The sequence below is a fragment of the Kordia algicida OT-1 genome (assembly GCF_000154725.1).
Classification (GTDB): Bacteria; Bacteroidota; Bacteroidia; order Flavobacteriales; family Flavobacteriaceae; genus Kordia; species Kordia algicida.
In genome coordinates this window covers 2,024,713-2,082,383 of record NZ_DS544873.1, presented here as the reverse complement: position 1 = coordinate 2,082,383, position 57,671 = coordinate 2,024,713, and the positions used below count along the sequence as shown (strand labels likewise).

54 protein-coding genes and 1 other RNA gene are annotated in these 57,671 nt (G+C 34.2%); 23 read left to right on the top strand and 32 right to left on the bottom strand.

Annotated features, from left to right (window positions below; all coding sequences use genetic code 11):
* The first annotated feature begins 5 nt into the window (after positions 1-5).
* From KAOT1_RS08875 to KAOT1_RS08840, 12 genes are all read left to right on the top strand, one after another.
* On the top strand, positions 6-338 hold the full coding sequence (locus KAOT1_RS08875) for a hypothetical protein (protein WP_007094445.1): 333 nt from the start codon (positions 6-8) through the stop codon (positions 336-338).
* Between the two features lie 107 nt (positions 339-445).
* A complete protein-coding gene (locus KAOT1_RS08870; RefSeq protein ID WP_007094444.1) occupies positions 446-1,354 on the top strand; it encodes a ribonuclease Z in 909 nt (302 codons plus the stop codon).
* Positions 1,355-1,366: 12 nt separating this feature from the next.
* Complete coding sequence (locus KAOT1_RS08865) at positions 1,367-3,067, top strand: tetratricopeptide repeat protein (protein ID WP_007094443.1); 1,701 nt, start codon at positions 1,367-1,369, stop codon at positions 3,065-3,067.
* Between the two features lie 10 nt (positions 3,068-3,077).
* Positions 3,078-3,248, top strand: a complete 171-nt coding sequence (locus tag KAOT1_RS22860) for a hypothetical protein (RefSeq protein WP_007094442.1) — start codon at positions 3,078-3,080, stop codon at positions 3,246-3,248.
* Positions 3,249-3,394: 146 nt separating this feature from the next.
* Positions 3,395-3,547 carry a hypothetical protein gene (locus tag KAOT1_RS22855; RefSeq protein ID WP_007094441.1) on the top strand — a complete coding sequence of 51 codons (153 nt, stop codon included), beginning with the start codon at positions 3,395-3,397 and terminating at the stop codon, positions 3,545-3,547.
* Positions 3,548-3,761: 214 nt separating this feature from the next.
* Positions 3,762-3,920, top strand: coding sequence for a hypothetical protein (locus KAOT1_RS22850; RefSeq protein WP_007094440.1), 159 nt, complete (start codon positions 3,762-3,764; stop codon positions 3,918-3,920).
* 151 nt (positions 3,921-4,071) lie between these two features.
* The gene (locus KAOT1_RS23675) at positions 4,072-4,200 is read left to right on the top strand and encodes a hypothetical protein (protein WP_007094439.1); all 129 of its coding nucleotides are present in this window, start codon (positions 4,072-4,074) and stop codon (positions 4,198-4,200) included.
* A 187-nt stretch (positions 4,201-4,387) separates the two neighbouring features.
* Positions 4,388-5,035 carry a pyridoxamine 5'-phosphate oxidase gene (gene pdxH / locus KAOT1_RS08860; RefSeq protein WP_007094438.1) on the top strand — a complete coding sequence of 216 codons (648 nt, stop codon included), beginning with the start codon at positions 4,388-4,390 and terminating at the stop codon, positions 5,033-5,035.
* Positions 5,036-5,048: 13 nt separating this feature from the next.
* A complete protein-coding gene (locus KAOT1_RS08855; protein WP_007094437.1) occupies positions 5,049-5,534 on the top strand; it encodes a SixA phosphatase family protein in 486 nt (161 codons plus the stop codon).
* Positions 5,534-7,636, top strand: a complete 2,103-nt coding sequence (gene ppk1, locus KAOT1_RS08850; protein ID WP_007094436.1) for a polyphosphate kinase 1 — start codon at positions 5,534-5,536, stop codon at positions 7,634-7,636. The genes KAOT1_RS08855 and ppk1 overlap by 1 nt, the downstream gene beginning before the upstream one ends.
* Before the next feature lie 17 nt (positions 7,637-7,653).
* Positions 7,654-8,580 (top strand): Ppx/GppA phosphatase family protein, encoded by a 927-nt coding sequence (locus KAOT1_RS08845; RefSeq protein WP_040559433.1) that lies wholly within the window; start codon positions 7,654-7,656, stop codon positions 8,578-8,580.
* 91 nt (positions 8,581-8,671) lie between these two features.
* Complete coding sequence (locus tag KAOT1_RS08840; RefSeq protein ID WP_007094434.1) at positions 8,672-9,271, top strand: porin family protein; 600 nt, start codon at positions 8,672-8,674, stop codon at positions 9,269-9,271.
* 198 nt (positions 9,272-9,469) lie between these two features.
* Here the strand turns inward: KAOT1_RS08840 and miaE are convergent, their stop codons facing one another.
* Both miaE and KAOT1_RS08830 read right to left on the bottom strand, forming a co-directional pair.
* The gene (gene miaE / locus KAOT1_RS08835; RefSeq protein ID WP_007094433.1) at positions 9,470-10,051 is read right to left on the bottom strand and encodes a tRNA-(ms[2]io[6]A)-hydroxylase; all 582 of its coding nucleotides are present in this window, start codon (positions 10,049-10,051) and stop codon (positions 9,470-9,472) included.
* A 13-nt stretch (positions 10,052-10,064) separates the two neighbouring features.
* Positions 10,065-11,828 (bottom strand): DNA polymerase III subunit gamma/tau, encoded by a 1,764-nt coding sequence (locus KAOT1_RS08830; protein ID WP_007094432.1) that lies wholly within the window; start codon positions 11,826-11,828, stop codon positions 10,065-10,067.
* Between the two features lie 169 nt (positions 11,829-11,997).
* On the opposite strand from KAOT1_RS08830, the gene rnpB reads away from it, so the two are divergent.
* Positions 11,998-12,304, top strand: an RNA gene (gene rnpB / locus KAOT1_RS22225) — RNase P RNA component class A.
* 715 nt (positions 12,305-13,019) lie between these two features.
* On the opposite strand, the gene KAOT1_RS08825 is transcribed toward rnpB, so the two are convergent.
* The 8 genes from KAOT1_RS08825 to thrA all read right to left on the bottom strand — a co-directional run bounded on the left by KAOT1_RS08825 (position 13,020) and on the right by thrA (position 24,079).
* The gene (locus KAOT1_RS08825) at positions 13,020-13,730 is read right to left on the bottom strand and encodes a YebC/PmpR family DNA-binding transcriptional regulator (protein WP_007094430.1); all 711 of its coding nucleotides are present in this window, start codon (positions 13,728-13,730) and stop codon (positions 13,020-13,022) included.
* Between the two features lie 39 nt (positions 13,731-13,769).
* A complete protein-coding gene (locus KAOT1_RS08820; protein ID WP_007094429.1) occupies positions 13,770-14,813 on the bottom strand; it encodes an LIC11966 family surface protein in 1,044 nt (347 codons plus the stop codon).
* 3 nt (positions 14,814-14,816) lie between these two features.
* Complete coding sequence (locus tag KAOT1_RS08815) at positions 14,817-16,838, bottom strand: S41 family peptidase (RefSeq protein WP_162014340.1); 2,022 nt, start codon at positions 16,836-16,838, stop codon at positions 14,817-14,819.
* 100 nt (positions 16,839-16,938) lie between these two features.
* On the bottom strand, positions 16,939-17,760 hold the full coding sequence (locus tag KAOT1_RS08810; protein WP_007094427.1) for a sugar nucleotide-binding protein: 822 nt from the start codon (positions 17,758-17,760) through the stop codon (positions 16,939-16,941).
* A gap of 11 nt (positions 17,761-17,771) precedes the next feature.
* Positions 17,772-18,854: a glycine cleavage system aminomethyltransferase GcvT gene (gcvT, locus tag KAOT1_RS08805; RefSeq protein WP_007094426.1), complete on the bottom strand. Its 1,083-nt coding sequence runs from the start codon at positions 18,852-18,854 to the stop codon at positions 17,772-17,774.
* A gap of 124 nt (positions 18,855-18,978) precedes the next feature.
* Positions 18,979-20,259, bottom strand: a complete 1,281-nt coding sequence (gene thrC, locus KAOT1_RS08800; protein ID WP_007094425.1) for a threonine synthase — start codon at positions 20,257-20,259, stop codon at positions 18,979-18,981.
* Positions 20,260-20,476: 217 nt separating this feature from the next.
* Entirely contained in the window at positions 20,477-21,397 is a 921-nt protein-coding gene (locus tag KAOT1_RS08795; RefSeq protein WP_007094424.1) for a homoserine kinase, read from the bottom strand.
* Positions 21,398-21,631: 234 nt separating this feature from the next.
* A complete protein-coding gene (thrA, locus tag KAOT1_RS08790; RefSeq protein ID WP_007094423.1) occupies positions 21,632-24,079 on the bottom strand; it encodes a bifunctional aspartate kinase/homoserine dehydrogenase I in 2,448 nt (815 codons plus the stop codon).
* A 369-nt stretch (positions 24,080-24,448) separates the two neighbouring features.
* Between thrA and KAOT1_RS08785 the strand changes: the two genes are divergently transcribed.
* Positions 24,449-25,987 carry an NAD(P)H-hydrate dehydratase gene (locus KAOT1_RS08785; protein ID WP_007094422.1) on the top strand — a complete coding sequence of 513 codons (1,539 nt, stop codon included), beginning with the start codon at positions 24,449-24,451 and terminating at the stop codon, positions 25,985-25,987.
* 369 nt (positions 25,988-26,356) lie between these two features.
* Here the strand turns inward: KAOT1_RS08785 and KAOT1_RS08775 are convergent, their stop codons facing one another.
* A complete protein-coding gene (locus tag KAOT1_RS08775) occupies positions 26,357-27,700 on the bottom strand; it encodes a TlpA family protein disulfide reductase (protein ID WP_007094420.1) in 1,344 nt (447 codons plus the stop codon).
* Between the two features lie 133 nt (positions 27,701-27,833).
* Positions 27,834-28,835 (bottom strand): TlpA family protein disulfide reductase, encoded by a 1,002-nt coding sequence (locus KAOT1_RS08770; protein WP_007094419.1) that lies wholly within the window; start codon positions 28,833-28,835, stop codon positions 27,834-27,836.
* A gap of 121 nt (positions 28,836-28,956) precedes the next feature.
* Here KAOT1_RS08770 and hutH point away from each other — a divergent pair, with 121 nt between their 5' ends.
* Positions 28,957-30,462 (top strand): histidine ammonia-lyase, encoded by a 1,506-nt coding sequence (hutH, locus tag KAOT1_RS08765; RefSeq protein WP_007094418.1) that lies wholly within the window; start codon positions 28,957-28,959, stop codon positions 30,460-30,462.
* Between the two features lie 97 nt (positions 30,463-30,559).
* Here the strand turns inward: hutH and KAOT1_RS08760 are convergent, their stop codons facing one another.
* The 3 genes from KAOT1_RS08760 to KAOT1_RS08750 all read right to left on the bottom strand — a co-directional run bounded on the left by KAOT1_RS08760 (position 30,560) and on the right by KAOT1_RS08750 (position 34,242).
* Complete coding sequence (locus KAOT1_RS08760; protein ID WP_007094417.1) at positions 30,560-30,952, bottom strand: STAS/SEC14 domain-containing protein; 393 nt, start codon at positions 30,950-30,952, stop codon at positions 30,560-30,562.
* A 121-nt stretch (positions 30,953-31,073) separates the two neighbouring features.
* The gene (locus KAOT1_RS08755; protein ID WP_040559432.1) at positions 31,074-31,499 is read right to left on the bottom strand and encodes an STAS/SEC14 domain-containing protein; all 426 of its coding nucleotides are present in this window, start codon (positions 31,497-31,499) and stop codon (positions 31,074-31,076) included.
* A gap of 187 nt (positions 31,500-31,686) precedes the next feature.
* Positions 31,687-34,242, bottom strand: coding sequence for an ATP-dependent Clp protease ATP-binding subunit (locus tag KAOT1_RS08750; RefSeq protein WP_007094415.1), 2,556 nt, complete (start codon positions 34,240-34,242; stop codon positions 31,687-31,689).
* Positions 34,243-34,502: 260 nt separating this feature from the next.
* Between KAOT1_RS08750 and gyrA the strand changes: the two genes are divergently transcribed.
* The 6 genes from gyrA (at position 34,503) to murA (ending at position 42,389) form a co-directional block, all read left to right on the top strand.
* The gene (gyrA, locus tag KAOT1_RS08745) at positions 34,503-37,052 is read left to right on the top strand and encodes a DNA gyrase subunit A (protein ID WP_007094414.1); all 2,550 of its coding nucleotides are present in this window, start codon (positions 34,503-34,505) and stop codon (positions 37,050-37,052) included.
* 41 nt (positions 37,053-37,093) lie between these two features.
* Positions 37,094-38,377: a tetratricopeptide repeat protein gene (locus KAOT1_RS08740; protein WP_007094413.1), complete on the top strand. Its 1,284-nt coding sequence runs from the start codon at positions 37,094-37,096 to the stop codon at positions 38,375-38,377.
* Positions 38,378-38,654: 277 nt separating this feature from the next.
* On the top strand, positions 38,655-39,956 hold the full coding sequence (locus KAOT1_RS08735) for a T9SS type A sorting domain-containing protein (RefSeq protein ID WP_007094412.1): 1,302 nt from the start codon (positions 38,655-38,657) through the stop codon (positions 39,954-39,956).
* Between the two features lie 64 nt (positions 39,957-40,020).
* Positions 40,021-40,311 (top strand): DUF493 family protein, encoded by a 291-nt coding sequence (locus KAOT1_RS08730; RefSeq protein ID WP_007094411.1) that lies wholly within the window; start codon positions 40,021-40,023, stop codon positions 40,309-40,311.
* Between the two features lie 104 nt (positions 40,312-40,415).
* Positions 40,416-41,060, top strand: a complete 645-nt coding sequence (locus KAOT1_RS08725; RefSeq protein WP_007094410.1) for a DUF4290 domain-containing protein — start codon at positions 40,416-40,418, stop codon at positions 41,058-41,060.
* 21 nt (positions 41,061-41,081) lie between these two features.
* Positions 41,082-42,389 carry a UDP-N-acetylglucosamine 1-carboxyvinyltransferase gene (murA, locus tag KAOT1_RS08720; RefSeq protein WP_007094409.1) on the top strand — a complete coding sequence of 436 codons (1,308 nt, stop codon included), beginning with the start codon at positions 41,082-41,084 and terminating at the stop codon, positions 42,387-42,389.
* 76 nt (positions 42,390-42,465) lie between these two features.
* Here murA and KAOT1_RS08715 read toward each other — a convergent pair whose 3' ends face one another.
* The 17 genes from KAOT1_RS08715 to KAOT1_RS08640 all read right to left on the bottom strand — a co-directional run bounded on the left by KAOT1_RS08715 (position 42,466) and on the right by KAOT1_RS08640 (position 55,511).
* On the bottom strand, positions 42,466-43,299 hold the full coding sequence (locus tag KAOT1_RS08715) for an OmpA family protein (RefSeq protein ID WP_007094408.1): 834 nt from the start codon (positions 43,297-43,299) through the stop codon (positions 42,466-42,468).
* 111 nt (positions 43,300-43,410) lie between these two features.
* Positions 43,411-43,485 (bottom strand): hypothetical protein, encoded by a 75-nt coding sequence (locus tag KAOT1_RS23540; RefSeq protein ID WP_394330261.1) that lies wholly within the window; start codon positions 43,483-43,485, stop codon positions 43,411-43,413.
* 93 nt (positions 43,486-43,578) lie between these two features.
* On the bottom strand, positions 43,579-44,541 hold the full coding sequence (locus KAOT1_RS08710; RefSeq protein WP_007094407.1) for a fasciclin domain-containing protein: 963 nt from the start codon (positions 44,539-44,541) through the stop codon (positions 43,579-43,581).
* 149 nt (positions 44,542-44,690) lie between these two features.
* Positions 44,691-45,992: a cryptochrome/photolyase family protein gene (locus KAOT1_RS08705; protein WP_007094406.1), complete on the bottom strand. Its 1,302-nt coding sequence runs from the start codon at positions 45,990-45,992 to the stop codon at positions 44,691-44,693.
* A complete protein-coding gene (locus tag KAOT1_RS08700) occupies positions 45,982-46,476 on the bottom strand; it encodes an SRPBCC family protein (RefSeq protein WP_007094405.1) in 495 nt (164 codons plus the stop codon). Before KAOT1_RS08700 ends, KAOT1_RS08705 begins: the two co-directional genes overlap by 11 nt.
* On the bottom strand, positions 46,476-46,937 hold the full coding sequence (locus KAOT1_RS08695) for a TspO/MBR family protein (protein ID WP_007094404.1): 462 nt from the start codon (positions 46,935-46,937) through the stop codon (positions 46,476-46,478). Before KAOT1_RS08695 ends, KAOT1_RS08700 begins: the two co-directional genes overlap by 1 nt.
* A 3-nt stretch (positions 46,938-46,940) precedes the next feature.
* Positions 46,941-47,624: an SDR family NAD(P)-dependent oxidoreductase gene (locus tag KAOT1_RS08690; protein ID WP_007094403.1), complete on the bottom strand. Its 684-nt coding sequence runs from the start codon at positions 47,622-47,624 to the stop codon at positions 46,941-46,943.
* A 106-nt stretch (positions 47,625-47,730) separates the two neighbouring features.
* Positions 47,731-47,934 (bottom strand): hypothetical protein, encoded by a 204-nt coding sequence (locus tag KAOT1_RS08685; protein ID WP_007094402.1) that lies wholly within the window; start codon positions 47,932-47,934, stop codon positions 47,731-47,733.
* Between the two features lie 3 nt (positions 47,935-47,937).
* Positions 47,938-48,639, bottom strand: coding sequence for a GTP cyclohydrolase I FolE (folE, locus tag KAOT1_RS08680; protein WP_007094401.1), 702 nt, complete (start codon positions 48,637-48,639; stop codon positions 47,938-47,940).
* Between the two features lie 110 nt (positions 48,640-48,749).
* Positions 48,750-49,028: a TIGR03643 family protein gene (locus KAOT1_RS08675; RefSeq protein ID WP_007094400.1), complete on the bottom strand. Its 279-nt coding sequence runs from the start codon at positions 49,026-49,028 to the stop codon at positions 48,750-48,752.
* Positions 49,025-49,453, bottom strand: coding sequence for a hypothetical protein (locus KAOT1_RS08670; protein WP_007094399.1), 429 nt, complete (start codon positions 49,451-49,453; stop codon positions 49,025-49,027). Before KAOT1_RS08670 ends, KAOT1_RS08675 begins: the two co-directional genes overlap by 4 nt.
* Positions 49,453-50,940, bottom strand: coding sequence for a cryptochrome/deoxyribodipyrimidine photo-lyase family protein (locus KAOT1_RS08665; protein WP_007094398.1), 1,488 nt, complete (start codon positions 50,938-50,940; stop codon positions 49,453-49,455). The genes KAOT1_RS08670 and KAOT1_RS08665 overlap by 1 nt, the downstream gene beginning before the upstream one ends.
* Before the next feature lie 6 nt (positions 50,941-50,946).
* The gene (locus tag KAOT1_RS08660) at positions 50,947-52,368 is read right to left on the bottom strand and encodes an SDR family oxidoreductase (RefSeq protein ID WP_007094397.1); all 1,422 of its coding nucleotides are present in this window, start codon (positions 52,366-52,368) and stop codon (positions 50,947-50,949) included.
* Between the two features lie 7 nt (positions 52,369-52,375).
* Positions 52,376-52,990 (bottom strand): flavin reductase family protein, encoded by a 615-nt coding sequence (locus tag KAOT1_RS08655; RefSeq protein ID WP_007094396.1) that lies wholly within the window; start codon positions 52,988-52,990, stop codon positions 52,376-52,378.
* Complete coding sequence (locus KAOT1_RS08650) at positions 52,990-54,300, bottom strand: ABC1 kinase family protein (protein WP_007094395.1); 1,311 nt, start codon at positions 54,298-54,300, stop codon at positions 52,990-52,992. Before KAOT1_RS08650 ends, KAOT1_RS08655 begins: the two co-directional genes overlap by 1 nt.
* Positions 54,300-54,959, bottom strand: coding sequence for a TetR family transcriptional regulator C-terminal domain-containing protein (locus KAOT1_RS08645; protein ID WP_007094394.1), 660 nt, complete (start codon positions 54,957-54,959; stop codon positions 54,300-54,302). The genes KAOT1_RS08650 and KAOT1_RS08645 overlap by 1 nt, the downstream gene beginning before the upstream one ends.
* 150 nt (positions 54,960-55,109) lie before the next feature.
* A complete protein-coding gene (locus KAOT1_RS08640) occupies positions 55,110-55,511 on the bottom strand; it encodes an aquaporin (RefSeq protein WP_262494783.1) in 402 nt (133 codons plus the stop codon).
* A 78-nt stretch (positions 55,512-55,589) separates the two neighbouring features.
* Here KAOT1_RS08640 and KAOT1_RS08635 point away from each other — a divergent pair, with 78 nt between their 5' ends.
* Positions 55,590-56,432 (top strand): DUF2911 domain-containing protein, encoded by an 843-nt coding sequence (locus tag KAOT1_RS08635; protein ID WP_007094392.1) that lies wholly within the window; start codon positions 55,590-55,592, stop codon positions 56,430-56,432.
* 154 nt (positions 56,433-56,586) lie between these two features.
* A partial coding sequence (locus KAOT1_RS08630) for a hypothetical protein (protein ID WP_007094391.1) occupies positions 56,587-57,671 on the top strand: 1,085 nt, incomplete at its 3' end.

The window sequence follows — 57,671 nt, the reverse complement described above, 5'->3', positions numbered from 1 at the left end:
AATCTATGATTTTAGATAAACAAGAAAATATTCTCATCATCACACAAGAATCTACAAACACTGTAACACTTGTAAAAAAAATAAATGAACGTTATGATGAAGTAAAAAACGACAACATCATTGTCAATCTATTTTCATTTGGCAATTTAAAGAAAAGTGATTTGGTAGAATTTCTACAAATTTCTAAAAAACATCGTGAAGCAAAACATTCCTTTGTCATTGTAACAAACAAAATAAGTACGGATGATTTACCAGAAGCCATCATGACAGTACCAACTTTGCAAGAAGCTTTTGATATTATTGAAATGGAAGAAATTGAACGCGATTTAGGTTTTTAGTTTCCCATAAATACAGCATCAAGTAAAACGAACATTAAAAATTATAAAACTTTTAATTACTTCAATTTTATAATTATATTTTTGCTAAATCATAAAATTGAAAACGTGTGAAATTAACCATTCTAGGCTGTTACGCCGCAACACCAACAAAACATACCAATCCGACAGCGCAAGTGTTAGAAATTAGAAATCATATTTTTCTAATTGATTGTGGCGAAGGAACACAAGTACAATTGCGTCGCAGTAAAGTTAAATTTTCACGCATCAAGCATATTTTTATCTCACATTTACACGGCGATCATTTTTATGGATTAATTGGATTGATTTCTACCTTTATGTTGTTGGGAAGAAATGCGGATTTGCATATTTATGGTCCGAAAGGTTTAAAAGAACTCACACTTTTACAACTTAGATTGACCAAATCGTGGACGAGCTACAAGCTTTGTTTTCACGAATTGGAAAGTGATGCGCCTGAAATTTTGTTTGAAGATGAAAAAGTCACGGTGACAACCATTCCATTAAATCATAGAGTGTATACCAATGGTTTTCTATTCAAAGAAAAAGAAAAAGAACGCAAACTAAATATCAACGCTGTTCTCAATTATGATATTGAAAAATGTTATTATCAAAACATAAAAAATGGTAGAGACATTACGCTTGATTCAGGAGAAGTAATCTCCAATGAAAAACTTACCTTTGATCCTCCCAAATCGCAAGGATATGCGTTTTGTAGCGATACTGTATATTTTCCCCAAATAATAGATCAGATAAAAGATGTAGACGTATTATATCACGAAGCTACTTTTTTAGACAAACACGATCAATTAGCCCTTAAAACGAAGCATACCACCGCAAAACAGGCAGCAACCATTGCCAAAGATGCAAATGTCGGTCAACTCATATTGGGTCATTTTTCAACACGTTATGATGGTTTCAACGAATTTAAAGAAGAAGCCGAAACTGTATTTGAAAATGTAGCATTAGCCGATGATGGAAAAGTGTTTGAGTTTAATTAATTAAAGAGGTACATGTCATCAAATGTAAACGTTTTATCATTCATAACAAATGTAATTTTAATAAGTTTAATTCTATTTCTTACAGGAAGTTGTCAGCAACAAAAACAACCTGAAAGGGAATACAATATTGAGGAGTTAATTGATAAAATTGAAGCAAATTTAAACACAGACTTCGAAAAAGCAACAATATATTCTAATCAATTAATGGCTTATGCTTTGGCTAAAAATGATAGCATTACTATAGCTAAAGCATACTTGCAAAAAGGAATTGTGTTAACAAAAAAAGGAACGTATCAAACAGCAATTGACACACTCAACAAAGGTTTGACGTTCATAGCAAACAAACAACTTCCAGAAAAAAACTTATTCTTACTACGTATAGGAAACGCGTATGTGCAAGACAAAAAAGATGAAGTAGCACTCACGTATTATTCACGCGTATACGAAGATGCTTTTAGCAATGATAAAAAGAAAGATTTGCTCAAAGCCGCCATTAATATTGCTAAAATAAAACGCAATGCCGGCAACTATGAAGAAGCGTTAGAAAACTACAAGACATCGTATCAAAAAGCTGTTGAATTACATATGAAAAAACCTGTCATAGCACGTACTTTGATGGGAATTGGCGGAACATTCTTAACCTTAAAAAAGCCAGATTCTGCACTATATTACAGCAAAAAAGGATATGAAATAAGCAAAGCGATCAATGATAAAGTAGGACAAAGTTATTTTAATGTCGATTTTGGAATTGCCTACTATTTAAAGGACAATTACAAAACTTCCTTATCATACCTTAACAAAGCACAAACGTATATAGAAAGCATCGAAAACAAAAAACGACTTGCAGAAACACTATTTTACATTGGCGCTTGTCATTATCGTTTAAAAGAATACCAAAAAGCCATTGATTATTTAGAAAAAGTCATCTTAGTAGCCAATCAATCAGAAAAAGTAAATGATGATGAATTTAAGCCACTACAACTCATTGATACGTATGATTTTTTATCGAAAAGCTATATCGCATTGGGAAATTCTAAGCAATCTAGAATCTATGAAACTGCACGCAACGAATTAGAGCAAATTACAGATAAAGAAAACAATAAAATCAATACAGAATTATTAAAAAGTGAATTGCGCATTCGCGATAAAGTCATTGAAACTATCAATCATACAACAAATCGCTACAAGATAATTCTTGGAATTGTAATCATACTCTGTTTGGCATCTGTATACTTCTTAATTCATTACAAAAGAAAAGCAAAAGCAAACAAAGAAAACTTTGAAAAGCTCATTAAACAACAAGAACAAAAAACGACAAAGCCAATTCAAAAAAGTAAAAAAATAAAGATTGATAATGAAAAAATAACGTTTGTACTCAAAAATTTAAGTAAAGTAGAAGGACAAGAATATTACTTAGATTGTAACTGTACTTTAGCAAACTTGGCGAAAAAAGTAAAAACCAATCCTACATACTTAACAAAAATATTAAAAGAAGAAAAGGGGAAAACTTTCTATCAATATCTTAATGAATTGCGTATTAATTATGCAATCACACGACTTAAAGCTGATAAGCAATTTCGTAAATATGCCATCAAACATATTGCATTGGAAGTTGGTTACAAAAGTCCAGAATCGTTTACCAAACACTTCAAAAAAGCAACCGGAATCTATCCTTCATATTATATCAAAGAGTTAGAAAAGCGCAATAACTAACCCTTAAAATATGAAAACCTTGAAAAACCAATCACGCAAAAAATTACAATTCAAATCAACACTAATTGCAAACATTCACAAAACGATAATGGCAAGCATAAAAGGTGGTACAAAACCTGTACCAGTGCCAAGTGGAAACTCTGCATACGCTTCGCAATGTGGAACCCAAATGTGTTATTAACTTCAGTGCCTTAAATCATCTAATTTACGCAAGAAGCATTTTTTACTACAAATTTCTTCAATAGATTGTAAATTCAGTTACACCAAAAGACTGAAAAGGGAAAGCCAAAACCTTCATAAATAGTAGGCTAAATAAAATCTATAACCATGAAAAAATCAAGAACGTTAAAATTAGCACTTAACAAAAAGAAAGTATCAACATTAGATGCAAACGAAGTAAAAGGTGGACATTATTCTTGTACGCCTACTTGTACACAAACGGCATTATATTCGCGTTGTGGTAATCAACAATGTCACTAACATCAACAGTAGTACATATAATAAGGAGCTACAATTGCTCCTTTTTTTATGTCGTATTACAAACGAAAAAAAAGGAACGTAATTTATTGGTATTATGTTGTTTAATGTGATTCTTTAACTCCTTAAATTAGATGATTTAAGCCAAATTATTCTTAAACATACAGACAGAATCTATAGTTTTAAAAAAGAAATTATTAACTAAAACTTTAGTATTATGAAGAAAAAAACAAAACGTACCTTACAATTCGCAAAAATTTCAGTGGCAGCAATTCAAACGCTAGATGCCAAAGGTATAAAAGGTGGAACAGAACCTGTATCACCACCAATGTCGCAAGCTCCAGACGATCAAACCGTTTGTTATGCTATCAAATAAGAATATGTAGCTAGTGACTTAAATCATCCAATTTACGTTAAATACATTTTTTTTCATGTAAAATCGTTTCTAGTTTAGCAACAACAATCGATTGTAAAGGTGTTGCTGAAAACCTACTAAAAACGTAAGCATAATTAAAAGTTTAAAAACCATGAAAAAACAAGAAATTAAAACTCTGACATTGAACAAAAAAGTAGTTTCAAAATTTGATGCATCAAAAGTAAAAGGCGGATGGATTACTGGAAAAACTGGATGTATCGATCAATGCGAAATTAAATAAAAACACTATTTCTAGTAGATTTAAAAGGGATAACTTAGGTTATCTCTTTTTTTTATGGCTAAAAGTTATTAAAACGACTTGATGAAAACTTAATATAAAACCATATTCTTTTTACTTCTCATTACGGATGAAAAACTGTAAATTGCAATCACTATAAAATGTTGCCAAAACGCATTAAAGTATTCGAATGAAACAAGATTTAAGCGATTACAGAAAATCCTACGAAAAAAGTGAACTGCTGGAAAAAAACTGTGTGGAAAATCCAATAGAGATGTTCCGCAATTGGTTTACAGAAGTAGAACAGTCTGAAACTGTAGCGGAAGTTAATGCGATGACTATTAGTACTATTGGTTTGGATGGTTTTCCTAAAAGTAGAGTAGTACTCTTAAAAAAATACACCTTTGAAGGCTTTATTTTTTACACCAACTACGAAAGCGAAAAAGGGTTGGCAATGGCAAAAAATCCAAACGTATGTATTTCGTTTTTCTGGCCAGCTATGGAACGACAAATCATCATAAAAGGAAAAGTTGAAAAAATTGCAGAAAATTTATCTGACGGTTATTTTGAATCGCGTCCACGCGGTAGTCAACTTGGCGCATTAGTTTCTAAACAAAGTACGGTAATTCCATCAAGAGCATATTTAGAAGAAAAACTAAAAAATCTAGAAGCAACCTACGAAGGCAAAGAAATAGAACGTCCTTCACATTGGGGCGGATATATTGTAAAACCACAGGAAATTGAATTTTGGCAAGGCAGAGCCAACCGATTACATGACAGAATGCGTTATCAATTACAAGCAGACTATTCATGGAAAATAGAACGTTTAGCACCTTAAAAAAACAACACAAGTGAAAACATTAATCCTAGTCAGACATGCAAAATCATCTTGGGAATATCCTGTAGATGACAAAGATCGTACGCTTAAACTTCGCGGAATCAAAGATGCACATTTAGTTTCCAATTATATTGCTGATAAAATTGAAACACCAGAAGTAATTTACTCAAGTATTGCCAACAGAGCTTTACACACATGCGCAATATTTACACGAACGCTAAAATATCCGTTTGACAAAGTTATCATCAAAGAAGACATGTACGATTTTGGCGGATCAGGATTGGTAGAAACAGTAAAATCTTGCGACGATGCTGTCAAGACACTCATGGTTTTTGGTCACAATCACGCCATTACCGCAGTTGCAAATACGTATGGAAGTCAGTTTTTTGACAATGTACCTACAAGCGGAACAGTGGTAATTCAATTTGATATCAATTCATGGAACGAAATTGATGAAGGTAAAACGATTTTAAAAGTATTTCCGAAAGAATTAAAATAATGCAACAAGGAAAAAATAAATACATCAATAGAGAAATCAGTTGGCTGCAATTCAACGGACGTGTGTTGCAAGAAGCTGCTGATAAAACAGTTCCGTTAATTGAGCGTTTGCGCTTCATCGGAATATTTTCAAACAACTTAGATGAATTTTTCAAAGTTCGTTACGCTACAGTAAAACGTATTGCACAAGCAGGAAAAGGTGGAAGAAGCGTACTTGGAGGCGCAAAAGCAAAAGACTTGTTGGAGCAAATTACCAAAATTGTTATCAAGCAACAAACGGAGAGTTTGCGTATTCTGAATGAAGTACAATCTGAATTGGAAAAAGAAAACATTTTCATTGTCAACGAACAAAAAGCTTCGCCAAGTCAAAGTGCATATATTGAAAAATATTTCATTGAAAAAGTAAGTCCAGCATTGGTAACAATGATTTTAGACGATATTGACGAAATGCCAAGCTTAAAAGACAAAGCGGCATATTTGGCAATTCGGATGGTGATGAAAGAACAAGTAAAAAACACCAAAAAGGTAACACGTTTCTTCAAGCCACGTGTCAAAAAAATAAAATATGCGTTGATTGAAATTCCAAAAACAATCGATCGTTTTATTGTACTGCCAAGTGAAGGCGATAAAAAATACATTATCATTCTCGATGATCTCATTCGTCATTCCTTAGGAAATATTTTCAACATATTTGAATACGAAAGCCTTTCGGCACACATGATTAAGATTACACGTGATGCTGAATTGGACATTGACAATGATTTGACAAAAAGTTTCATTCAAAAAATATCAACCAGTGTAAAAGGTAGAAAAAGTGGAACGCCAGTTCGTTTTGTATATGACAAAACTATTGACAAAGACACGTTTGAATATTTACTCCAAAAAATGGGTATTGACGATATTGACAGTCTAATTCCAGGTGGTCGTTATCACAATCGTAAAGATTACATGTCGTTTCCGAGTCTTGGTCGTGAAGATTTACTCTACAAATCCTATCCGCCATTGCCAATTAAAGGTTTGAGTATGGAAGGAAGTATCTTTGAAAAAATTGCGCAAAAAGATTACTTGCAATACGCGCCGTATCACACATTTGCGTATGTTGTACGTTTTCTTCGAGAAGCAGCACTTGATCCGAAAGTAAAAAATATTCAAATTACGGTTTACCGTTTGGCAAAAATATCACACGTAGCAAGTTCGCTGGTCAATGCAGTAAAAAATGGTAAAACAGTAACAGTTCAAATTGAATTACAAGCGCGATTTGACGAAGCTGCCAACATCAAATATGCAGAACAATTACAAAGTGAAGGTGTCAATCTCATCTTTGGTGTGCCAGGACTCAAAGTACACAGCAAAACCTGTGTAGTAGAACGTCTAGAAAATAATAAAATAGTGCGTTACGGATTTGTCAGTACTGGAAATGTAAACGAATCTACCGCAAAAATCTATACTGATTACACACTATTTACGTCAGACCAAAACATCTTAAAAGAAGTATCAAAAGTATTCGATTTCTTTGAAACAAACTACAAAGTAGCCAAATACAGACACTTAATAGTTTCGCCACATTACACACGAAATGCGCTCTACAAACTCATCAATACAGAAATCAAAAATTCGCAAGAAGGAAAAGAAGCATATATCAAAATAAAAGTCAACAGTTTATCCGATTATAAAATTATTGACAAACTATACGACGCGAGTAGAGCAGGTGTAAAAATTCAACTCATTGTTCGTGGAATTTGTTGCTTAATTCCTGGAATTGCTGGGATGAGTGAAAATATAGAAGCCATAAGTATTGTTGACAAATTTTTAGAACATCCCAGAATGTTTATCTTTGGAAACAATGGTGATCCTAAAATATACATATCTTCCGCCGATTGGATGACGCGAAATATTGACAAAAGAGTTGAGGTTACCTGTCCAATATACGATGAAGATATTAAAAAAGAATTGCTAGATACCTTTGATATTGGTTGGCGCGACAACGTAAAAGCGCGTGTTTTCTCTGAAAAACAAGACAATGCATATCGCAAAAATCAACTCATAAAAGTACGTTCGCAATTTGCTACGTACGATTACTATTTAGAAAAAATGTCTAATTAACATATAAAAAGAAATCCATTTTGAGAATTAGAAAATTTGCTGCCATTGATATTGGATCGAATGCTATACGATTATTAGTTGCAAATGTTATTGAACAAGAAGGTAAAGAACCAAAATTTAAAAAAAGTTCCTTAGTACGTGTGCCTATTCGTTTGGGACAAGACGTATTTACCAATGGAGAAATTTCTAAAATAAACATCGATCGTATGACTAATGCGATGAAATCTTACCGTTTACTGATGGATGTGCATGGTGTAGAAATGTATATGGCTTGTGCAACTTCTGCAATGCGTGATGCAAAAAATGGTGAGGCTGTTGTAGAAAGAATCAAAAAAAAGGCAGACATTAAAATTGATATTATCGATGGAAAACGCGAAGCGCAAATCATTGCTTCTACCGATTTACACAATGTCATCGCCAAAGAAAAAGACTATCTCTATGTTGATGTTGGCGGTGGAAGTACAGAATTGACGATTTTCTCTAATGGAAAAATAAAAACATCACGTTCTTTCAAACTTGGAACAGTTCGTTTATTAAATGAAATGATTACGGATGACGATTGGAAAGCCTTTGAAAAGTGGATCAAGCGTAATACCAAAGATTTAAAACGTTTATCGCTTATTGGTTCGGGCGGAAACATCAACAAACTATACAAAATGTCTGGAACGACAATTGGCGAACCATTATCATACATTTATCTAAATGCGCAATATCAATTCTTGCAAAGTTTAAGCTATGAGGAGCGAATTTCTGAATTAGGATTAAATCCAGATAGAGCAGATGTCATCATTCCGGCAACCAGAATTTACCTTTCTGCATGTAAATGGAGTGGCGCGCGTAAGATATTTGTACCCAAAATTGGACTCTCAGATGGCATTATAAAGACATTATTCTTCGAAACATCGAAAAAAGACAAATCCGCATCGAATATTTTAAGTTTTTGAAAACACTATAGCTACTTTTAAGAAATAATGAAGAAAACACAGATTTACCATTGAAAAACAAAAATCTGTAAAAACCTTAAATGAAACCCAAATGAAAAAATTACTACTTCTCGCATTCTTAATGTGTTCATTTGTTGCTTTTTCTCAACAACCTATTACGGAGAGCGATGCATCTATAGATACAAATGATTATGTAAATACAGATACGGAAACTCGTTACGGATTTAAAGCTGGAATTAACCTGTCAAACTACTCAGGATCTAACTTAGACGACATTCAAGATGGTTTAAACGATGCTCGAATTGGAGCTGTTTTCGGATTTTTTGTTGACATGCATGTAGCAGGAAAATTACGTTTTCAACCAGAATTACTATATTCTGCACAAGGAGCAAAAGAAGAAGCATTGCGCGCCGATTATTTACAAGTTCCCTTAATGTTAAAGTATGAACTTACAGAGTTTCTAAACATTCAAGTTGGACCACAAGTTGGCGTGAAAATTCACGAATTTGAAGACAATTTCAAAAACTTTGACTTTGCTGTCAATGGTGGAATTGGAATAGAAATCGTTGAAAATCTTGCTGCCGAAGCACGTTACAGCTTAGGTTTGATAGACATGTTTGATGAAGACCGAGCGCCAAACTTTGAAGGAAAAAATGCAGTAATTCAATTGGGAATTACATATAGACTGTAGTTTAAATCGCTTCACTTCGGCAAGCTCAGTGCAAGCGCTTTTGGAACGATTTGCTTGTTCTTAATTATACATCTGTCATTCCTGCGAAGACAGAAATCCACTTTGAAGCAAACTATTTATAAAGCAGCATTTTGAGTGAATTTGCTTTACAAATTTGTATCAAGAAATCTTTTTCTTTTGAAACACGATGTCACAAAACTATCCGTGCATGGTTTCTTTAGTGCCTAAATCTTTCATCACTTCTGCTTCAAAATCAAGCAAAGACTGCCATTTTTTATCTACTTCCGCACGATCTCCAAACTGTCTTGCAAATCCTAAAAACATGGTATAATGATTGGCTTCACTCACCATTAAATTCTTATAAAAAGTTGCCAATTCTTGATCGCTGATATTTTCAGATAACAACTTAAAGCGCTCGCAACTTCTCGCTTCAATCAAAGCAGCACATAACAATCGGTGTACAAGTTGCGTTGTCCTGCTTCCGCCTTTTGGGAAAAATTGCAACAATTTCGCTACATATTCATCCTTACTATCGCGTCCAAGTTTCCAACCTCTAGCTAAAATTCGATCATGCACCATTTTAAAATGACTCATTTCTTCTTTTACCAAAGCAATCATGGCTTCTACCAATTCAGGATATTCAGGAAAGCTCACAATCAGTGAAATGGCGGTGCTTGCAGCTTTCTGTTCACAAAAAGCATGATCTGTCAAAATTTCTTCAATATTCTTTTCTGCAATATTTACCCAACGTGGATCTGTTGGTAATTTTAAACCTAACATCATTTTCAAGGAATTAAATTTCTAAATCAAAATCTTTACGAAGTCGTTCTACCAAAGGATTAATTTCCTTCAATTTCTCATATTTATCACGTGTCGTAAAAGCGTATTTTTTTACGGTTTGTTCGTTAACATCAATCTCAAGCGAAACATCATAGTTATTCAATTCTCTACGTACAAATTCCAACAACGGATATTGCGCACGTTCAATCTCAATCTTCATGGTTTCGTTTGGCAATTCAATTGTAATTGTTGTGGCATCTTTTAACTTAGGAATATCTGTAGATAGAAGCGAAGACATGATTTTCTCCCCTTTTTTATCAATCTTATCTACATACGCATTCCAAACTTCTACCATGCGTTCTTCCGTAAAAGCATCTTTTGGCAACTCCTTCTGATCGACAACTTTACTTTGCTGTTTCTTCAGATGTTCTTGCTTGGCTTTAATGCTTGATAATGACAAACCAGAAACCTTATTTCGCATCATGGAAATATCAATTTTCGGTTTTGGCGCAGGTGTTTTTATCGTTGATGTTGAAGTTTTCACTTCCGTAGATGACTTCTCTGCTTCGGTTGATGCCGAATTGGAAGGTATTTCCTGTGTAGATTGATTTTCTATAGAAGCATTCGCTTCATTCACTTTGGCAACAGGATTCATTTTTTTGCCATGCGCTAAGAAAAAAGTTGCCGGAATTATGAACCGATCGCTATTTTTTTTTTCTCCATCGTAATTGATAGAGGCAAGTTGCATTAAACACAATTCGACCAAGAGTCGTTGATTTCTGCTCGTTTTATACTTTAAATCGCAGTCATTCGCCAATTCAATTCCTTTCATCAGAAACTGCTGAGATGTTTTTTGCGATTGTTCTAAATACTTCTGTTTCGTTTGATCGCCAACTTCTAAGAGTTCAATCGTAGCTTGGTTTTTACAGACTAATAAATCTCTAAAATGAGAAGCAATTCCTGCGATAAAATGATGTCCGTCAAATCCTTTTGATAAGGTTTCGTTGAAATTTACCAGCAACTGTGGAATGTTATTTTCTAACATTAATTCGGTTGCTGTAAAGTAAATTTCATAATCAAGCACATTCAAATTTTCCGTAACAGCTTGTCGTGTCAATTGTTTTCCAGAAAAACTAACAACTCTGTCAAAAATAGAAAGTGCATCACGCATGGCGCCATCTGCTTTTTGAGCAATAATATGCAATGCATCATCATCAGCTTCTACACCTTGACTTTCGGCGATATATTTTAAATATTCCTTTGCATCTTTAACGCCAATTCGTTTAAAATCAAAAATTTGACATCTGGATAAAATCGTTGGAATAATTTTGTGCTTTTCGGTCGTTGCCAGAATAAAAATGGCATGTTTTGGCGGTTCTTCTAAGGTTTTAAGAAATGCATTAAAAGCTGCCTGAGATAACATGTGAACCTCATCAATAATATACACTTTGTATTTACCAACTTGTGGCGGAATACGAACCTGTTCTATTAAACTTCGAATATCATCTACCGAATTGTTAGAAGCGGCATCCAATTCAAAAATATTAAATGCAAAATCTTCATCTGGATTTTCCGTTCCATCTTGATTGATTTTTTTGGCTAATATTCGTGCGCAAGTTGTTTTTCCAACACCTCGCGGTCCACAAAATAAGAGTGCTTGTGCCAAATGACTACGTTCTATAGCATTTTCCAATGTATTGGTAATCGCTTGCTGACCTACAACGTCCTTAAAGGTTTGCGGTCTGTACTTACGAGCTGATACAATGAAATGTTCCATAGAATTCGGGTAATCTTCTGGAGACAAATATAGCAATACATATCTAATCAAACACAGCAAATATAGAGATAGTTGTTTCTTTTTATCAACAGTTTTTAATCAAATAGTATGTAAAAGATATTTTGTTAGGTGTAAGTCTTAATTTCAAACAAAACATTACTTTTGTGGGCAAGCAGGCTACCTTATCGCCGTGTGCCCAATCAAGTTTGGGGCAAGGAGGAAAGTCCGAACACCATAGTGCAATTGTAGCGGATAACATCCGTCCGTCGTGAGGCGAGGACAAGTGCAACAGAAAGAATGTACAGGTAATGCTGTAGTGAAATCAGGTAAACTCTACGAGGTGCAATGCCATGTAAATGAGCGTTTGAGAGCGGCACGTTCGATGCTCAAGGGTAGGCAGATAAAAGTTGCTGGTAACGGTAATTTTAGATAAATGATAAGGCTCGACAGGATTCGGCTTACGGCCTGCTTTTTAAATGAAACTCAACTTTTAAAAGCGCAAAGCGCGCATTAAAAGTTGTTAGTTGAAAGAATCTATGTGATTATAATTGGCATAAAAAAGAAGAGAAATGTCTATATTAAATTTGAAGAAAACTTAGTATTAACTTAATAATTCACATATGAAAAAATGATACAAATTTTTGACGATTTCTCTTCTAGTATTTATTTATGCACTAACACTCAAATTTTAAGTTCTTATTAAAATTTAAATCAACTAACTGTATTGCTTTGTAAAAGTAGTTTAGTTGATGGTTTTTACATGCAAAAAAACTGATACATTTTGTAAGGTTAAACCGTATATTTTTGTTTGAAAAAATAAATTGGTAATTGTTTTGATTTTTTTGTGTTTAACAATACCACGATCCTGAAAACGGATCATAGCAATCAAAACAAGTTCCGTTTTGACAAATTTGGTCAATGGTGCAATCTGATTGAGAAGTGCAATTTTTAGGAGTTTTTAAGTTAACTCTATCATTTCTTGCAGGTTAGATTTTTTTAATGAAGGTATGACTGTTTTTTTGATTCTAAGGTAAATGTAGCTATTCAAGTTTTCAGTTGTTTACGGTGAATCCGTAGATGTACTATTGTATTTGAGTTTTAATATTAGAGGTTAATGCATTATAAACCAAAAATATTTATAACCAAAAAACCACGCCAAAAGCGTGGTTTTTTATATATGTTGAATTTGTATTATTCAGCCATAGTGTGATACACATTTTGCACGTCGTCATCTTCTTCAAGCTTTTCTAATAATTTTTCAATGTCTGCGGTTTCTTCTTCGTTTAGAGGTTTTGTAACTTGTGGTATGCGTTCAAAACCTGAAGATAAGATTTCAATTTCCCGATTTTCCAATTCTTTTTGAATGGCTCCAAAGCTTTCAAATGGTCCGTAGAGTAATATTCCATCATCATCAGCAAAGACTTCTTCTACACCAAAATCGATAAATTCTAATTCTAATTCTTCTGCATCTTGACCTTCTGCGGGAATTCTGAAATTGCATGTATGGTCAAACATAAACTCTACAGAACCTTGCGTTCCCAAACTTCCATCACATTTGTTAAAATAGCTGCGCACATTGGCAACCGTTCTGTTGTTATTGTCCGTTGCAGTTTCCACCAAAATAGCAATTCCGTGTGGTCCGTAACCTTCAAAAAGTACTTCTTTATAGTTTTCAGTATTTTTATCAGATGCTTTTTTTATCGCACGCTCTACATTGTCTTTCGGCATGTTGGCAGCTTTTGCATTCTGAATTACCGCACGTAATCTCGAATTTGTGTCAGGATTTGGTCCGCCTTCTTTTACAGCCATCACAATATCTTTACCAATACGCGTAAAGGTTTTTGCCATTGCTGACCAACGTTTCATTTTTCGTGCCTTTCTAAATTCAAATGCTCTTCCCATGTACTAATTCTTTTTATTTTTACAAATATATATGTTGTATTATTCTTTTGGAATATGTCGGCTTAAAAATTTTGCCGAAGCGGTATTCCATTGATTTATAATTTTAGTTCGTTTTTGGTTTAATTCTTCATTTCGTTTATTGAAGTCCGTTACCGCTTTGTTAAAATCTTTTACCATACTATTGTATTGTTCGATTTCTTTTTTGGTACGATCTTTAGGATTTTTTTTATCGATCGCATTTTTTATCGCCGTAAATTTTTCATTGAACAAGAAGAATTCTATCAACTTCGGAAGTTCTTTTTGTGTTTCTTCTAAGTAAAATTCTAACGTTTCTTTTGTTGTTTTTACGAGCGACAAATCATCTTTATAAGTTTGAATAGTATCAACATCTTTTAAACCTTCTTGAGCAAAAGTTTGCAATGCGTTTAGGTTTTGCTGCATTGCGCTAACATCACCAGATGACAAGGCACGCATAAGTAAACTTTCTTGAATGTTACTTTTAAAAAATAACAGATACACAGCATTTCTATGAGCAAAAACTTTGTTAGAGATTTTCATTTTTCTCCCTAAATCACTTTCTTCATTAGTCAATCTAATATTGTTTCTTGCCGCATAATCTTCTAGCGCTTTTGTGTAGGTTTCTTGTGCTTCTTGCATGCGTTCGTCTACCTTTTTTTTGGCTAAGATGTATGCTTCCATAAAATCATACGACTGCTCGGCAACTTCTTTCATATCAACAATTTTTGCATAATCGTTTCTTAAAAGACTGTTGCGCAAGTTCATAAACTCTAACACTTGTTTTTTGTATGCACCTTCACCTTCAAATGGTTTTGCTTTTTTAATTTTGATAATCGCACGTTCTATCGATTTCAGCAAACGTTTACGATCACCTTCTATTTTTCGTGGACTTTTGCTGTGTGCAACCGATTTGGTATACTTCCACATGCTTTTGGAAATCTTTTTGTTTTCTTTCCCTATAAAAGTAAGATACGCATTTGGGTTTTTAAAATTTTGTGCAGTTGTGGTTTGAAACGCAAAAACACAGAAGATTATGAAAAGTGTTTTAAAGTAGTTTGTTTGCATATATTAGTTGGATAATTGTTTGATATAATCAGAGATAATACGATAGGTTTCTTCAATTTCATGATCGGTTTGAATACTTTCTATTGCGTATGAATTTAGTTTTGCTTTGTCTTTGTTATAAGCTAAAATTTCTTTAAAATCTTCCAAATTGACAACTTCAAAAGTTTCATGTTTCATTTCCAAATCATCTGATTTTTCAAAAATAGCATCAAACTTATCACTGTCTTCTTTAATGCCTTTAACAGAAATTGCCAGTTTACGTTCTTTATTGAGGTAATTTAACAAATCAGAATTTATCTTTTCAATAGTTTTGGAAGCTTTACTTTTTTTAATTCTCGCCAAACTTTTGGCACGTAAATTTTCGTAGTTTTTAGCTGTTGGAATTTTAAAATAGATATCTTTTACTATGGTGTCATTTTTGATGAAATTTTCATTCGCGCTTTCGCCACTTTCCAAACCGACAAATAGGCTTGGAAACTCAATATCTGGTTGAATTCCGATTCCTTGATGTGTATCGCCTTTAAAACCATACATTTTTTCAATCGTGATTTTAATATATCCGGCATCTCGTCGTAGTGGAACGACTTGTTGTATGGTTCCTTTTCCGTAGGTTTTACTTCCAACGACGATTGCTCTGTTATGGTCGCGCAATGCTGCGGTAATAAATTCTGAAGCAGAAGCACTTTCGTTATTAATCAAAATAACTAAAGGTTTGGTAAATAATGTTCCACGATTTAAGTCTTTTATGATTGTTTTTTTATTTTCATGATTGCGGTAAATTCCCAACGGACCTTTGTCAATAAACATTCCTGCCAAATCGATTGCCTGTTTCATAGAACCGCCACCATTTCCACGTAAGTCTAAAATTAAACCATCGATATTTACGGCATTTAGTTTGAATAATTCTTTTGCGATGTCGTTAGCACTTCCGTAGCCATAATCTAAATTTGTATAGAAACTTGGCAACGAAATATACCCTATATTTTGTTCACCTTTTAGAATAAAACTGTTTACCGCATTGACTTCAATTTTTAAATTTTCCTTTTTTAATGTTACCGTTTTATTGATATTTTTTTCGGTCAGAATATTTATATTGAAGATTTTATTGGCTTCATCAAAGATAAAATCATACAAGCTTTCAAGTGAAAGACATGTTGTGCTTAATTTATTTTTGTTGGCTTCCAGCGAAAGTACCAAATCGCCTGCATTGATTTCTTTTTCTTTCCATGCCGTACTGCCTGTTTGCAAGCCTGAAACGACAATTTTACCATCGCTATTTTTTGAAAACCAGACACCAATGGAGTTCGTTTCCGTACCGATGGAATTCATAAAAGTGGTATTGTCTGTTGGATCAAAATAACTACTATGCGGATCAAAATATGAACAAACAACATCCAAAAACGTAGTTTCAACAAACGATTCTAATCCGCTTACCGCTTGAAGCTTGTCTAAAATAAAGCATTTGTTTTCTGCGATAACTTTCGATTTTATTTGTGTTTTTACTTTTGAAAAGTTGGAAGGTTTTGATAGGGATAAATATTCACGAATAATATCAATTCGGATTTTCTTTGACCAACGTTTTTGCAAGGTTTTACGTGTGTTGGAAAACTCGGCTTTATCTTCTAAAGTTCCGTAGGAAACAGAGTCTTTTCCCGAGAAATCTAGCTTGCTTTTTTCTAGATTTTCAATAGATTGCTGTGCAAATTCTAATTGCGATTTGTAGGAAGCGGTTAGTGTTTTAATAAAATCACATTCTTCATTCATTAAATAATCATCAAACTTTGTTTTTAAATCCTCTAATGCTTCTATATCTGCTTCCGAATATAGCATATGTTTATCATCCAAACGTTCAAAAAGTTTATTAAAAACATAAGTTGAAAAATTGTCGTCAATTGTTTTTGGTTTGTAATGATTATTTTCCAACATGTTTAAAACCAAACTAGATTTTTGGCAAAAAGACGTGTCGGTTTGTGCATAAGTCGAAGCGACAACACAAAGAAGTATAAAACGTAAAATTTGATGCATGTATGCGAATAAAGATTTGTAGTACATAAAGTTACGAATTTAACAAATCTTTTGATTTTTTACATAGGAATATGTCTAAAAAGCGATGCTTAATAATCGTTTATTCTTTGATTTTCCCAGAAATGTATGCTAAAGTTTCCTGATTGCTCGTAGCTAAATGCTTAGGGAGTTTGTTATCTTTTGGTAAAACTGCTAAAAAACGATCAAAGTTTGACGTGTATACATTTTTGAATAATGGTTTTTCTATATGCATACTTTTTAATATTTCTGTAAAAAATTCATCATGATGTATCAAATCTTCTGCACCCAAATGAAAGATTCCATTTTTACGACGATTTATCATGTAATGGATTTGTTGTGTGAGTTTTTTATCAGAAATCGTATTCATTACCAAGTTTGGAAAAACTTCAATAGGAACTTTTTCGCGCAAGCATTGTTTTATTTCTAGAATTCGCGGTGAATTGTTCCCAAAAACCATTGGCAATCGGATGATCGCATATTTTTTCTGCGGCAAACGCATTAACATATTTTCAATACGAATTTTCAGCTTGCCATAGATACTTTCGGAAAGTGTTTTGTCAAATTCATAAGAAGGATAACTGCTGTACGCATCAAAGACATTGGCTGATGATAAGAAAAATAGCTTACACGGTTTGGTTTTTACATATTCCGTTAAAAAAACATGTGCTTCTATTTGTGCAGCAAAATCGCCACGCAATGCTGAAATAATGATGGTTGGTTGTACTTGCAACACAATTTCGTCAATACCATCATAATCCAAATCGTAACGAAAAAAGTGTTTATTCTTCGCGAATGATTTGTTGCTGTAAAAAGTTCCGTACACATCAAAATAGGAGCAAAGCTCTTTATAAATCGCTTGACCGATATATCCGCTTGCTCCTAAAATTAAAATTCTATTCAAAAGTATTTGATCTATTTTTTATAAAAAGGAAGTTTTACCACTTTTGCGGGAACTCTGTTTTTACGTATTTGAATGTAAATGTTGCTTCCATAATCAGCAAAAACGGTAGGCACGTATCCTAAGCCAATTCCAATACGCATTGATGGTGACATAGTTCCAGAAGTAACCATTCCTAGTTTGTTACCATTACCATCAACAATATCATATCCTTGTCTTGGAATTCCGCGATCTTGCATTTCAAATGCCACTAATTTTCGTGTAGTTCCCAATCGTTTTTGATCTTCAATTTGTTCACGATTCACGAAATCTTTTGTAAATTTTGTAATCCAACCTAAGCCAGCTTCAATCGGAGAAGTTGTTTCATCAATGTCATTTCCATACAGGCAATAACCCATTTCCAAACGGAGTGTATCTCTAGCCGCCAAGCCAATTGGTTTGATTCCAAAACTTTCTCCAGCTTCAAAAACCTTTTCCCAAACTTCGGCAACATCTTCGTTTTTACAATAAATTTCAAATCCGCCAGAACCTGTATAACCTGTTGCAGACACAATTACATTTTCAACACCTGCAAACTTGGCAATTTGGAACGTGTAGTATTTAATATTTGTCAAATCGACTTCAGTCAAAGATTGCATTGCCTCAACAGCTTTTGGTCCTTGGATCGCCAATAAAGAATATTCATCAGACACATCACGCATTTCAGCACCAACATCATTATGACTCGAAATCCAGTTCCAGTCTTTTTCAATATTAGAAGCATTCACGACCAAAATATATTTTTCCTCATTCACTCTGTAAATAATCAAATCATCTACAATTCCGCCGTCATTGTTAGGCATACAACTATATTGCGCTTTTCCATCTTTCAATTTTGAAGCATCATTTGTGGTAACTTTTTGAATCAACGCCAAAGCATTTGGTCCAGAAATTACAAATTCTCCCATGTGACTTACGTCAAAAACACCAACGCCATTGCGCACGGTTTCGTGTTCAATATTAACGCCTTCGTATTGTACAGGCATGTTATATCCTGCAAAAGGAACCATTTTAGCGCCTAATGCTTCGTGAATTTTTGATAGAGCTGTATCCTTCATGTGTTGTTTTTCTTAAATTGATTGCGAATTTATGAAAAATAGGGATAAAAAAATGGGGAATCTTTAGTTGATTCTCAAATTAAAGCGACTTTTTAGAATTTTCACAAATTTGGGAGATTTTGAGTTATTTTTTCAAGAAGTTTTTTAGACTTTCATAGTCAGAAATAAAATTTGCTTTTTTCTCTTTGTGCATGATTTCTTGAATTTGTTGAGGAATCTCTAATTTTAGATTTAAAGTCGATTCTACCGTAGGTAAAAATTTGACAGGATGTGCAGTTTCTAGAAAAACGCCGTATGCATCTTTTAAATCGTGCTGTTTTAAGCCCAAATAACCAACAGCGCCATGCGGATCGGCAATGTATTTCGTTTGATCGTACAGAGATTTCATGGCAGTTTTTGTTTCATCATCTGTAAAACTATAGGATGAAAAGTGCTTTCTGATTGTTTCCAAATCATTTCCATACAATTCTTGAATACGGATGAAATTACTCGGATTTCCCACATCCATAGCATTTGAAATCGTTGCTTTTGATTTTTGAGGAATGTACTCGCCATTTTCTAAGTAATTTGAAACCGTATCGTTTACATTTGTTGAAGCGATAAAATGCTGAATAGGCAATCCTAGTTTTTGTGCCATAATGCCTGCGCAAATGTTTCCAAAGTTTCCACTAGGTACAGAGAATATAATGTTTTTATGTTTTTTGTGTAATGCTTTGTAAGCAAAGAAAAAGTAGAACATTTGTGGGAGCCAACGTGCAATATTGATTGAATTTGCAGAGGTTAATGTACGTTCAATTTCGTCATCTAAAAAAGCAGTTTTTACCATTTCTTGACAATCATCAAAAACACCATCAACTTCCAAAGCGGTAATATTTTGACCTAAAGTGGTTAGTTGCTTCTCTTGAATTTCACTGACTTTCCCACTCGGATATAAAATGACTACTTCAACACCTTTTACACCAAGAAATCCGTTGGCAACTGCACCACCAGTATCTCCAGAAGTAGCCACCAAAACCGTTACTTTTTTTTCTTCATTACGATTAAAGTAGCCTAAACAACGTGCCATAAAACGCGCGCCAACATCTTTAAATGCCATTGTTGGACCGTGAAATAATTCTAAAGTTCCAATATTTTCTTCAATAGAGACAACAGGAAAATCGAAACTTAAGGTTTCCGCTATAATGTTTTTTAAAATAGTCGCAGGAATATCGTCACCTACAAATTGTTGAATGACTTCAAAAGCAATTTCTTCATGCGAATACGTGTCAATATTTTTGATAAATTCTAGTGATAATGGCGTGATTTTTTCGGGAAAATAAATTCCTCTATCGGGAGCTAATCCTCGAATAACCGCTTCTTTAAAAGATACTTTTGGAGCTTTATGATGTAGACTGTAGTAGTTCATTTTTTGTTTTATTGTTGCTAGTTGCTAGTTGCTAGTTGCTAGTTGTTTGTTATTTGTTGTTCGTTATTTGTCAGTTTGACTGCATTTGAGAATAACTTCGGTTTTGTAATATTTTACATTTATCATTTCAAAGTGTCGTTTAGAAAATTCTATAAACAGATTACTTCGTCGTTTCTCCTCGTAATGACGTCTAAAAATACTTTTACATTTAAAATTTCTAAATCGCCCGACAACCATTTGCGTTAATTTTTGAAACATGAATGTCGTAATCAATGTTTAAGTTTTTATAGGTTTCCGACATTGTTTTCGCGACTTTTTCAGCCATTTCTTTTCCTTTGCTTAGTGCAAATATTGATGGTCCAGACCCTGAAATTCCTGCGCCCAACGCACCACATTTGATGGCATTTTGCTTCACTTCATTAAATCCTGGAATCAAGATGGCGCGTAACGGTTCTACAATTTCGTCGTGCAATGATCTGCTGATGAGGTCGTAGTCAGAAGTGTATAATCCGCTAATTAATCCACCGAGATTTCCAATTTGAATGATGGATTTTTTCAACGTGATATTTTGCTTCAATACCGAACGCGAATCAGAGGTTTTGACTTCTATTTGCGGATGAATTACTGTTGCGTACAATTCGCTTGGTGTAGGAATTTTAATGATATCCAACGGATCATAACTTCGCACCAAACTGAATCCGCCCAAAAGGGCAGGAGCAACATTGTCTGCGTGTGCCGTTCCACTTGCGAGTTTTTCACCTTGCATAGCAAAAGGCACTAATTCTTTCGTAGCAAAAGGCTTTCCCAACAATTCATTTATTGCCCAAACCGTTCCTGCGGAACTTGCGGCACTGCTTCCAATGCCGCTTCCAGCTTTGATTTTTTTATAAATTTCAATTTCAAAACCGTGATCTAGATTTAGTTTTTCAAGCATTGCCAAACCTGCAACACCAGCTACATTTTTTTTGGTTTCTAATGGCAAATCCTGTCCCACGAGCTTCGAAATTGTAATCCCTTTTTTATTTGTTTTCCGAATAACCATTTCGTCACCAACGGTATCTAAGCACAATCCGAGGACATCGAATCCGCAAGATACATTTGCAATAGTTGCTGGCGCGAATATTTTGATTTCGTTCATTTTGTTTATAGTGTTGAGATGTTAATATTGAGAATTGAAAAAGTTTCAATATTCATATCTATTATTTTCAAGTACTTCTTGATAGTTCTGTAGCACAGTTGAAATACAATTTTTCTACGAAAAACCACTCGAACTGACGTTATTGAACACTTTATTTTATGGTTTAAATTTGACGTCAAGCTGAACTTGATTCAGCTTCCCACAAATAGCTAATACTTTTACATTTAAAATTTCCTAAAACTTTCCAATTCGTATCACATCAGCAAAAATTCCAGAAGCAGTTACCTCAGCACCAGCGCCAGCACCTTTTATTTGTAATGGTTGCGCTACATATCGATCTGTAAAAAATAATACAATATTATCGCTTCCTTCCAAGTTGTAAAAAGGATGATCTGACGGAATGTGTTGCAAACCAACTTTTGCTTTTCCATCTTCAAAAGTAGCGACATATTTTAAGCGACAGTCTTTGTCATTTGCTTCTTTGAAAATTTGTTGAAAATGTGCTTCATGTTTAGTGAGTGAAGCATAAAAGTCTTCATTATTTTCAGTAGCTAAAGTTTCTTGTGGTAAAAATGAGTTGTTTTCTATGTCTTCCAACTCTAGTATATATCCACTTTCGCGCGCTAAGATTAGAATTTTACGAGCGACATCAACGCCACTTAAATCTATTTTTGGATCGGGTTCTGTATATCCTTCTTTTTGTGCTTGTGTCACAACGTCGTGGAAGGTGTTTTGATTGCTGAAATTATTAAAAACAAAGTTTAAACTTCCAGAAAGAACAGCTTGTATTTTGTGTACACGATCTCCAGAAGCAATGACATTTTTGAGAGTGTCAATAATTGGCAAACCTGCGCCAACATTCGTTTCAAATAAAAATGGCGCATTGTATTTTTGCGATATACGTTTTAAATTCTGGTAGTTTTCATATTCTGAAGCACAGGCAATTTTGTTGCAAGTAACCACCGAAATATTGTTGCGTAAATAGTCTCCGTACACTTTTGAAACATCGTGACTTGCCGTAATGTCTATAAAAATGCTATTGCGTAAGTTGTGTGTTTTGATTGTTTCATAAAATTCATCTAAACTCGCTTTGTCGCCCTTAGCCAATTTGTCTTTCCAACTGTCTAAATCAATGCCTTCTTCATCAAAAAACATGGTTCTAGAGTTGGAAATTCCAATGACGCGAATGTTGAGTTTTAATTGTTCTCGCAAGTATTCATGTTGTTGTTTGAGCTGTGCCAAGAAGCGTTCACCCACATTTCCAACGCCAGTTACAAACAAGTTGAGTTGTTTTATTTTTTCTTCAAAGAATTCTTCATGCAACGCATTGAGTGCTTTTTTTGCATCTTCACTGTTGATAACCGCAGAAATATTTTTTTCAGAAGCACCTTGAGCAATTGCGCGAATGTTCACGTTATTTTTTCCTAGCATGCTAAACATTTTACCACTTAATCCTTGATGGTTTTTCATGTTTTCACCAACCAATGCAATAATGGCTAATTGTTGTTCAACCAAAATTGGATCTACTTTTTTTAAGGCAATTTCGTAAGCAAATGTTTCATCAAGTGCCATTTTGGCTCTAGAAGCTTCTTTGTCGTTGATTCCAATACAGATAGAATGCTCAGAAGATGCTTGCGTGATGAGAATGATGTTTATCTTTTCGGCGAGTAAAGTTTCAAAGAGACGTTTTGAGAATCCTGGAATTCCAATCATTCCGCTTCCTTCTAGTGTAAGCAATGAAATGTTTTCTATATAACTGATTCCTTTTACGGCTTGTTGTTTTCCTTGTGGATTTTTCGTGATTCGAGTTCCTTCTTGTTCAGGTGAAAAAGTATTTTTGACCAGAATCGGAATTTCTTTGTGTAAGACAGGTTGAATGGTTGGCGGGTAAATTACTTTCGCACCAAAGTGAGACAATTCCATGGCTTCTTGATATGAGATATGCGGAATTGGTGTCGCTTGCTTTACGATGCGTGGATTTGCTGTGTACATTCCGCTGACATCTGTCCAAATTTGCAATTCATCAGCGTCAACAGCACTTGCAATGATTGCTGCTGTATAGTCTGAACCTCCGCGCCCTAATGTTGTCGTTTCACCATTTGGTGTAGCAGCGATAAAACCAGGTAAAATGATGATTTGTTTTTCGTTTTTTTCAAAGAAAGCTTGGCAGTTTTCCTGTGTCAATTTCATTTCTACTTGAGCGTTTTCAAAGCTTTCAGTAGTAATAATTAATTCGCGACTGTCTTTATAATTACTATCCAATTGACGGACTTTCATTACTTCTGAAATGATATAGGAAGATAATAATTCGCCAAAACTAGCAATGGTTGCCAATGTTTTCGGTGTCAATTCGCGAAGTAAAAAACAACCTTCATATAAAGTTTCTAGGTAATTTAATAAACGTTTTGTGTGACTGATTACGGCACTTTGTTCGGTTACAGGAATTAAATCTTTGACAACTTGCATGTGTCTGTTTTCAATTTCTTGTAAGAGTGATCGGTAATATTCGTCTTTTACTGCTGCAAGTTCAGCAGTTTTTAGCAACATGTTTGTCGTATTTCCAAAAGCAGAAACGACAATTGCTAGTTTTTTATTTTGAGATGCTTTTGTAATAATATCAATTACTAAGCTTATGTTTTGCGCATTGGCGACAGAAGTACCGCCAAATTTGAGTACATTCATAAGTATTGTTTTGTATGGTTATTTGTAAAGTGTCAAAAAGAAATTCTTTGACTAAAAAAATGTGTTTGTAAACACCAATCGGTTATTATTAGCTAGACCCCAAAAGGGGTAATTGTAGTAGCAATCGTTACAGTTGTCTGAGAAACTGTACCGTTAATTGTGGAAGTAAAAATATTTGCTACTAAACGCATTTTTTGTCGTATGATGTTATTCAAAAGTATTACTTTTATGACCATAAACAAATTATATGTTTATTTTTCACGGATAATTAGTGAAATTCCCTTTTTTTTAAAAATGCGCTAAAAAAGTATAGCGAATTGTAAAGAATTTCATCAAATGTGTAACGCTTTACAGTAAAATAACGAATACATGAAGATATATTCAGCAGCTCAAATCTACGAAGCAATCAATACTACGATTGAAAAAAATCAAATCACGTCGAATGATTTAATGGAATTTGCAGGAACACAAGTTTTTAATTGGTTTCACACACGTATGCAAGGCGCACAAGTTCCAATTCATATTTATTGTGGCATTGGAAATAATGGCGGTTTGGGATTGGTTTTAGGAAGACAACTATTACATCATGGATATAATGTACATGTGTACGTGGTAAATTTTAGCGATAAGCGTACCAAAGATTTTTTGATTAATTATGATCGAATTAAAGAGTTTAAGATTTGGCCACGATTGTTGAGTTCTGGTGAAGAATTTCCTAAAATGGCAAAAGAAGATATTATTGTAGATGCAATTTTTGGAATTGGCTTGAATCGTGAAACTTCTGATTGGGTAAAGGATTTAATAAAATATATTAATGCATCGGAAGCATATACGGTTTCGTTGGATGTTCCATCAGGATTGTATCCAAACCATGCGCCAGAAGATAAGGAAGCCGTAATTGAGAGTAATTATACGTTGACAGGACAAGCGCCGAAGTTGAGTTTCTTTTTGCCAGAAACAGGTGTTTACATGCAACAATGGGAAGCTATTGATGTCGGTCTCGATCAGGAATATTTACAAAAAACTGACACAGAAGTTCAGTTGATTGATAAGTTTGAAGTATTACCATTGTATATTCCGAGAGAAAAATATGCGCACAAAGGAACTTACGGACACAGCTTGATTGTTGGCGGAAGTTACGGAAAAATGGGCGCAGTTACCTTGGCTAGTTCAGCATGTTTGCGTGTAGGTACAGGATTGATTACGGCGTATATTCCTGAGTGTGGTTATGCTATTTTACAAACCTCTTTGCCAGAAGCGATGGTGATTTGTGATGAAAGAGAAAAGCATATTGCAAAGATTCAATACGATATTGAGCCAAAAGCTATTGGAATGGGCGTTGGTATGGGAACTGATGCAGCAACCGTAAAGGCATTGAAAGCATTTTTAAAGACGAATAAAAATCGTTTGATTGTGGATGCAGATGCTTTAAATATTTTTGCCACGAATAAAACAATGTTAAAGTCTGTGCCAAAAGGTTCTATTTTGACACCGCATCCGAAGGAATTGGAGCGTTTGATAGGCGAGTGGACCGATGATTTTGATAAGTTGGAGAAAGCAAAAGCATTCGCTAAAAAGTATGATGTCATTTTAATTATCAAAGGCGCACACACGATTACGATTTACGACAATCATTTGTATATAAATAACACAGGAAACCCTGGAATGGCAACTGCAGGAAGTGGCGATGTGTTGACAGGAATGCTCACAGGATTGGTTTCACAAGAGTACGATCCGATAAAAGCAGCAATTTTTGGCGTGTATCTTCATGGGAAAGCAGGCGATTTGGCATTGTCAGGATTAGGCTATCAAGCATTAACTGCAAGTGACATTGTAGCTCATATTGGTGCTGCATATTTAGATTTGTTTAAAGAACCAGAAAAGCCATCTGCGGAAGCGAAGAAATAATAAAAAAACGCTTTGAAATTATTCAAAGCGTTTTTTTTAATCTATGCAGTTGCCACATCGCACATGCATGTTCCTGTGTCACAAGTAGCAGGAGTACACATATGAGAATGAGTTCCTGTTCCACAAACATTACCAAGGGAATTGGAATCACAAACATAGCAAGTGTTAAATGAATTACAGTTGTCAAATCCGGAAGTACCACCTCCGTTGATGTTATTGTGATTTAAATTACTAATTTTTCTCTTTTTGAAAGATAATGATTTTGTAGTTAATTTTTGTTTTTTCATGTATAATATTATTTATTATTTAAATGTAAAAAATACTACAATAAAATTGCTTTAAAGCAAGGTTAATTTCTTGTTAATTAAATTATATTTTCAATTCATCAAATAGTTCAATAAGTTTTGGACTAGATGGTCTTGGCGCATCCGCATTCACAATTTTACCATTCGGATCAATTAAAATAAATCTTGGGATTCCTTCAATTGCGTAATCAGTTACAAATTTAGACTTCCAAGCATTGTCTGCCATTAGTTGAATTCCTCCTAATTCTTTGTCTTTAACCATGTTTTTCCACGTATCATACGCTTTTGGAGTATCTATCGATATTGAGACAAATTCGATATTTTTATTATGATATTTTTTTTCAACTTTTTTCAAAGATGGAATTTCACCAATACAAGGTCCACACCAAGTAGCCCAAACGTCAATATATACATATTTTCCTTTTAAATCGGCTAAACTCGTAGTGCCACCTTTGTGATTTTCATAATCAAACGCAGGAGAATTTTTTCCTGCTACAAGATTTTGTACTTTTTTATATTTTTCAGTTACTTTTTCTTTTATTTCATCTTTATCAGCGATTTCTTGAATTAAATTGTAAATTGTTTCAATGTGCTTATTTGAGGGAGAGATGTCATATGCTAATTCGCTTGCTAGCGAGTTTTTAATATTTTGAGATTTTATACCCTTAATCAATTTAATACTTTCTACTTTTAGAGTGTCTGTGTAATATTTTTCTAAATAATGATTAGAAACTATTTGTTGATAGGACTCGGAGTTTCCAAAGTCTGTTGTATTATCATAATCAACTTTATCTAATGGAGCAAGAAAGCCTTCTGAAACCTTGAAGTTTTCTTTTTTTGCAAAGTATGGATGATAGGATGGATAACGATTTAAGTATGCCAAATACTCATAGTTGATATTTTTCTTTTCTAAAGAGATAAATTCATCAGATAATCCTTCCACTTTTGTTAGCGCATCTTCTGCTTTATTTTTTTGCTCATTTATTGTCTTTAAAAAATCAGCTTCTTCTTTAGTAAAGATTTCTTGAACATTTAATTTTTCATTGTTTAAGAATTTAGAAGCTAGGTAATTATTGCTTTCAGAACCTTTTCCGCTATATTTAATAGTCTCATCAAACTTTGAAGCATCTAGCGTAACTTCTAATTCATCTCCTTGTTTAGTGTAAAGAGAAGTGCGTTCTCTACCATGCGCCAGATTATAATATCCAGAAGTTTCTATATGGAGCGTATCGGAAAAAGTTCCATCACTATTAATAGAAATTTCTTTTTTAAAATCATTTCCAAAAATACTCACTTTTTCACCTTTTGGATTTTCGATTTTTCCTGAGAGTAATACATAATCTATTTCTGGTTCATTTTTGCAAGAGAAAATTGCAAAAGCTGCAACTACTAATAATATTTTTTTCATTTTAGTAAAGTTTAGGTATTCAATGTTGAATTTAATAGGGAGTAAAATTTCAAGATTAAATGGATTAATAATTAAATTTTTTAATGTGATTTACTCGACAGTAAATCGTCATAAATAATATAAAAACGATCTTTTATATTTTTAACTCATCAAATAGTTCCACAAGTTTTGGACTTGAAGGTCTTGGCGCATCAGGATTTACCACTTTTCCTTCAGTATCTAAAAGGATGAATCTTGGAATACCACTAATCATATATTCATTTGAAAATGTTTGATCGCCACCAAAGTGTAATTGTATACCGCCAAGTGATTTTTCTGTGACCATTTTTTCCCAAGCATCTCTGTTTTGATCTACTGAAATACTTACGAAAACTATGTTTTTATCCTTGTATTCTTCTTCTACTTTTTTTAATGCTGGAATTTGTGCAATACACGGTCCGCACCAAGTTGCCCAAATATCAATATACACGTATTTTCCTTTTAAATCAGCTAAAGAGGTTTTTCCACCTTTATGATTTTCATAGTCAAATGTAGGCGAAGGTGTTCCTTTTGGAAATTTTCTTTTGATAGCACTTATTTTTCCAATAAAACCTTTGTAATAGTTAATCATCGGATTGATGTCTTGTAATGAATTCGCTATCAATAAACTATCTACATTTTTTTGCGATTTAAAGTATGTGGTAAGTTCTGTTTTGATTTCGTCAAGTCGATTGTTAAGTTCGTCAGGAGCAAGACTACTTAGTTTATCAATATCCAGCATTTTTTCAGATTTACGTCTGCTTTCTGCCAAGAAATTACTGTTTTCAGCTCCTTTTCCAGAGAATTTTGCAGATTTCATATAGTTTTCTGCATCTGCCGACAGCACAACGTCATAATCATTTTTTAAGTAGGCACTTGTTCCATCTTTTCCATCAAAGACGCTAAATACGCCAGCTTCTACTTTTAGCGTATCTTTAAAAGTACCGTCGTCATTCACTTTGATTGTTTTTGAATAGGTTCTACTACGAATGTAAAGTGAGTCACTTTTTTTGTTTTTAATCGTTCCCGAAAATGTCACATAATCTTTTGGAACTTCTGGCTCATTTTCACAAGAAAAGATTGCAAATGCCGCAACCAATAGCAGTAATTTTTTCATTTTTTCAAAGTTTGTTTGCTCAAAAGTAACAGATTCTTTTTTTAATCAATAAATTATTAACAATTATTTGGTTAATACAGATTGAATTTTGACTTTTGAAAGATAATTTGATTACACCACCATGATACACGAAATTAGTTCACAAATCCTCGATATTGAGATCATTCAAGATTTACTAAATTCTGATGCAAAACTTGCTTTGTCGGAATCAGCAACCAACAAAATTGTAGCATGTCGTACATATTTAGACACGCGATTGGAAGACCAAAAGACGCCTATTTATGGTATTAATACAGGATTTGGTTCGCTGTGTAATGTGAAAATTTCTAATGAACATTTGTCAAAGTTACAAGAGAATTTGGTGACTTCTCATGCATGTGGAACTGGAGACCGTGTGCCACAAGCTATCGTAAAATTGATGTTGTTGTTAAAAGTGCAATCGTTAAGTTATGGACATTCTGGAATTCAGTTGAAAACTGTACAGCGTTTGATTGATTTTTATAATCACGATATTTTGCCTGTTGTTTTTGAGCAAGGTTCGCTCGGCGCATCAGGCGATTTGGCTCCTTTGGCACATTTGTCGTTACCGCTTTTGGGAAAAGGAAGTGTGTATTATAAAGGAAAAGAAGTTCCATCATCGGAAGTGTTAGAAAAGTATGATTGGCAACCTATCCAATTGAAAGCAAAAGAAGGTTTGGCATTGCTAAACGGAACACAGTTTATGAGTGCTTACGGCGTTCATACACTTATAAAAGCGTACAAACTTTCGTATTTTGCAGATTTGTTCGCAACAATTTCTTTGGAAGCTTTTGATGGGAGAATTGAGCCTTTTAATGATTTGATTCATTTGATTCGTCCGCATAATGGACAGTTGAAAACAGCCAAACGCGTGCAGGAATTTGTAGAAGGAAGCGAGTTAATTTCACAAGAAAAGAAACATGTGCAAGATCCGTATTCTTTCCGTTGTGTGCCACAAGTTCATGGAGCTACAAAAGATACGTTGGCTTTTATTCGAAAAACGTTTGAAACAGAGATTAATTCTGTGACTGATAATCCTAATATTTTTATCGCTGAGGATGAAATTATTTCTGGTGGAAATTTTCACGGGCAACCGTTGGCATTGGCATTAGATTATTTGGCAATTGCGATGGCGGAACTTGGAAATATTTCGGAACGCAGAACCTTTCAATTGGTTTCAGGATTGCGTGATTTGCCTGCATTTTTGGTGAATAATCCTGGATTAAATTCTGGTTTTATGATTCCACAATATACTGCTGCAAGTATTGTAAGTCAGAATAAACAGTATGCAACACCTGCAAGTATTGATTCTATTGTGTCGTCAAACGGACAGGAAGATCATGTGAGTATGGGCGCAAATGCTGCTACCAAAGCGATTAAGGTTGTGGATAATGTAGAACGTGTGTTGGCAATTGAACTATTGAATGCTTCTCAGGCATTGGTTTTTAGAGCGCCTTTAAAGAGTTCTGAGTTTATTGAAACGTATTTGGAAATGTATCGTGCGGAAGTTCCTTTTGTGGATGAAGATCGAGAATTGCATATTGCGATTCGTGATACATTGTCGTTTATACAGAATATGGCGATTGAGAATGAAGTTTTGTTTGAGTAGGGTTTTTGTGAGTTGTGAGTTGTTGGTTGTGAGTTGTTGGTTGTGTGTGGGTTTTGAGTTGTGAGTTTCTTAGAAAAAAAAAGTAATTCAACATTTATCATAAATTCGATTTCGCCCAAGTAATAGCTTCTGTAAGCGTTTTGAAGATGCTCATGGGTTTGTTGAAGAAGTGTTTTTCAATTTTAATATTGTGATTGTCAATAAATTTGTCAGAAACGATAGCAATTGCTTTTAAATTTTCGATTTCAAATACTTTTAAATACATCATCGGATCAACGGCGTACGAGTTTCTGCGAATGGTAATGTAGGCAAAAGGTTCTCTAGGAAAGTGTTTTTTTGCAATTTTCATAAGTTCGTTAGCAGTTTCCAAATTTAGTGTAATACCTTCATTGAGTTGTGCCAACATATATTCCTCATAAATTTCTACTTCACCTATTTGTAAAGTATACTTTTTAATGTATGAATGTGTATTTCCGTTGGTTATTTGCACTTTTAAATAGTTTGTATTAAAGATAGTTTATTTTGTTTTGATTCGCTAAAAAAAAAGATGAACTACGTAAAAATGTAAGAATTCATGTCTTTTTTCTTAAAAGTATTTATAGGGTCAATTGTTATACGACAGTATTGTCTGAGATGCTAGCGTTATTTTTTTCTAAAGGAATAATTTTATCTAACCAATTGATTGCTGCATTGAGCGTTGTGAATAACTCATATTTACCATTAAAAAAACTTTTTTCTACATGCGCATTTAATACTGAAAATTTTTTGTCAGTTACAACAGCAATACCTTTTAGTAAATTGTTTTCTGGAAGCATTTTATATACTTGCGGATCAATAGAATAAGAATTTTTTCTATATGAAATATATCCGAAAGGGACTTTATAGTTTTCATGAAAAAACTCAAAAAATGAAAGTAATACGTCTGTTGTAATGTGTACGCCTTCATTGATTTCACCAATGATTAAATCTTCATACAGATATAATTTTCCGTTTTCAAAAGTATAGATGTCTTTTAACACTTTTTCAATACTATGCATAGTGGTAGTCATTTATTTTGAGCGAAGTTACATTGGTAGTTATTGTTTATGTATTTTGAAAGCTGACTAACTTATAATTTTAGATAAAAGTCTTTTTTTTATCTGTAAACAACACGAAAAGAGGTAAAAAAGAAAAATCCTGTCTTCTTGGAAAACAGGATTTTATAATTATTTGGAAGTTATGCAATTAAGATTCTGTAGGTTTTTCAGCCTTTTCAATTTTAATTGTCAACTCGTCTGTCTTTTCGTTTAAATCCATAAAAATTTTGTCACCTTCATGAATTTTAGAAGTAATAATTTCTTCTGCCAACGCATCTTCAATATACTTCTGAATTGCTCTTTTAAGAGGTCTTGCACCATATTGTTTGTCAAAACCTTTTTCTGCGATGTAATCTTTTGCTTTATCGCTCAACTGTAAATCATATCCTAAACCTTTAATTCTAGCATATAATTTTGCAATTTCAATATCAATAATCTTGTGAATGTGCTCACGTTCTAAGGCATTGAAAATTACCACATCGTCAATTCTGTTTAAGAATTCTGGAGCAAACGCTTTTTTCAACGCGTTTTCAATCACACCTTTTGCATGATCGTCTGCTTGTGTCTTTTTAGCAGCTGTTCCAAAACCAACTCCCGAACCAAAATCTTTCAATTTACGAGCACCAATATTTGATGTCATAATGATAATGGTATTTCTAAAGTCAATTTTTCTTCCCAAACTATCCGTTAAATATCCGTCGTCTAAAACTTGCAATAACATATTGAACACGTCTGGATGCGCTTTTTCAACCTCATCAAGTAATACAACCGCGTATGGTTTTCTTCTAACTTTTTCGGTTAATTGTCCGCCTTCTTCATAACCAACGTATCCTGGAGGTGCACCAACCAATCGAGAAATCGCGAATTTTTCCATGTATTCACTCATGTCGATTCGAATCAATGTTTCTTCAGAATCAAATAACTCACGAGCTAACACCTTTGCTAATTGCGTTTTACCGACTCCTGTTTGTCCTAAAAAGATAAATGAACCAATTGGCTTATTCGGATCTTTAAGTCCCGCACGGTTACGCTGAATGGCTTTTACGACTTTTCCAACTGCTTCGTCTTGTCCGATTACTTTTCCCTTAATTAATTCAGGAAGTTGCGCTAGTTTGTTGCTTTCTGTTTGCGCAATTCTATTTACAGGAATTCCTGTCATCATGGAAACAACATCTGCTACATTATCTTCATCAACAGTTTCTTTGTGTTGTTTAGATTCTTCTTCCCACTTTTCTTGAGAAACAGCGAGTTCTTTTTCCAGACGTTTTTCGTCGTCTCTCAGTTTGGCAGCTTCTTCATATTTCTGTTTTTTTACAACAGAATTTTTCAATTCACGTACTTCTTCTAATTGACGTTCTAAGTCTAAAATTTGCTTCGGAACATCAATATTTGTGATGTGTACTCGAGAACCTGCTTCATCTAAAGCATCGATGGCTTTGTCTGGCAAGAAACGATCTGTCATATATCTGTTTGTCAGCATGACACAAGCTTTAATCGCTTCTGGCGTGTAACTCACATTGTGATGTTCTTCGTATTTGTCTTTGATGTTCTCAAGAATTTCAATTGTTTCTTCTACTGTAGTAGGTTCTACTACCACTTTTTGGAAACGTCTTTCTAGCGCACCATCTTTTTCAATATATTGTCTGTACTCATCAAGCGTTGTAGCACCAATACATTGTATTTCACCTCTGGCTAATGCTGGTTTAAACATGTTTGAAGCGTCTAAACTTCCAGTGGCACCACCTGCGCCAACAATGGTGTGAATTTCGTCGATAAAAAGAATAATATCATCATTCTTTTCCAATTCGTTCATCACGGCTTTCATGCGTTCTTCAAACTGTCCTCTGTATTTTGTTCCAGCAACTAAGCTCGCCAAATCAAGTGTTACGACTCTTTTATTAAAAAGAATACGCGATACTTTTCGTTTGATGATTCTGTTTGCCAAACCTTCTGCGATGGCAGATTTACCAACTCCAGGTTCACCAATTAAAATTGGATTGTTCTTTTTACGTCTACTCAAAATTTGAGAAACACGTTCTATTTCTTTTTCACGCCCTACAACAGGATCTAGTTTTCCTTCTTCGGCAAGTGCTGTTAAATCTCTTCCAAAATTATCTAATACAGGTGTTTTAGATTTTTTATTCACTTTTCCGCCTGTATTTGATGATCCAAAAGGATTTTCTTTTGAAGAATCTTGTGGTCCACTGTTGTCATCAGAGTATGACTCTGAACGTGGTGTGTCTATATAATCGTCATCGTTTGTTATCATATACTTAAATTGCTCTTTAACGTTGTCATAATCTACTTTTAGCTTATTAAGAAGCTTTGTGGTAGGATCGTTTTCATTTCGTAAAATGCACAATAATAAATGTGCGGTATTGATAGAAGAACTTTGAAAAAGTTTTGCTTCTAAAAATGTTGTTTTTAAAGCTCTTTCGGCTTGTCGAGTAAGATGTAAGTTTCGCTTTTCGTTTGGAGCGACTGCCACATTTGGGTTGGCAGGACTAAGAATCTCAACTTTTCTGCGTAAATGTGTCAAATCGACATCTAATGCATTTAAAATATTGATTGCTTTTCCGTTTCCGTCTCTAAGTAGTCCAAGCATTAAGTGTTCAGTACCAATGAAATCATGGCCTAAGCGCAATGCTTCTTCCTTGCTATAGGCGATTACATCTTTTACTCTTGGGGAGAAATTATCATCCATAAATATAGTTTCCTTTCGACATTAAAATTAATACTTCAATACGAATAATACAAAAATTGTTCCGTGATGAAAGGTAATTCAAGCTAATAGACGAAAAAAAACAGCGAATTCAAAGATTATAATATTAAATTATCAAAAAAACTTATCAAAAATTGTTAATAAAAAAACGTTAAAATGCTCCTTGAAATCCTCGCTGAATAGTAGTAAATGTTGTATATTGACCCGATTTGTAAAACTCGAAATATTAAAACATAAAATACATGGCAGAAGGAGAAAAGTTAATCCCTATTAATATTGAAGATGAGATGAAGTCTGCTTACATCGATTATTCGATGTCAGTCATTGTGTCACGTGCACTTCCAGATGTAAGAGATGGTATGAAGCCCGTACATCGTAGAGTATTGTTTGGAATGCATGAACTCGGAGTTAGATCGAGTTCCGCTCATAAAAAATCTGCAAGAATTGTTGGAGAAGTATTAGGTAAGTATCACCCGCACGGTGATACGTCTGTATACGACGCCATGGTTCGTATGGCGCAAGAATGGAGTTTGCGTTATATGCTAGTTGATGGGCAAGGTAACTTCGGATCTATTGATGGAGATAGTCCTGCAGCAATGCGTTATACGGAAGCAAGAATGCGCAAAATATCAGACGATATGTTGGCTGATATTGACAAAGATACCGTAGATCATTCCCTGAATTTTGATGACACGTTAAAAGAACCAACAGTATTGCCTACACGAGTTCCTGGTTTATTAATTAATGGAGCTTCTGGTATTGCCGTAGGTATGGCGACAAACATGCCACCGCATAACTTATCGGAAGTTGTTGACGGAATTCATGCATATATCGATAATAATGATATTGAAATTGATGAACTAATTCAACATGTAAAAGCACCAGATTTTCCAACTGGAGGAATTATTTACGGATATGATGGTGTACGTGAAGCGTTTAAAACGGGACGTGGACGAATTGTCATGCGAGGAAAAGCCGTGATGGAAGAAGTACAAGGTAGAGAATGTATCATTGTGACTGAAATTCCATATCAAGTCAATAAAGCAGATATGATTAAGAAAACTGCCGATTTGATTAATGATAAAAAAATTGATGGTATTTCTTCTATTCGTGATGAATCTGATAGAAAAGGAATGCGCATCGTGTATATCTTAAAACGTGATGCAATTCCGAATATCGTATTAAATAAACTATATAAATACACTGCGTTGCAATCTTCGTTTAGTGTCAATAATATTGCTTTAGTTCATGGACGTCCACAATTATTGAATCTTAAAGATATGATTCATTATTTTGTGGAACACAGACACGAAGTAGTAACACGTAGAACACAATACGAACTTAAAAAAGCAGAAGAACGCGCGCATATTTTAGAAGGTTTAATTATCGCTTCTGATAATATTGATGAGGTAATTGCTATCATTCGTGGTTCGCAAAATGCGGAAGACGCTCGTAACAACTTAATCAAGCGTTTTGAATTGACAGAAATTCAAGCCAAAGCGATTGTTGAAATGCGATTACGTCAGTTAACAGGTCTGGAACAAGACAAATTGCGTGCTGAATATGACGATATCATGAAAAGTATTGAAGATTATCGTGATATTTTGGCAAACAAGTCAAGAAGAATGAATATCATTAAGGAAGAACTGGAAGTCATCAAAGATAAATACGGTGATGAAAGACGTTCAATGATTGAATATGCTGGTGGAGACGTAAGTATTGAAGATTTAATTCCTGATGAAAAAGTAGTAATTACCATTTCTCACGCAGGATATATTAAAAGAACTTCTTTAACAGAATACAAGCGACAAAATAGAGGTGGCGTTGGACAAAAAGGAAGTGCAACCCGAAATGAAGATTTCCTTGAACATTTATTCGTAGGAACCAATCACCAATACATGTTGTTCTTTACGCAACAAGGAAAATGTTTCTGGATGCGTGTATACGAAATTCCTGAAGGAAGCAAAACGTCCAAAGGTAGAGCAATTCAGAACTTAATCAACATTGAAAAAGATGATAAAGTAAAAGCATTCATTTGTACGCAAAACCTTAAAGACGAAGAATACATCAATAATCATTATGTGATTATGGCAACGAAAAAAGGTCAAGTTAAGAAAACACCTTTAGAGCAGTATTCGCGTCCGCGTACCAATGGTATCAATGCTATCACTATTAAAGATGGAGATGAGTTATTAGAAGCAAAACTCACTACAGGAAACAGTCAGGTAATGTTGGCAGTAAAATCTGGTAAAGCTATTCGTTTTGAAGAAGAAAAAACACGACCAATGGGAAGAAATGCTTCGGGAGTTCGTGGAATCAGACTTGCAGACGATAATGATGAAGTAGTTGGAATGGTTGCTGTAAACGATATGGAAAGCAACATTTTAGTTGTTTCTGAAAATGGATATGGAAAGCGTTCAAGCTTAGAAGATTACCGAATTACCAATCGTGGAGGGAAAGGAGTGAAGACGATTTCTGTGACTGAAAAAACGGGTCAATTAGTAGCTATTAAAAATGTTACTGATGAAGATGGATTAATGATTATCAACAAATCTGGAATTGCAATTCGTATGGCAGTAGCAGACTTGAGAGTGATGGGAAGAGCCACGCAAGGAGTTCGTTTAATCAACATAAAAGGTAAAGATTCTATTGCGGCTGTTGCGAAAGTTCGAAATGAACAGCAAGAAGAAGAAGCAATTGAAGGTGCTGAAAACCTTGAAAACACTGAGCAAACAGAAAATGGCACAGCTGTTGATATGAATAACGAAGGTGACAGCAAAACAGAAGAATAATATTTATAACACAAACCTCAATTATTTTAAACATTAACAAAATGAAGAAGACAATTTTAATTTTCTCAGCACTGTTGATAACAGCATTTTCTTTTGCACAAAAGAAAGAATTAAAAGCTGCTGAGAAAGCATTAAAAAAAGGAAATACAGTAGAAGCTAAAGATGCTCTTGCTAGTATTTCATCTACAATTGAAAGCGCCGATGCAAAATACAAAGCAAAATACTATTTCCTAAAAGGGAAAACGTATCAAGAATTAGCAGACAAAGGAATGGATACTGATGCATCTCTTAAAACTGCTGGAGAAGCTTACAATAAATTATTAGCTTTTGAAAAAGAGCAAAGAGAATTTAAGTATACCAAAGAGGCAAAACCAAACTTACAAACTATGGTAAGTAAGTTAGTAGACAAAGCTATTGCTGCACAAAAAGCAAAAGACTACACAAAAGCTTCTAGTATATTGTACTTATCATACACTTTGCAACCAGAAAATAAAGACTTGTTGTACTATGCGGCTTCAAACTCAATTTCTGGACAAGATTATGATACTGCATTAAAGCACTATCTTGAGCTTAAAGATGCTAACTATACAGGCGTAAAAACTCAATACTTTGCAACGAATGTGGCGAATGGTAAAAAAGAATCTTTCCCTGATAAAACGGTAAGAGACTTATCTGTAAGAGCTAAAACACATTCAAATCCTACAGTTGAAAAAACGAAATCTAGATTGCCAGAAATCGTAAAAAATATTTCTTGGATTTATACAAATCATGTTAAAGACAACGAAAAAGCTTTAGCTGCTGTTGAAGAAGCAATTGCTGCAAATCCAAACGATTCATCTTTATTATTGACAAAAGGAAATATCTACTACAAAATGGGAGATACGGCTAAGTTTAAAGAAATCATGCAAGAAATCATTACTAAAAACCCTAATGATGTAGATTCATACTACAATATCGGAGTAATTAGTGCTGAAAATGGTGATGTAGAAGAAGCAAGAGCAGCTTACCGAAAAGTATTAGAACTTGATCCTGGGTATATCAATGCTGGAATCAACTTATCAAAAACATACTTAGATGAAGCTTCTGACGTAGTTGATAAAATGAACGAACTAGGAAACTCTGCTGCAGACAATAAAAAGTTTGAAGAATATCAAGCACAACAAACAGCTTTATACAGAAAGTCATTAAAAGTCTTAGAAGGAATCTCTCAAAGTGTTCCTGATGATGTAAAAATCTTAAAGCAACTTAAAGGATTGTACTCTTTCTTAGGAGAAGATGAAAAATTCAAAAAAGTAAAAGCTAGATTACAAGAATTAGGACAATAGTTCACTCTTACATACAGCTATAAAACCTCGCAATTTGCGGGGTTTTTTTATGCTGTAATATGTTGTGGAAAACCGTCAGTTCAGACTTTTAAAAAATCAACTAAAGACAAAATTTACTAGAGTTCTTAGGGACTCTCCAACTATGGAAAACCTTTGATTAAAATAATGGAGCATATCTTTTTGATTGAAGAAGAAGAAAAAATAAGTAACAATTCCCGTATAAAATTGTTTTGTGAGTTAATTAACTTTCGTTAGATTTGAAATTCATCACTTTCCTATGAAAACCTACACAACCATACTTCTTAGTTTCTTATTTGCTGGCGCAACTTTTGCACAATCTTTTACATCATATCGTACAGGAAGTTCCTTTAGTACAAATGTAACGCCGCAAGGTGGTTCATGCTTAATGGGCGGCGCTTCGGAGTCTGATGATGCTATGCGCTGGTTTTTGCAACGTGCCAACGGCGGTGATGTGTTGGTGCTTCGTGCAAGCGGTTCGGATGGTTATAACAATTATATGTATTCAGATTTGGGTGTTACGGTAAATTCGGTAGAAACGATTGTTTTTAATAACAGTTCAGCAAGTTCAGAAACCTACATTCATCAACGTATTGAAGAAGCAGAAGCGATTTGGTTTGCTGGTGGCGATCAGTGGAATTATGTCTCTTATTGGAGAAATACAACCATTCAAAATTTAATTAATGACGCTGTAAATAATAGAAATGTTGTGATTGGCGGAACAAGCGCAGGAATGGCAATTTTGGGCGGACATTATTTTTCTGCGGAAAATGGAACGATTACTTCAGCTCAGGCTCTCGCGAATCCATATGCAAATGATGCAACTGTATCAAGTACTCCTTTTTTGGAAAATTCGTTTTTAACAGATGTGATAACTGACACTCATTATGACGATCCTGATCGTAGAGGTAGACATACTGCATTTTTAGCTCGCATCATTACAGATAATAGCGGTTCAGGAATTATCCCGAAGGGAATTGCCTGTGATGAATATACCGCAGTTTGTATAGATGATGTTGGTTTGGCGCGTGTTTTTGGAGATTATCCAACGTATGATGATAATGCATATTTTATTCAGCCAAATTGTGAACTCACAGACATGCTGCCCGAAACTTGTACTGCAAATACTGCTTTACATTGGGATAAAGGTGGAATGGCATTGAAAGTGTATAAAATAAAAGGAACTGTAGAAGGAACACATACATTTGATTTATCTGATTGGCAAACGGGAACTGGTGGAACTTGGGAACATTGGTCTGTCAACAACGGAACATTTGTCGCTTCTGTGGGAACACAAATTAACTGTATTTTAAGTGTAGACGAACTAGCGCAACCAACGGTGGAAGTTTATCCAAATCCTGTAAAAAGTAACCTAATCGTTTCTGCTGAAAAGCCCATACAAGCTATTGAATTATTGGATGGTTTTGGTAGAATTGTATTGCAAAAAGACGTTTCAAACGTTCAGGAAACAAGCTTACAATTGTTAAAACTAAGCTCAGGAACTTACTTTTTAAAAGTTCAGGTAAATGATGCAATTATCATCAAAAAAGTTATCAAATAGCTAACATTACAAGAAGTTTTACAAGAAGCTGTATCTTTGCCATTCATTTAGAAAAAAAGATAGCATGAGTTCAAAAAACGATTCCAAAGCGTTTTATGCAAAATTAAAAACACAATTAGAGGAAACAACACAATTTCCAACATTATATATGTATAAATTTATTGTTCCTTCAAGTGATGATAAAATAAAGCAGGTACACCAGATTTTCGATAATATTGGCGCTGTGATAGATACGAAAAGGTCTTCCAAAGGAACTTATACAAGTGTAACGATTACCGTAAATATGAAAAGTGCCGACGCGGTAATTGAAAAATATAAGGAAGCAAGCGTAGTTGAAGGGATAATTTCTTTGTAACGAGCGTAGTTATCTAGATTTTTTTTACTATTTTGCGATTATAAAAATAATCTTCACAAGAACTTTATTTTACTTCAATATTTACCTTACAAACAAATTTTATTTTGATTGACCAGTTAGAGTATAACACAGAGCGTAAACGATTGATTATTCCTGAGTATGGGCGACATATTCAAAAAATGATTAACATCGCGGTAGCTACAGAAGATCCTGTAGAACGTAACAAACAAGCAAAAGCCATTATCGGCGTGATGGGAAATTTACAACCACATTTGCGTGACGTTCCAGATTTTCAACATAAATTATGGGATCAATTATTTATTATGTCTGACTTTAGACTTGATGTTGATTCTCCTTTTCCAAAACCTTCACGTGAGTTATTAGAAGAACGACCTGAACCTTTAGAATATCCTCAAAACTTTCCAAAATATCGTTTCTACGGAAATAATATCAAGCGAATGATTGATGTGGCGAATAAATGGGAAGAAGGCGATATGAAAGAAGCTCTTGAGTTTGCGATTGCCAATCACATGAAAAAATGTTACCTCAATTGGAACAAAGATACCGTTGAAGATTATGTGATTTTTAAGCATTTATTAGAGTTGAGTAATGGGAAAATTGACTTGGCAGCAAAAAATGAAGACTTATCAGATGCTTCCAACCTTCTAAAGCAGAAGAAGAAATTTTCGCATAACAACAAGAATCAGCAACGAAATAATAAAAATCGTAACAATAGAAAACGTTACTAACAAAATTCATTATCATATTTTATGGGGACTTTTAAGATTGAAGGTGGTCATCAGTTAAAAGGAAGTATTCAACCACAAGGAGCCAAAAACGAAGCACTACAGATTTTATGTGCCGTTTTGTTAACTCCTGAAAAGGTTACAATTAGCAATATTCCAGATATCGTTGATGTCAATAAATTAATCATGCTTTTAGGAAACTTAGGTGTGAAAATTCAGAAAAACGGACCTGGATCGTATACTTTTCAATCAGATGATATCAATCTTAAATATTTAGAATCTGAACAATTTAAAGAAGAAGGACGCGGGTTGCGTGGCTCAATTATGATTGTTGGTCCATTGTTAGCGCGTTTTGGTAAAGGATACATTCCGAAGCCTGGTGGTGATAAAATTGGACGAAGACGTTTGGATACGCACTTTGAAGGTTTTATAAAGCTTGGCGCGAAATTTAGATACAATCGTGAAGACTATTTCTACGGAGTAGAAGCTGATAAACTTCAAGGAACGTATATGTTGCTAGATGAAGCTTCCGTAACTGGAACCGCAAATATTGTAATGGCTGCCGTATTAGCAGAAGGAACAACTACGATTTACAATGCCGCTTGCGAACCATATTTACAGCAATTGTGTAAAATGCTGAACCGAATGGGCGCAAAAATTCGCGGTGTTGGTTCTAATTTACTACGCATTGAAGGTGTTGAAGAATTAGGCGGAACAGAACACAGAATGCTTCCAGATATGATCGAAATTGGAAGTTGGATTGGTTTGGCTGCTATGACTCGAAGTGAACTCACGATTAAGAATGTAAGTTGGGACGATTTAGGTCAAATTCCAGATGTATTTAGAAAACTTGGAATTACCGTTGAACGAAAAGGTGATGACATTTATGTACCAGAACACAAAGATGGTTACGAAATTCAAAATTATATTGACGGTTCTATCTTGACTATTGCAGATGCGCCTTGGCCAGGATTCACGCCAGATTTATTAAGTATTGTTTTGGTTGTTGCTACACAAGCACGTGGAAGTGTCTTAGTACATCAAAAAATGTTTGAAAGTCGCTTGTTCTTTGTCGATAAATTAATCGATATGGGCGCAAAAATTATCCTATGTGATCCGCATAGAGCAAGTGTCATTGGTCACGATTTTAAATCGCAACTAAAAGCAACAACGATGGTTTCTCCTGATATTAGAGCAGGAATTTCGTTATTGATTGCGGCATTATCTGCCAAAGGAACTTCTACCATTCACAATATTGAACAAATAGACAGAGGTTACGAAAATATTGATGAACGCTTACGCGCTATTGGTGCGAAGATTGTTCGTTTGTAAACAAAATTACTTCATTAAAAAATGAATTACCTTTTAAAAAATAGTAATTCATTTTTTTTGTAAACTTCGGAAAATACTAATTTTTCGTAATTTCAATTTCCACACGTCTGTTGGCACTACGATCACGACTTCCTTTTTCTGGAAAACGTAGCGGAGCTTTGAAAGCGTATCCTTTGTAAGTAAGACGTTCTTTTGAAATTCCTCTACTAATAAGATATTTGTAAATAAATCGAGCTCTATCTACAGAAAGTGTTTCTGTGCCTGTTTCACTATTTAAAGCATCTGAATCGTCATCGCCGCCACAACAAACATGCCCTTGCACTTCGATATGTATATTTCTGTTTTTCTTTAAAAAACGCACCAATTTTTCCAATTCCTTTTTGGACGATTTTATCAAAGTAACTCTCCCAGTTTTAAAGTTAATTTTTCCTAGTGCATACGTGTTTCCTACACGCAACTCATTAATTGGAACAACATAGATATTTTCTTTTCGTTCAACAACTTTAGGTTTATGATCGTTTTTTGAAGCAGAAATGGAAACTTTTCGGTGCTTTTTTACACCAATGCGTTCGTTTTGTTTTGTAGTTTCTGTAGGCAATTCACCTTTTGCTTCCTGCTCAATGGAGTTGATAAAAGATTCATAATGTTCTTTTAAATAATTTGCGACAGTTGTTGCTCGATTTTCAGACAATTCCAAGTTAAAATGCTCAGTATCTACAAAATCAGTATAGCCTTTAATCACAAAATTATAAGTTGTGGTACTGTCTAAATCAGCTAATTGTGTGTTGATTTTTTTTTGATGTTGAGAAGATAATGTAAACTTTCCCGAATCAAAATAAATATCAAATTCAATTTCTTGCGCTTGACACAGATTGATACCACATAAAAACAGGATAAGTAGACGTTTCATTGATTCTCATTTGGGAATCAAAAGGTACAAAATTATCATAAAAAATAAGGACAACTATTGAGATAGTTGCCCTTATCGGTCTTAAAAATGGTTTTGTTTGATCTAATACACCTAATTTAGATCAGGTAAAATAACCTTATTAACAACATGAATTACACCATTCACTGCCTGAACATCGGTAACAATTATAGTACCGGTTCTATTGTAAAATCTGCAAAATCTTATTCGTGTGTAACTGTTTTACAAACTTTTAATTTTCATTCTTAATTAACCTAAATATTATAGTGACGGTAAAATCACTCTGCTTACTACATGAATGACACCATTTGCAGCCTGAACGTCGGTAACGATAATATCACCAGTTCTTCCATTTTGATCTGTAAACGATGCACCACCTTCAGTATTGATAGTAAAATTATCTCCCAACGTATTTACCATCATTCCATCTGAGAGTGTTGATGATAATACGTTTGCTCCTGCAACTACGTGTGTGTTTAGTGTAGCTTCTAATGTTGCAGCATCAATATCTGCTAAGGAAGAAACTTCTAACTCCGTTAAAAGATCAACAAATGCTTGATCTGTTGGAGCGAATACTGTAAATGGAGCAGGAGAAGTGGTTAAACTTAATGTTTCTACATAAGTAAATGAACTTTCTCTTGTTAATGCTTGTACTAAGATTCCAAAAGTTGAATCTGCCGTAGCAAATGTTACTACTGTTGGTAATCCTATTACTTTATTCACTGCGTGCACAACACCATTATCTGCTGTGATATCTGCTGTGACTACGTTTACGTCTCCATTTAATACAACTCCAGTAGAAGTATTTATGTATAAATCAAGGTTGTTTCCTGTAGTACTTTCTTCTGCTAAGGTTTTTACATACCCTGTGCTTAAATTGCTAGCAGTATTTGTACCTGCTACAACATGGTTTAAAAGAACTTGTGTTAATACATCTGTTGGAACTGCCTCTAAGGAAGCAAATCCGTTTGCTTGTAAAAATGCATCAAAAGCGTCATTATCTGGAGCAAATACAGTGTATTCTGTTGATCCATCTAATACTGCTGTTAAATCTGTACGCTCTAAAGCGGCTAATAATGAGCTATAATTTGGACTATTAACTACGATGTCTGCGATTGTGTTGCTTTGTACGACTACATTGTTATCATCATCATTACTACATGAGGTAAGTGTAAATACTGCGATAATAAAAGCCATAAGGATTGAAGTTGTTTTCTTTTTCATAACAATTTATTGCTTTTTGTTTTTAACTATTAGTTTTTATTGATATTACAAATATAAATATTTTGTTCAAGTTATTTTCATGAAAGTTAAACAAAATTAGTTAATTGTTTGTTAAATAGCCAATAAGGTTAAACAAAATAGTACTTTCTTTAGCTTTCAATTCCACTTTTATAAGTGCTTAAACAACGTTCGCGTGCAAATTTATGTTCTACAATGGGAGACGGATAGGTTAATTCTTGATAATCTGAAGCCCATTTGTTAATGTATGTATGATCTTTATCAAACTTTTTGATTTGTGATGTTGGGTTGAATATTCTGAAATATGGAGAAGAATCGCAGCCAGTTCCAGCAACCCATTGCCAGTTTCCAACATTTTGAGCCAAGTCAAAATCTAGTAATTTTTTTGCAAAATATGCTTCTCCCCACTTCCAATCGATCAATAGGTGTTTGCAAAGGAAACTTGCCGTAATCATGCGAACTCTGTTGTGCATGTAGCCAGATTCATTTAATTCGCGCATGCCCGCATCAACCAAAGGATAACCTGTTTTTCCTTCACACCAAGCTTTGTATTCATCTTCATCATTGCGCCATTTGATGCCGTCATATTTCGATTTGAAATTGTTTGTGACAGATTTTGGAAAATGCCAAAGAATTTGCATGAAGAATTCTCTCCAAACTAATTCCTTTAAAAAAACGTTATTCTCAGATTGCAAACCATTTTGAACACATTTACGAACACTTATGGTTCCAAAGCGTAAGTGCGGACTCAATCTTGAAGTTCCTTCAATAGCAGGAAAATTTCGAGTATCTTCATAATTGTCAATCATATTTTCTGCCATTGTATATGGCAGTACTTTGATACTAGAAGCTGTAAAACCAATATCTTTTAGCGAAGGGAAATTAAAAGACTTTTTTGCATAATTTTTATAATAGGAAGCGCAATCAACACTTGTATAATCGTTTTTCGTTAATTTATCCAACCACTTTTTAGAATACGGTGTGTATATAATGTACGGATCGCCATCAGCTTTTACGACTTCATTACGCTCAAAAATGACTTGATCTTTATAGGTTTTAAATTCGATGTTTTTTGAAGCTAAAAGTTCTCCAACTTCTTTGTCTCTTGCAATTGCATAAGGTTCGTAATCGTGATTTGTGTATACTGCTGAAATTTCATGCTTCCCGATAATTTCTTCCAAGACTTCTAGCGGTTTTCCATGTTTTACCAAGATGGAAGCATCATGACTTTGCAGCGTAGTATTAATTTTTTCAAGTTCTTCGTAAATAAATGTCACACGTGCATCATCTTTTGGTAATTTTTCTAAAATATCACTATCAAATATAAATAGCGGAATGACTTTTTTTCCTGAGTTCAAAGCATGGTATAGTCCAATATTATCTTCTATACGTAAGTCTCTACGATGCCAAAAAAGTACGTAATTATCCTTCATAAGTTCCAAATAGTTCAGTTAATTTCTTTGTTCTGTATTCAAATATTTCTTTCAATTTTGGCTTTACTAAAATCGGATGCATCAACCTTCCTAGAAAGCCAAGCGGAATTTTATAATCAATGATATCTTCCATTTCTACGCCGCCTGGAATTTCTCTGATAAAGTGTTTATGATGCCACATTGTATAAGGTCCAAAGCGTTGCTCATCTACAAAATAATGTTTGTCTTTTACGTGCGTGATTTCCGTAACCCAATGTGTTTTAATATTGAAAACAGGCGTTACGATATATTGGATGATTTGCCCAGGATACATACTACCGAGTTCTTCCGTTAGTATATCAAAACTCATATAATCTGGCGTGATGGTTTTTAAATTCTTTGGATCTGATAAAAAATCCCATGCCTCGTCAAGAGATATGGGAATATTTTGTTTACTGTGTAATCGATACACAATTCCTTTTGTGCTAAATTTTTGCATGTGCATTAGTTGTTAAATAAAATATAGCCATTTAAAGAATTGGCGACTATGAGCCATAATAAGTAAGGTAAAATAAATAGGGTGTATACTTTAAGTAGTTTTTTAAAATTAAATGTCATATAAGCAATTAACACAAGTAGTAATACAAGGTTAATCATTCCTAGTGAAACCATGTGTTGATTGAAAAAAACATAATTCCAACTAACATTTAGTATAAATTGAATTGTGAAAGGTATCCAAACGGTTTTATCGTTTTTTATTGCTATTAATTTTGCCATGTAAATTGAAAAACAAATCATCACGGTTGTCCAAGCAAAACCAAATACCCAGCCTGGTGGCGTCCACGGTGCTTTTTCTAATTCTAAGTACCATGACGTATTTGGTCCATCATTCATTAAGATGGTTCCTATTCCTAGAGCACCAAAGTTAATGATTAGAAAAAGGACTAATCGGATGAAAAATTTCATAGTTTATAATTTTACACTTACAATTCCACAATCAATTGTAAAAATTTGTCCAGATGTAGAACGTGCTTTGTCAGAGATTAAAAAATCTGCCATGTCTGCAACTTCTTGCGGTTCTAAAAATTTCTTTAGCGGATGACGATCTTTAATACTTTCAATCATTTTATCATTTCGCAACAGCTTGCTTGCCAAATCGGTATTTGTAATTGTTGGCGCAATCGCATTTACACGAATTGTTGGTGCAAATTCAGCCGCCAAGGTTTTTACCAAACCTTCTACCGCAGATTTTGCTGCAGCAATACTGGCATGATAAGGCATTCCAAGTTGTGTGGCAACTGTACTAAACAGTAATATATTTGGATTGTTTCCTTTCTTTAAAAGTGGTACATATTTCTGAATTGCTTTGACAGCGCCAAGAACATTAATTTCGTAATCGTTTTTAAAATCTTCTACTTTTAATCGTGCTATTGGCTTCAAATTGATACTTCCCGGACAATAGATAAGTGTGTCTACTGCCTCAATTTCAGGAAGTTCATCTTCTAAAATATTACAACTAAAATGCGTTAAGTTATTGGATGTAATTTCTGGACTTGTACGACTAATATTTATCACTTTGTGATGCTCTAATTGCGCTTGCACAATGGCAGCACCAATTCCTTTGCTACCTCCAATTACTAAAATTTTTTTCATGTAAGTTTGTGGATGTTTGTTGGGTTTAAATCACTACAATGCATTACAATGCTAGTAGTGTGAATAACTACTAGCATTGCTGTTACATTTTCTTTGGGTTAAGAAATTATTTTAATCGCTTTTCGTACTTACGCTTTAATGTTGTAAGTCTTTTCATGATTTCCATGATTGCAGGATCTTTCTTTTGCTTGTAAATTTCGTTTAAACTTAAAATTAAGCGTTTTGCTTCACGAGAAGCCGTGATTTTATCACTTCTAGAGATAAATTTTGTTTTTTCAAAATCGGTTACTTCTGAGAAAATAGTTGCCATTCCTTAGTTGTTTAAAAAGTTTTGTAATTCTATAATTTTTTCTGGCGTATTAAATACACCACCATAATAAGAGGTAATTGTTGTAGAAGAATCATCTTTGACTCCTCTTGATGAAACACATAAATGTTTGGCATCAATAATTACAGCTACATCATCAGTTTGTAATATTTCGCATAATTCTGTCGCGATCTGATTGGTAAGGCGTTCTTGCACTTGAGGCCGCTTTGCGTAATATTGAACAATTCTGTTAAGTTTCGATAATCCAATGACTTTTCCAGAAGAAATATAAGCTACATGCGCTTTTCCCATGATTGGAACAAAATGATGTTCACAATTTGAGTAAAATTGAATGTTTTTCTCAATAAGCATCTGGTTGTATTGATATTTGTTATCAAACAAAGCTACTTTTGGTTTGTTCATTGGATTTAAACCTGAGAAAATTTCTTCTATATACATTTTTGCAACTCGGTTGGGAGTTCCTTTTAATGAGTCGTCATTAAGATCAAGTCCTAACGTTTCCATGATTTCCGCGAAGTGATAGGAGATTTTTTGTTTCTTTTCTTCGTCGGACATTTTGAAAGCATCTGCACGCATTGGAGTTTCCATACCCGTAAGTAAATGTTCGTCTCCAATCTCATCATGATTAAATCCATTTAGAGAAATAGCAGTACCATTCATATGATTTAAAACGTCAGCAGTTTTCATGTATTTTTAAATGTTTAATTTATTTGATATAAAGTTAAACAAAAAAATCAGACTAATAACAAAACGTTCACATTTTTTAACAAAATATTAAACAAAAATGGGATGTAGCTCTAGCGCTTCGAAATTTTGTTATTACTGATATTACGCTGGCGCGAGCATTTAAAGCGTCCTTCTATAAAATCACGCTTTTTTTGATGCTTGGTTTTTCTGCCAGAAACACGTTTTCTCCATAACTTAAAACTAGAGCGTTTCATGTTATTTCGCATCAAATCGATTACATCTTGCTCTTTGAGTCCAAACTGAAACTTAATCGCATCAAAAGTAGTACGATCTTCCCAAGCCATTTCTATAACACGATCAACTTGTCGTGGGTTTAAATTATGTTTCATCCTTCGTAATAATCTGTAATGTTTAGTACTGAGTTTTTTTGCGTTTTCATCTTTTCAATAAACGCTTTATTTTCTTTGTAGAGTTTATTTTTTTTGAATTGAATAAAATTTCCTTCCGCATGAATGCTAAAGTAAGCCGAAGTATAAATGTGTAATTTGTGATACGGAACAATCCAAGAAAAGCTCGTTAGTTTTTTATGAATGTGAATTAAAATTCCTTTCGGACGCAATTCGATACTTCCGTAACTTAAATCATCAACCGTATTTAAATATTGTTTTAGTTTTGGACTTACATCATTAATAATCATTCGTTTTGAACCGATTCCTTTCAGTTTGATACGTTGCATTAACGAGAAAGATTCGCCCAAATGTGTATCAATGAGTCTTGCAGCTTCTTTGTCTGTATATGTCGTGTTGATAATCATTAAGAACTCTTTTTTCTATTAGAAAGTGTGTGTTTTTGTAAGATTCTGAAGTTTTCTTCAATTACCGTGTTTTCATCTTTCATATTCCATAATATGTCACTGGCATGTTTTCTAGTTTCTTGTAAATTGACAATTGGTTTTGGATAATCTTTTCCAAGAATAAAGTTAGCCATTTGTTGTTCCATCGGAGTCATTTTAGAAGGTTCGTGTACAAAAGCAGTATCCAATTCCGCCAATTCTGGAACCCATTTTTTTATAAAAATCCCTTCCGGATCGTGTGCAATACCGTTTTTCGTCGGATTATACATGCGCAACATGTTAATGCCTGTTTCTCCAGCTTGCATTTGTATCTGTGGAAAATGAATGCCAGGTTCAAAATCTAAAAAGTATTGTGATAAAATAACCGTTGCTTTCTGCCAAGGTTGCCACAAATTATGTGTAAAGAATGACACTACCAAAGCGCGCATTCTAAAGTTTAAATATCCGGTTTCTTTCAAACAACGCATGCAAGCATCTACCAATGGATAACCTGTCATTCCGTTTTTCCAAGCTTCAATATAACGCTCAGAAACACGTTTTTTGAGTTTGCGATATCCTTTATTAATACTTACAAATTCCATTTCGTCTTCCATTTCAAATTTCTGAATAAAATGTGCTTGCCAGCGCAAACGAGAACCAAACGATTCCATTTGCTTAGGATATATGTTTTGCTCAATACAACGTGTGGTTTCTTGAATTACTTCTCGAACTGATAAATTTCCCCAAGCTAAATATGGAGACAAACGACTGCAACTACGACGCGCCAATAATGGTTTAGAAATATGATGGTTGTAGTTTTTACCACGATCTCTAAAAAATGTATTCTTGTATTTGAGCGCCATCGTGGTTCCACCTTTTTGAAAAAGCGTATCAGGATTTGTTTCTAGGCTAGGCACGTGGAAAAAACTTGCCAAATGTTGCACTTCTTTTTTTGTGAACAATTGATCTTTTTTTGGAAGAAAACTCAATAAAGGTTGATTCATAAAATTTTCCCATTTTTCAATCCAATCAGTACGATCTTGCAATCCTCTAAACACACCATTATTTATATTTTCAACCCAAGTAATCATGTTATTCGCCAAAAAGCGTTTCAACATTTTGTCACGATCATACGTAACTTTAATTCCTGTTTCCTGATGTGAAAATAAGTGTGTGATTTTATAGGTTTCCTGAATGATTTGCAGTGTTCTATTTATATTTGATCGTACAATTAATATCTCACTATTATAGGCAATCAAAGAATTATTTAAGTCGATTAATGATTCTTTAATAAAATTCCAGTGACGTTCACTGTAATGCGGATCATTCAGGAGAATATCTTCAAAAACAAACAAAAGCAACGTTTTTTTACCTGTAGACAATGCGTTGTGTATGGCTTCATTGTCTTGAAGTCGCAAGTCACGCTTGAACAGCACTACGTTAATTTCTATTTTATTTTGAGTATTCATATATGTTTAATCTTTTTTTACAAGTTTGTTAATCATTCCGTTGAAAATAATACCATGAAACGGCAATACAGCGTACCAATACAATCTTCCCCAAATGCCTTTTGGTCTAAAAATGGCTCGTTGGTGCAATTGATTTTTTTCAATTTTAAATTCCAACCAAGCTTCTCCAGGCAAACGCATTTCTGCAAAAAGTAACAAGCGTTTTTCTTCTTTATTGGCATATAAAACTCTCCAGAAATCTAGTGGATCACCTGCGCTGAGTTTTGTTTGGTGCGTACGACCGCGACGCAATCCGATACCACCAAAAATTTTATCAAGATATCCACGAAGTTTCCATAAAAATGTGGCATAATACCAACCATTTTTTCCGCCAATTGCCCAAATTTTATCTAAAGTCTGCGCTTCGTCAACTACAGGACGCTTTTTGATATCTTTAAAGCATCCGTATTCTGGAACTTTAATGTAACGTGAGATTTTTTCGCGGAAGCGTCCACTAATTAATGAATCTTTCCAGCTAGAAATTACACTGTTTTGTTCTATCTTGATGAATGCTTTTTTAACCGCTTTTTTGTACGACATTGGTTGAATGTCTAGTATTTCATTAATGTTGCTTGGTCTTCCAATAACCTCAACTTTCATACTATCTACCAAGTTTTTGGCAAGTTTGTAGGAAGTTGTTGTGATGAAATAAAGCCAATAGGAAGATAATTTTGGAGTCATGACTGGTACAGAAATGATCGTTCTTTTTAATCCTCGAACTTCTGCAAACTGCAACATCATGTCTTTGTATGTCATAGTATTTGGTCCAAAAATATCATACGATTTGTTGTATACTTTTTCATTCCCAATTGCTTTTGATAAATATTCCAATACGTTGCGAATGCCAATAGGTTGCGACTTAGTTTTAATCCACTTTGGCGCAATCATGATAGGTAATTTTTCTGTTAAATCGCGAATGATTTCGAAAGAGGCACTTCCGCTTCCAACAATAATTCCTGCTCTAAACGTTGTTAATGCATAACTTTCAGATTGTAGAATATCCTCCACATTTTTTCGTGATTGTAAATGTTTTGAAAGTTGCTGATCGTTAACAATTCCACTTAAATAAATGACTTGTTTTACGTTTGTTTTTTGCATGTACGTTTTAAAATGTACCGCACAATCACGTTCCATTTGTTCAAACTTTGTCGAAGAAGACATGGAATGAATTAGGTAATATGCAATGTCAATATCTGTTGGAATTTTGTAGAGACTTCCCAAATTTAAAAAATCAACTTCAATAAGTTCAATACTTTCGTGAGTAGCGATTTCTTCAGGAACACGTTGCTTGTCTCTTACACAGCAAACTAAAGAATGTCCCATTTCCAATAAAATTGGGATGAGTCGTTTTCCGATGTATCCTGTAGCGCCTGTAAGTAAAATTCGCATAATGTGTTTATTTGGGACGTTGATACGGATACCGCGCATGTTGTTTCGGTATCGCATAAGCGTCGAGTCCATTGATGGTGGCGGTTTCAGCTTTCGCTAGATTGATAAAACCGTCTTTTTCTAAAATGGCATCGTTTATATATATGTGTTCAATTTTTCCAACGACCAAAATGGTGTCGTTTTCTTCAATTTTGTATTCATTTAAGTAACGCATTCCAATTTGCACATGACAATCTTTTACAAATGGTGCTTCAAAATCGCCATGATATTCTGTGTGTAGATTCGTTTGATCGAATTCTGAAACTTCTTTTGGATATTTTGCAGATGTATGATGCGCATCTTGCACTATTTTATGATGAATGTGATTGATCGTGTACATTCCTGTTTCACGAATATTTTCGTACGTATCTCTAGGAACGACAGCTGGACGCGTAATGAAACCGAGTAATGGCGGATTGGAACCTAAGTGTGTCACTGAACTAAATACAGCAACATTTGTCAAACCCTCTTTAGATTGTGTTCCAATTAAATTTGCCGATTTGTAACCCGAACAACTATTGATTAGGTTGATTCGGTACAATTTTTCCATTGCATCAATGTCGTTACGCGTGATTGTCGCCATTAGAAATTTTTAAAATTATTAATTTGTACGTCTTTCGCTTTTAAATCATGTAACAAGTTGTACAAGCCGAAAAAGGTTCTGTTCATATAAATAAAATGCTTTGAACCACGATTTCCATTCATGCTACGCAATTGTGTATTTTTTGAATAACGTTCGCCGATATCTGCAATTTTTCCGAAAAATTCTTCATCCGAAAAGTCAAAAACTTCACTGTTAAAAGGAGTTGTAAATAATCCGAGCAACTCGTGAAACATCTCTGAGAAAAATTCTAATTCTTCTTTTGAATCGTCTTCGCGAAGAATTTCCAATTCGTATAATTTCTCTGTAAATAACTTCGGATTATCAAGTGTTTTCTTGTCTGCCAATTCAAAGTATGGAATGTAAAAATCTTCTGGAATTGCTTTCATGCAGCCAAAATCGAGCGCAATCAGTTTATCATCTTCTGACACTAAGAAATTTCCAGGATGCGGATCGGCATGTACTTTACGATATTTATGAATTTGAAACATGTAAAAGTCCCAAAGCGTTTGTCCAAGTAAATTTGCTTTCTCCTGATCGGTATTTTTGTCCGTAAACTCAGAAAGATGTTCGCCTTCCATCCAATCCATCGTTATGATTCGCTCCGATGAGAGCGAATCATAATACGTTGGAAATAGTATATTTGGCAAATGCTTACAAGCTTCCGAAACTTCTTTACTTTGCTTAATTTCTAGCAAGTAATTGGTTTCTTCTGTGAGTTTATCTTCAACTTCTCTAAAATATTTATCAGAGCCTTTTCCAGTAATGTTAAACATTCGCATAGCGATAGGCTTTACAATTGCCAAGTCTGTAGAGATGCTTTCGGCAACTCCAGGATATTGGATTTTCACAGCAAGTTTTTTCCCGTCTTTTTCAGCAAGATGTACTTGTCCTATACTAGCGGCGTTTAACGAAGTGGAATTGAATTTATCAAAAATTTCACTTGGTGCTTTGCCAAAATATTTTTTAAATGTTTTGATAACTAATGGAGCCGATAAAGGTGGCACAGAAAACTGCGATAATGAAAATTTTTCCACATAAGCGCGTGGTAAAATGTTCTTTTCCATACTCAGCATTTGTGCTACTTTTAGTGCACTTCCTTTCAAACTTTTTAAGCCGTCATAAATATCTTCTGCATTCGATTCGTTCAAACGCTCTTTTGCTTTTTCTTCCGAATTTATGAGTTTATCACCGTAATACTTTAGGTAATTTACACCAACTTTTGCGCCTGTAGTAACAAGTTTACTTGCACGTTGTATTTTGGTGATAGGAATTTTATCGATTGTTTTCATTAAGATCTGATGTCTAGTTTTTCTTTAAATAGGAATTTTCCAAAATCTACAATACTTTTCAAAGGTGTATTGTCAATCAAGTCAAAGCTAGCATTTACAGACTTTTCAATGTATTGATCGGTCTTGTCAAAGCTCGCTGAAGTATCATCCAACCAAAACTTCATAGTCATTAGAAACTGAATCCAAGCGGTTTGATTGATCGCTTTGTTTTGAATTTTTTCCAAACGTTCTTGGTTTAAATCCAGTGTTTTTACATCTAAATGCTCTACAAAATCAGTGAATACATGTTTTAATCCTTTGAGTAATTTTAAAGATTGTAACGGTTTTTTATCAGCCGTTAAACTGTGTACTACATAACTTCTGTTTGCAGTAAGTTGCTCAAAAAATGTGTAGTAAAAACTTAAGAGTTTATTGCGCGCATCAAAAGTTTCAAATTCTTCACTTTTTGCCAAAAGTTCAATGGTATTTGTACCAAATGTTTTGAAAATGTTTTCTTCTAATGCTTTGAATGAGCTGAAGAATTCATAAAATTTTGCTTCATCAAAATTATTGTCTTTTGCAAACGCATATACGTTTTTAGGTTGCTCTCCATGCTCCAATACATAGTCCATATATGCTGAAATAATAAAGAGTGCAGTTATGTTTTTTTTCTTTGCCATGGTGTACTTTTTAAAACAGTATAAAAGTACGAAATATTGTTTAACTTATTTTGGTATTTGTTGAACAAAAAAAATGAAAGCATTGTTAAAGTTTTCTTAAAGGAGAGATAAGAAAGCTATGAGTAAATATTAAGAGGAGTTTTTTTATTTCTAACAGTCTGTATCACAGCAGTTTTCGTCTTTTACAAGTTTGCAGCTAATCACCGCAGCTACGGCTCCTAAAATTGGCGCAATTAAGTACAGCCATAAGTCTGCCAATTGCCCAGAAACTAATGCAGGACCGAGTGATCGAGCAGGATTCATAGAAGCTTTAGTCATTGGACCCGCAGGATTGAAATGCGCTCCAGAAATTTCAGCGAAAGCATAAATCATTCCCATTACAATTAATCCCCAAGTAATAGCAACTCCTGGATGCGTAATGACTCCTGTGATGTCGTTGACAACCATTGCGGCTGTTCCGCAGAAAACCATGGCAAAAGTTCCTAAAAATTCGGAAATATAATTCTTCATTGTCGCACTTTTTTTACAAGATTCAAATGTACAGTTTCTTATTTTAAGGATTTGTTAACATTTGTACGTAAGGTTTCTGCGTAAATTCGTCAAAATTTAAAACTCTAAAATAACAATAAGATGAAAAAACTACTTTTGGCATGTTTCTTAGCAGCAGGAATCAGCGTTCAGGCTCAAATTGAAACACCACAACCAAGTCCATCAGCCAAGCTAGAACAAAAAGTTGGATTAACAGATGTAACTGTTGAGTATTCTAGACCAGCAATGCGCGGAAGAAAAATTTTTGGTGATTTAGTTCCTTACGGAGAAATGTGGAGAACTGGAGCCAATGCAAATACAAAGATTACATTTAGTGACGATGTTACTATTGGAGGAAAAGCTGTAAAAGCTGGAACGTATGCTATTTTCACGACACCTAATGCAAATACTTGGGACGTTGTTTTGTATAACGATGCTTCAAATTGGGGAACACCTAGAAATTGGGATGATAGCAAAGTAGTTGTAAAAACTACTGTTTCTGTTAATAAACTGCCTTACGCAACTGAATCTTTTACAATTGATGTTGCAAATATTTCTAATGGAGGAGCAGATTTAGAATTTAAGTGGGACAAAGTATTGGTCATTGTACCTTTTGCCGTACCAACTGATAAGAAAGCAACAGCAAGTATTGAAAAAATGATGGCTGGACCACAAGCTGGAGATTATTTTTCTGCCGCTAGATATTATTTAGAAGAAGGAAAAGACATGGATAAAGCTAAGATGTGGATTGATAAAGCTATTGAAATGACAAGTGATAACCCAAGATTTTGGTATTTAAGACAACAGTCGTTAGTGTATGCAAAAATGGGGAAGAAAGCGGAAGCTATCAACATTGCAAAACAATCAATGGAATTGGCTGAGAAAGCTGGAAACAAAGATTATGTAAAGATGAACAAAGATTCTATCAAAGAATGGTCTAAGTAATCTGGTAAGTATAAAATATTTATAGAAAAAGTCTTTCCAATACGGAAAGACTTTTTTGTGTTTCATCGTTTTTACAAGAATTATAGTGGATTTTTGTGCGTAGTTGTTAAAAATAAATTAAATTCAACATCTATTTAAAACAACAACCTAACTGATGACTTTTTATTTTCGAGCACTTTTTTTAGTGTTCATCTCTACTATTACGTTATATTCATGTTCCAATGAACAACTTGATGTAGCGGTTGAACCGACAACACCTGTCGTAAATAACGAAATTACACAAGTTATTCTTGATTGGAATAAGCTTTGGTGCGAATTAGACCGTTACGCAACTGGCATGCGACCAAATGCTACTACACGCGCACTAGCATACATTCATTTGGCAGCTTTTGAGGTTTGCGTGGAAGATATGGTAAGTTATACATCTAATAAAGATCGTTATGCCGAATTGGAGATTGATTTTACACAAAGACAACCGAATGTAAATGTTGCCATCGCTTTGAATGCATGTTATGCAACAGCGATTGACCATTTTATGTACAACGTGCGTCCTGATATTGATGCTAAAATAGCAATATTAAGACAACAGAAAGAAGCCGAATTGACACAAGGACTTTCAACAGATGTCGTTTTAAATTCTCAAGATTGGGGAAATTATATTGCACAACAAATTATTGCGTACAGTCAAACAGATACGGAAGCGGAAACACAAATATTGAGTCCGCAACCAACATCATACGAACCGCCAGTTGGCGCAGGCTATTGGACCTATAGCCATGATGCAGAAAGAGGATTATTTCCGTATTGGTCTTCCGTACGAACATTTGTTATTTCTTCCACAGAAACATCTACAGTGCCACCACCGTTAACGTATAGTGAAGATGCCACAAGCAATTATTACGCAGCAATGGAAGAAGTTTATACGGCAAGTGAAGCTGCCAGAACAACAGACACAGAAGCTTTATGGATTGCTGAATTTTGGTCAAATGATGTAGAAGGCTTAATGATGAGTCCACCAGGAAGGCAAATTTCTATTGCAAATCAATTGATACAACAATACAATGTAGACCACGAAAGTGCATTAATTTTATTTTTGAAACTTGGTTTTTCTTTAAATGATGCGGCGGTTTCTACTTGGGCAGATAAATATGAATATATGGTAATGCGCCCTAGCGTGTACATTCAGGAGCATATTGATCCAAATTTTCAAACAAACTTATATCCGTTTATTTCGTGGCC

Bases quoted from the DNA above. Each gene is read 5' to 3' on its own strand.
- KAOT1_RS08875 (WP_007094445.1), top strand. From the start codon at position 6: ATGATTTTAGATAAACAAGAAAATATTCTCATCATCACACAAGAATCT.
- KAOT1_RS08865 (WP_007094443.1), top strand. From the start codon at position 1,367: ATGTCATCAAATGTAAACGTTTTATCATTCATAACAAATGTAATTTTA.
- KAOT1_RS22860 (WP_007094442.1), top strand. From the start codon at position 3,078: ATGAAAACCTTGAAAAACCAATCACGCAAAAAATTACAATTCAAATCA.
- KAOT1_RS22855 (WP_007094441.1), top strand. From the start codon at position 3,395: ATGAAAAAATCAAGAACGTTAAAATTAGCACTTAACAAAAAGAAAGTA.
- KAOT1_RS22850 (WP_007094440.1), top strand. From the start codon at position 3,762: ATGAAGAAAAAAACAAAACGTACCTTACAATTCGCAAAAATTTCAGTG.
- KAOT1_RS23675 (WP_007094439.1), top strand. From the start codon at position 4,072: ATGAAAAAACAAGAAATTAAAACTCTGACATTGAACAAAAAAGTAGTT.
- pdxH (WP_007094438.1), top strand. From the start codon at position 4,388: ATGAAACAAGATTTAAGCGATTACAGAAAATCCTACGAAAAAAGTGAA.
- ppk1 (WP_007094436.1), top strand. From the start codon at position 5,534: ATGCAACAAGGAAAAAATAAATACATCAATAGAGAAATCAGTTGGCTG.
- KAOT1_RS08840 (WP_007094434.1), top strand. From the start codon at position 8,672: ATGAAAAAATTACTACTTCTCGCATTCTTAATGTGTTCATTTGTTGCT.
- miaE (WP_007094433.1), bottom strand. From the start codon at position 10,051: ATGTTAGGTTTAAAATTACCAACAGATCCACGTTGGGTAAATATTGCA.
- KAOT1_RS08830 (WP_007094432.1), bottom strand. From the start codon at position 11,828: ATGGAACATTTCATTGTATCAGCTCGTAAGTACAGACCGCAAACCTTT.
- KAOT1_RS08825 (WP_007094430.1), bottom strand. From the start codon at position 13,730: ATGGGAAGAGCATTTGAATTTAGAAAGGCACGAAAAATGAAACGTTGG.
- KAOT1_RS08820 (WP_007094429.1), bottom strand. From the start codon at position 14,813: ATGCAAACAAACTACTTTAAAACACTTTTCATAATCTTCTGTGTTTTT.
- KAOT1_RS08815 (WP_162014340.1), bottom strand. From the start codon at position 16,838: ATGCATCAAATTTTACGTTTTATACTTCTTTGTGTTGTCGCTTCGACT.
- gcvT (WP_007094426.1), bottom strand. From the start codon at position 18,854: ATGAAGGATACAGCTCTATCAAAAATTCACGAAGCATTAGGCGCTAAA.
- thrC (WP_007094425.1), bottom strand. From the start codon at position 20,259: ATGAACTACTACAGTCTACATCATAAAGCTCCAAAAGTATCTTTTAAA.
- KAOT1_RS08795 (WP_007094424.1), bottom strand. From the start codon at position 21,397: ATGAACGAAATCAAAATATTCGCGCCAGCAACTATTGCAAATGTATCT.
- thrA (WP_007094423.1), bottom strand. From the start codon at position 24,079: ATGAATGTACTCAAATTTGGCGGTACTTCTGTCGCCAATGCGCAAAAC.
- KAOT1_RS08785 (WP_007094422.1), top strand. From the start codon at position 24,449: ATGAAGATATATTCAGCAGCTCAAATCTACGAAGCAATCAATACTACG.
- KAOT1_RS08775 (WP_007094420.1), bottom strand. From the start codon at position 27,700: ATGAAAAAAATATTATTAGTAGTTGCAGCTTTTGCAATTTTCTCTTGC.
- KAOT1_RS08770 (WP_007094419.1), bottom strand. From the start codon at position 28,835: ATGAAAAAATTACTGCTATTGGTTGCGGCATTTGCAATCTTTTCTTGT.
- hutH (WP_007094418.1), top strand. From the start codon at position 28,957: ATGATACACGAAATTAGTTCACAAATCCTCGATATTGAGATCATTCAA.
- KAOT1_RS08755 (WP_040559432.1), bottom strand. From the start codon at position 31,499: ATGCATAGTATTGAAAAAGTGTTAAAAGACATCTATACTTTTGAAAAC.
- KAOT1_RS08750 (WP_007094415.1), bottom strand. From the start codon at position 34,242: ATGGATGATAATTTCTCCCCAAGAGTAAAAGATGTAATCGCCTATAGC.
- gyrA (WP_007094414.1), top strand. From the start codon at position 34,503: ATGGCAGAAGGAGAAAAGTTAATCCCTATTAATATTGAAGATGAGATG.
- KAOT1_RS08740 (WP_007094413.1), top strand. From the start codon at position 37,094: ATGAAGAAGACAATTTTAATTTTCTCAGCACTGTTGATAACAGCATTT.
- KAOT1_RS08735 (WP_007094412.1), top strand. From the start codon at position 38,655: ATGAAAACCTACACAACCATACTTCTTAGTTTCTTATTTGCTGGCGCA.
- KAOT1_RS08730 (WP_007094411.1), top strand. From the start codon at position 40,021: ATGAGTTCAAAAAACGATTCCAAAGCGTTTTATGCAAAATTAAAAACA.
- murA (WP_007094409.1), top strand. From the start codon at position 41,082: ATGGGGACTTTTAAGATTGAAGGTGGTCATCAGTTAAAAGGAAGTATT.
- KAOT1_RS08715 (WP_007094408.1), bottom strand. From the start codon at position 43,299: ATGAAACGTCTACTTATCCTGTTTTTATGTGGTATCAATCTGTGTCAA.
- KAOT1_RS08710 (WP_007094407.1), bottom strand. From the start codon at position 44,541: ATGAAAAAGAAAACAACTTCAATCCTTATGGCTTTTATTATCGCAGTA.
- KAOT1_RS08705 (WP_007094406.1), bottom strand. From the start codon at position 45,992: ATGAAGGATAATTACGTACTTTTTTGGCATCGTAGAGACTTACGTATA.
- KAOT1_RS08700 (WP_007094405.1), bottom strand. From the start codon at position 46,476: ATGCACATGCAAAAATTTAGCACAAAAGGAATTGTGTATCGATTACAC.
- KAOT1_RS08695 (WP_007094404.1), bottom strand. From the start codon at position 46,937: ATGAAATTTTTCATCCGATTAGTCCTTTTTCTAATCATTAACTTTGGT.
- KAOT1_RS08690 (WP_007094403.1), bottom strand. From the start codon at position 47,624: ATGAAAAAAATTTTAGTAATTGGAGGTAGCAAAGGAATTGGTGCTGCC.
- KAOT1_RS08685 (WP_007094402.1), bottom strand. From the start codon at position 47,934: ATGGCAACTATTTTCTCAGAAGTAACCGATTTTGAAAAAACAAAATTT.
- folE (WP_007094401.1), bottom strand. From the start codon at position 48,639: ATGAAAACTGCTGACGTTTTAAATCATATGAATGGTACTGCTATTTCT.
- KAOT1_RS08675 (WP_007094400.1), bottom strand. From the start codon at position 49,028: ATGAAACATAATTTAAACCCACGACAAGTTGATCGTGTTATAGAAATG.
- KAOT1_RS08670 (WP_007094399.1), bottom strand. From the start codon at position 49,453: ATGATTATCAACACGACATATACAGACAAAGAAGCTGCAAGACTCATT.
- KAOT1_RS08665 (WP_007094398.1), bottom strand. From the start codon at position 50,940: ATGAATACTCAAAATAAAATAGAAATTAACGTAGTGCTGTTCAAGCGT.
- KAOT1_RS08660 (WP_007094397.1), bottom strand. From the start codon at position 52,368: ATGCGAATTTTACTTACAGGCGCTACAGGATACATCGGAAAACGACTC.
- KAOT1_RS08655 (WP_007094396.1), bottom strand. From the start codon at position 52,990: ATGGCGACAATCACGCGTAACGACATTGATGCAATGGAAAAATTGTAC.
- KAOT1_RS08650 (WP_007094395.1), bottom strand. From the start codon at position 54,300: ATGAAAACAATCGATAAAATTCCTATCACCAAAATACAACGTGCAAGT.
- KAOT1_RS08645 (WP_007094394.1), bottom strand. From the start codon at position 54,959: ATGGCAAAGAAAAAAAACATAACTGCACTCTTTATTATTTCAGCATAT.
- KAOT1_RS08635 (WP_007094392.1), top strand. From the start codon at position 55,590: ATGAAAAAACTACTTTTGGCATGTTTCTTAGCAGCAGGAATCAGCGTT.